Source organism: Streptomyces sp. NPDC034099 (assembly GCF_055575415.1).
This window is the reverse complement of the sequence record NZ_JBVISR010000005.1, coordinates 56014-111383: the sequence shown is the minus strand read 5'-3', so window position 1 is coordinate 111383 and position 55370 is coordinate 56014. Positions and strand designations below refer to the sequence as shown.

Sequence of the window (55370 nt, the reverse complement as noted above, 5' to 3'; positions counted from 1 at the left end):
CTACTTCGTCGAGCACGGGTCCCTGGTCGCGGTGGACCGCACGGTGCCGGGCGCGACCGACCTCGGCAGCACCCTGCTCATGCTGTTCAAGGGCCCCGACGACAAGGAGCGCAGGAGCGGGCTGACCACCGAACTGCCGCCCGCCGCCGAGGCGCCCACCATCCGCACCGACGGCACCGGCGTCAGCGTCCGGCTGCCGCGGAGCGCCGGGAGCCTCAGCGGCACCGCCGTCGACCAACTGGCCTGCACCGTCGCCGTCGCCCGGCTGCGCCAGGACCCGGCACTGGGCAGCGCGCAGGTGACCGTGGAGCAGCCCGGCGGCCGACTGGCCGGCCGCTCCAGCGACGACTGTCCGCTCGGCGCTGCTCCCCTCAGGAACGCCCCGGCCCCCGGGACCGGCACAAGCGGCGGCGCGACCGCCGACGGGGCCGGCGACTGACGGCTCGGCTCTGCTCGGGTCGACTCACAGGCAACCCCAAGGATCTTCCTCCCCTCCTCCAACCGGGGGCGTCCACAAGGACGTTGCCCCGGTCCGAGGTAGCACCGAGGTGTTGAGGAGCGGATTCTTGATACGTGCTCGAACGATATGGGCCGCCGCGACAGCGGCCCTGACACTGGTGGGCGTCGCGCCCGCCGCGGCCCACGCCGCACCGGAACCGCCCGGCGGCGCCGCATCCCTGCGGGCGGCACCGGACGGCACCGCCGACCTGCCGCCCGGCTGGCGGATCACCGGCACCGGTACGGCGAGAGCCCTTCAGTGGCGCTCCCCGCGGCCCGTCCGGCCCGGTGACGCACGGGTGGAGTTCCACTCCGGCGGCCGCCTGCTCGGCGTACCCGAACCGGACCGCGACGGCAGGACCTTCCGCCTGCCCCTGGACGAGACCCGGCCGGACGCACCGCACGGGCTCACCGACCTCCAGGTCCGCGCCGCCGGCCGCCGGCTGGACCGGGAACCGGGAGCCGCCGCCCGACAGCGCCGCCCCGCCGAAGCGCCCCCGGCGAAACTCCCGCCCCTCCTCCCCGCCGCCACCGTCGACCCGGGCACGCCCGGCCGGTTCGCCACGACCACCGGCGAGTACACGCTCGACCCGGTGCGGCTGCCGGGCCTGTCCGCCCCGGTCGAGATGCGCGGCCTGGTCGTCGCGCCGAAGGGCAGCACCGGCAAGCGCCCCCTCGCGCTCTTCCTGCACGGCCGGCACGCCACCTGCTACGTGCCCGGCCAGGGGGAGGAGGCCGTCACGATCGACTGGCCCTGCACCGACGGCACCGAGCCCATCCCCAGCCACCGCGGCTACCTCCAGGACCAGAAACTGCTGGCCTCCCAGGGCTATGTGACCGTCTCGATCTCCGCCAACGGCATCAACGGCCAGGACGGCGACCTCGAGGACGGCGGCGCCCAGGCCCGCTCGTCACTGGTCCGCTCGCACCTGGCCCGCTGGGCCGACTGGGCCGCTGGGACCTCCGCCGCCCCGGACGCCGTACGCCGCGGCCCGAAGGCCGACCTGTCCCGGGTCCTGCTCGTCGGCCACTCCCGCGGCGGCGAAGGCGTCGACCGGGCGGCGATGGACAGTCTGTACCCGCCGCCCGCGGCCCAGGACGGCCACCGGGGACGGGCCCGCTGGAACATCCGCGGCACCGTCCTCATCGGCCCCACCGCCTTCGGCCAGAACCCGGTGCCCGACGTGCCGTCCCTGACGATCCTGCCGGGCTGCGACGGCGACGTCTCCGACCTCCAGGGGCAGCTCTACGTCGACGGCACCCGTGGCGTGAGCCGGGGCCGCGCGCTGCACAGCGCGGTGCACATCACGGGCGCCAACCACAACTACTTCAACAGCGAATGGACGCCCGGCCAGGCCGCGGCACCCGCCTCCGACGACTTCTGGGCGGACCCCGAGGCACCCGACCCGGTCTGCTCGACGGGCAGCCCCACCCGGCTCACCGCCGGGCAGCAGCACCGGGCCGGCGCGACCTACATCGCCGCCGCCGCCCGGCTGTTCGTCGCCGGTGACGACCGGGTGCGCGAGCTGGTCGACGGCACCGGCCGCCGCGCCCCCTCGGCCGACCCGGCCCGGGTGCTGACCCACGCGGTCGGCGCCGGACGCGGCGCCGGGTTCCTGCCGGACGGCGGCGTGAAGGTGACCGGCGGCGGACGCCTGTGCTCGGCGGTCGACCCCGACCCCGGCGTCGCCTGCCTCGGCGAGGACGCGCGCGGCTCCTCACCGCACTTCGCCTACTGGCAGCCGGAACGCGAGACCGGCCGCGGCGCGGTCGCCCTGGACTGGTCCGCCCCCGGCACCGCGACCCGGGTCCGACCCGGCACCCCCGTCTCCCTGAAGGGTGCCAAGAGCCTCGCCCTGCGCGTCATCGTGCCGCCGGGCAGCACCGGCACCCGGCTCGACGTGGCCGTCACCGACGCCACCGGCCGGCGTGCCACCCTGGGCGCCGTCCGCGCCGACGGACTCCCGGGCAGCGAACGCACCGCGTCCTACTGGGCGCAGGAACTGCGCGTACCGCTCACCGCCGCCACCCGCGCCGGAATAGACCTGCGCCGCGTCACCGCGCTGGAACTGACACCCCGCTCCCGGGCGGGCAAGGCATGGCTGATGGACGCCTACGCCTGGCAGCCGGGCACGCCCCGGGTGCGCCCGGCCCCGCTGGCCCGCGTCGACGTCGGCCGGACGACGGTCGAGGAGGGCGACTCGGGCGTGCGCACCTACCACGTCCCGGTGCGGGTCTCCGGCAAGGGCACCGGCACGGTCCGGATGTACGTCATGGAAGGGTTCGGCACGGCGGTCGAGGAGCGCCTGGTCACCGTGCGCTCCGGCAAGCCCTTCGTCGACGTGAGCGTGAAGGTGACGGGCAACAAGCGCTACGGCGGCGACGCGAACCACGACCTGTTGGTCAAGGCGGTACACGGCTCGGTCGTCGGCTCCTACGCGGGCGGCGTGACGGTGCGGGAGGACGACCCGATGCCGGAGATCAGCGTGACGCCCGTCACCGACAAGGTCACCGAGGGGGAGCCGCTGCGCTGGCGGGTCTCGCTCTCGGAGCCCGCCGACGCGGACCTGTACACGGTACTGCTACCGGTCCCCGACGACACCCGTCCCGAGCTGTCCACCAAGGACGTCGACCACGACTGGCTCCTCGAGACGGTGGGCGAGGTCCCGGCGGGGGAGGTCCCGCTCTCCCGGCTGGACTACTTCGCGCTCTGGGTCTCCGTCCCGTCCGGTGAGACGGAGACCGAGATGACGGTGCCCACCATCGGCGACGAGGTCGCGGAGCCCACGGAGTACATCGGATTCCAGAACACCGACGACGACGGTGAGCCACAGGGTCCGGTGCTGACCGGCACCGTGCTCGACGCCCCTTAACCCGAGCGCCGCAGACGGGTGCGGGTCCGGAACCGTCCGGTCCGCACCCGCGTGCGCCAGGTGGCCCATCCGCCGGACGCCCGGTCCCGGCCTCGGCGTGGTCGTGGGGCTGAGCCCACGGCGCCTGGGTACTCTCCGCCGCATGGCGGTGGACAGAAGAACCGAGTCGCCGCGCCGGACACCGGCCCGGCGGCGGACGAACCGCACACTGGGCCGGGCACTGGTGCGGTGGGCCACGACGACCGATCACAAGGTGATCGGCCATCTCTACCTGGCGACGTCGTTCGGCTTCTTCCTCTTCGGCGGCGTCCTGGCCATGCTGATGCGCAGTGAACTCGCCCGGCCGGGACTGCAGTTGTTCAGCAACGAGCAGTACAACCAGCTGTTCACCGTGCACGGCACCATCATGATGCTGCTGTTCGCGACCCCGCTGTTCGCCGGGTTCACCAACGTCATCATGCCCTTGCAGATCGGTGCCCCCGACCTGGCGTTCCCCCGGCTCAACGCGCTGTCGTACTGGATGTACCTGTTCGGCGGCCTGATGGTGGTGGCGGGGTTCCTGACGCCCGGGGGAGCGGCCTCGTTCGGCTGGTTCGCCTACGCACCGCTGAACAGCGCCACCTTCAGTCCGGGCCCGGGCGGTGACCTGTGGACGATGGGCCTGGTGGTGAGCGGCGTGTCGACCACGCTCAGCGCCGTCAACTTCATCAGCACCATCATCTGCCTGCGCGCCCCCGGCATGACCATGTTCCGGATGCCGATCTTCACCTGGAACATCCTGTTCACGTCGATCCTGGTGCTGCCCGCCTTTCCCGTGCTCACGGCCGCGCTGCTGATGCTGGAGGCCGACCGGAAGTTCGGCGCGCACGTCTTCGACGCGGCGGGCGGCGGGGCGCTGTTGTGGCAGCACCTGTTCTGGTTCTTCGGCCATCCCGAGGTGTACATCGTCGCGCTGCCGTTCTTCGGCATCGTCACCGAGATCATCCCGGTCTTCAGCCGCAAGCCGATCTTCGGCTACGTCAGCCTGGTCGGCGCCACCATCGCCATCACCATGCTCTCCGCGGTGGTGTGGGCCCACCACATGTTCGCCACCGGCGCCGTGCTGCTCCCGTTCTTCTCCCTGATGTCGTTCCTCATCGCCGTGCCGACCGGGGTGAAGTTCTTCAACTGGATCGGCACGATGATGCGCGGCTCGCTCTCCTTCGAGACCCCCATGCTGTGGGCGTGCGGGTTCCTGGTGACGTTCCTGCTCGGCGGCATGAGCGGCGTCCTCATCGCCTCACCGCCCCTGGACTTCCATCTGACGGACTCGTACTTCATCGTCGCCCACCTGCACTACGTGCTGTTCGGCACGGTCGTCTTCGCGATGTTCGCCGGTTTCTACTTCTGGTGGCCGAAGTTCACCGGCAAGATGCTCGACGAACGCATCGGGAAGATCCACTTCTGGACCCTCTTCGTCGGCTTCCAGACCACCTTCCTCGTCCAGCACTGGCTCGGTGAGCAGGGCATGCCGCGCCGCTACGCCGACTACCTCGCCGCGGACGGCTTCACCACGCTGAACACCATCAGCTCCATCGGTGCCTTCCTCCTCGGGCTGTCCACCCTGCCGTTCCTCTACAACGTGTGGCGCACCCACCAGTACGGCGAGAAGGTCGAGCAGGACGACCCCTGGGGCTACGGCCGTTCCCTCGAATGGGCCACCAGCAACCCGCCGCCGCGCCACAACTTCACGTCGCTGCCCCGGATCCGCTCCGAGTCCCCGGCGTTCGACCTGCACCACCCCGACGTCTCCCGACACGATCAGAGGCATGTGCAGTGAGGACCGAATCCCGTCTCTTCACCGGTGTGGCGGTCTTCTTCGGCGTCGAGGCGGCGCTCTACGGCTGGTGGTCGCGCGAGCCCGCCGGCACCGCCGCGCTCGTCATCGCCTTCCTCATGGCCTCGCTCGTCGCGTTCTTCCTGCGCGTGCAGTACCGCAAGCGCGGTCTGAGGGCGCAGGACCGCGGTGAGGGCGAGGTCGTGGACACCGCGGGCCCGCTCGACTTCTTCCCGCCGCGCAGCGCCTGGCCGATCACGACCGCGCTGGCCGCCGTGGTGCTCGCGCTCGGCATCGTCTTCGGCCTGTGGCTGGCGCTGATCGGCTTCGGCCTGCTCGCCATGGGGGCCAGCGGGCTGGTCTTCCAGTACGCCGACCGGGGCGTTCAGCGCTCCGGCTCGCCCGAGTAGGCGTCCCGTTCCGGCGCTTTTGCCGGTGCCGCCGCCTCCGGTGCCGACCCCCGCTCCGGCTCCGCCTCCTCGACGTCGACCCGGTCGCCGTAGTACCACTCGCTGAGCGTCGCCCGCAGTCGGCCCACGTGCGGGGCGTCGCCCTCCTTCGCGGACGGCGCGAGCGGCTCGGGCTGCCTGCGGGCCCGCAGCACGTAACGCTCCTCGGGGTCGAGGGGCCCGTGGCTCTCGGCGTAGCCGCCCGCGAGGGTCTGGTGCACCTCGCCCGTCTCCTCTCCCTCCGTCAGACGCTCGCGGTCGCGCTCCTGAAGTGCCAGGCAGACGCGCTTGGCCACGACGAAGGCCAGCGGCGGCGCCAGCACCAGGGAGACGCGGAAGATCCAGGTGAGCAGGTTCAGCGAGACGTGGAAGGTGTGGGCGAGGATGTCGTTGCCGCCCGCCAGCAGCAGCACACCGTAGAAGACGATCGCGGCGACGCCCAGTCCGGTGCGTACCGGCTTGTCCCGGGGCCGGTCGCACAGGTGGTGTTCCTCGTGGTCGCCCGTCACCCACCGCTCGAAGAACGGGTAGGCGTAGAGCACCGCGAACAGGGCGCCCGGCAGCAGAACCGCCGGCACCAGCACGTTCCACATGACGGTGTGGCCCGCCACCGCCGTCTCGAAGGGCGGCATCAGCCGCAGCGAGCCCTCCAGGAAACCGACGTACCAGTCCGGCTGCGAGCCCGTGGAGACGACGTCGGGGCGGTAGGGGCCGTACGTCCAGATCGGGTTGATCTCGGCCACCGCCGCCAGCACCGTCAGGAGACCGAAGACCATGAGGAACAGACCGGTGGAGTTCGTCATGAACTGCGGGAACAACGGCTTGCCCACCGCGTTGCGGTTGGTGCGCCCGCGGCCCGCCCACTGGGTGTGCTTCAGGTAGAACACCAGGATCAGATGGAGCGTGACCAGCGCGACCAGCAGCGCGGGGAGCAGCAGGATGTGCACCGAGTACAGCCGCGGCACGATGTCGTGGCCGGGGTACTCGCCGCCGAACACGAACATGCTGATGTACGTCCCCACCACCGGGATGGACAGCATGATCCCCTGCGCGATGCGCAGCCCCGTCCCGGACAGCAGGTCGTCCGGGAGCGAGTAGCCGGCGAAGCCCTCGGCGAGCGCCAGCACGAAGAGCGTGACGCCGATCAGCCAGTTGACCTCACGCGGTCGGCGGAACGCCCCGGTGAAGAAAATACGCAGCAGATGCACCCCGATGGCCGACAGGAACACCAAGGACGACCAGTGGTGAACCTGCCGGATCAGCAGCCCGCCGTGCACGTCGAAACTGATGTCCAGGGTCGAGCGGTACGCCTCCGACATGCTCATGCCCAGCAGGGGTTCGTACGAGCCGTCGTAGACGACCTCCGTCATCGAGGGCTTGAAGAACAGCGTCAGCCAGACCCCGGTCAGCAACAGCACGACGAAGCTGTACAGGGCGATCTCGCCCAGCAGGAACGACCAGTGTTCCGGGAAGGCCTTGCGCAGCAGCCCCCCGCCCTCGGAGACGGGGAGGCGCCCGTCGGCCCAGTTGACGGTGTGTTCGCCCGCACGGCGGGCCCGCGCACCGGCGCGGGCCCTTCTCCTCTGCAACAGCACGGCGCATGGGTTCCCCACGGCCGGTGCCGGAAACTACGCTCCGACTAGGTACGGTCACCCTCGGCTTGCCCCACTCGTCCCGGAGTGCCGTGCGACACGGTCAGCGTCCGCCCGGGCCGCCGCTGCCGAAGGAGCCGCTGCTGCCCTCGTCCCAGCGGGGCCGCTCCTGGTCGGAGGCGGTACGGCTGCCCTGGTGCCCCATCTCGTGCGGCAGCGTGCGTTCGTCGCTCCGCGGCATCTCGTTCGGCTCCCGACGCTCCCGCTCCTCGTGGACGGGACCGTCGTCGGGCATACGGGGCTGTTCCTCGGGACGCGGGGGCGGCGACTCCCGGCGCTTCTGCCGACTGCCGAAGGCGAACGCGCCGATCAGTACGGCCACCACCACCACGGCCGCGACGATCAGCCAGACGGGAAAACCGCCGGAGCCGCTCGCGGCCAGATCCATCCATGCGTTGGTCATGGAGCGCGGGTACCCCCGGCCCGCGCGACCAACCAGCTCACCGCGACCGCGACGGTCCGGACCCCTGGGAAACAGCGGGTCCGGCGGTTTGGCGCGGCAACCGGCGGCAACCCGCGCGGTGTGACATCGACGACGACTTCCCAGCAGGAACTGTTCCGCTTCCTCGAGGACCGCTTCGCCTGCGCCCAGGCGTGCACCGAGTGCGCCCGGGCCTGCGCCCTGCGGGCGAGCCTCGTGGACCCGGACGGGACCGAGAACCAGGAACTCGTACGGCGCAGGGGCATCATGTGCGCGGAGGTCTGCGACGCGACCTGCCGGGTGCTGTCCGAACAGAACCAGGTGGACGAGTCCGCCATCCGCGCCCAGCTGGAGTGGTGCCGCCAGGTGTGCCTGGAGAGCGCGCACGTCTTCGACGGCCACCCGGGCGCCGAGGAGAGCGCGCGGGCCTGCCGCGACTGCGCCCGCGCCTGCGGAGAGTTCCTCGCCACCCTGCGCTGAGGCCCTGGGAGCACGCGGCGCGACGCGTTAGCCTGCCCGTATGGCGGCGACGGACGGCGACCCGGGACTTTTCGGTCCGAGCTCCGTGACCTGGCAGGCGCACGGCGACCCGATGATGTGGGTGGCCGGCGTCCGCGCCCTCTACCTCCAGGCCCTGCACCCGCGCGCCGTGCGCGGCGTGATGCAGAACAGCGACTTCCGGCGCGACGCCTGGGGCCGCCTGATGCGCACCGCGGGCTTCGTCGGCACCACGACGTACGGCACCACCGAGGCCGCCGAGCGGGCCGGGGCCCGGGTACGGAAGATCCACCGCATGCTCGGCGCCACGGACCCGGAGACGGGGGAGCGCTACGGCGTCGACGAGCCCGCCCTGCTGCTGTGGGTGCACTGCGCCGAGATCGGCTCCTACCTGCACGTCCTGCGCCGCTCCGGATTCCCGCTCACCGACGCCCACGCCGACCGCTACCTCGCCGAACACCGGCACAGCGCCCGTCTCGTCGGCCTCGACCCCGCCTCCGTACCCGGGAACCGGGCCGAACTGGCCGCCTACTTCGCGCGGGTACGGCCCGAACTCGAAGCGGGAGCGGAGGCGCACGAGGTGGACGACTTCCTGCTCCGCCCGCCCGTCCACCCCCTCCTGGTCCCCGCCCGCGAGCTGCTGTGGCGGCGGGTCGCCTCACTCGCGTACGACTCACTACCGCCTTACGCGCACGAGCTCTACGGCCGGCCCGCGCCCCCGCCCGCGACCGTCACCCGCCGACTGCGGGCCACAGGCACCCTGCTGCGCCGGGTTCCGGCACGTCTGCGCTGGCAGCTGCCGCCCAAACACATCCTGCGCGCCATGGCACGGCTCGGTCCGGCCGCGCGCCCGGCGCCATACAAAATCGGACGACAAGCGGCCATACTGGACCGGCCAGGGGAGGGCGCGGCGGACTGAACCACGGGGGCGGGGCGAAGTCATGGGGGACGACACGCTGATCCAGGGCCGGTACCGGCTGCTCGAAAGGATCGGGCGCGGTGGCATGGGTGAGGTGTGGCGGGCGCGGGACGAGTCACTGGGCCGCCGCATAGCCGTCAAGTGCCTCAAACCACTGGGCACGCGGCACGACCACTCCCTCACCCGCGTCCTGCGGGAGAGATTCCGGCGCGAGGCCCGGGTGGCCGCCGCGCTCCAGCACCGCGGCGTGACCGTCGTCCACGACTTCGGCGAGTGGGACGGCGTGCTCTTCCTCGTCATGGAACTGCTGGAGGGGAACGACCTGAGCCGGCTCCTGGAGAAGAACAAGGGCCATCCGCTGCCGGTCGCCGACGTCGTCGACATCGCCGAACAGGTCGCCTCCGCGCTCGCCTACACCCACGAGCAGGGCATCGTCCACCGCGACCTCAAGCCCGCGAACATCGTGCGGACCGCCGACGGCACCGTGAAGATCTGCGACTTCGGCATCGCCCGGCTCGGACACGACGGGGGCTTCACCGCCCGGCTGACCGGCACCGGCATCGCCATGGGCACCCCGCACTACATGTCGCCCGAACAGATCGGCGGCGACGAGGTCGACCGGCGCAGCGACCTGTACTCCCTGGGCTGCGTGCTCTACGAGATCGCCACCGGCGTCCCGCCGTTCGACCTCGACGACGCCTGGGCGATCCTCGTCGGCCACCGCGACACCGAGCCCGCACCGCCCCGGACCCGCCGCGCCGAACTGCCCGGCTACCTGGAACGGATCATCCTGGACCTGCTGGCCAAGCGGCCCGAGCAGCGCCCGGACGACGCCCGCGAACTGGGCCGCCGGATCACCGCCGGACGCGCGGCACCCGCGCCGGTGCCGGCCCTGGCGACCACCCGGCCGCGGACGCCCCAGCCGGTCGGGGTCCGCACCGCGCTGCCGTCCTGGACCCGCGGCATGACCACCGGCCACAAGGCGACCGGCACCGCCCTGCGCGCCACGCCCCCGGACCCCGGGGCGGGCCTGTCCGGCGCGTGGCTCCCGCGGCCCGCCGGTGACCGGCCCGTCGGCGCCCGCACCACCGAGGACGCCCCGGGCGAGCCGCCGGACCCGGCGCCCGAGACCGTCGCCGGGCTGGCCGCGCGCCACCGGACGGGACTGAGCCTGGGCCGGCTCGGCCGCTGGGAGGAGGCCGGCGGGATACACCGCGCGGTCGCCGCCGAGCGCGAGCGCCTGCTGGGCCCCGACCACCCCGACACGCTCGCCAGCCGCTACGAGGCCGCCTTCACCCTCGGCCGCACCGGTCACCCCGCCGAGGCGCTGCGCGCGTACAAGGGCGTCGCCGAGGCCAGGATCAGGACGCTGGGAGCCGATCACGCCGACACCCTCGCCGTCCGTCAGGAGATGGCCTACACCCTGGGCCGACTGGGCCGCCACACCGACGCCCACAAGGTGTACACATCGGTCCTGACAGCCCGCGAGCGCACCATGGGGGCCGACCATCCCGACACCCTGCGCTGCCGGCACAACCTGGCCTTCAACCTCGGGCGGCTCGGCCGCACCGAGGACGCCCACCGGACGGCCCGCGAGGTGGCGGCGGCCCGGGCCCGCGTGCTCGGCCCCGACCACCCCGACACCCTCGTCACCCGCTACGAGGTGGCCTACGAACTCGGGCGGCTGGACCGCTGGCAGGAGGCCCTGGCGACCTACCGCGACGTCGCCGGCGCCCGCGCGCGAGCCCTCGGCCCCGACCACCCCGACACGCTCGCCGCCCGCTACGAGACGGGCGTCGCCCTGGGCCGCCTCGGCCGCTGCGCCGAAGCGCTGGCCGTGTACCGGGAGCTGATCGACGACCGCGCCCGCGCCCAGGGACCCGAGCACCCCGAGACCCTGCGCGCCCGGCACGGCCTGGGCGTCAACCTCGGCAGGCTGGGCCGCTGGGAGGAGGCCCTGGCCGAGGCCCGCGAGGTGTGCGCGGTCCGCGCCCGCGTCCTGGGCCCGGACCACCCGGACACCCTGGTCAGCCACCGCGAGGTCGCCGTCGCCCTGGGCTGGCTCGGCCGCTGGTCTCCCGCCCTCACCGAGTACCGCCTGGTCGCCGCCGCCCGCGAGCGGGCCCTGGGCCCCGACCACCCCGACACCCTCGTCGCCCGCGACGACGAGGCGCACTGCCTGGAAAGGCTCGGCCGCGCCGCCGAGGCCGTGGACCTGTACCGCAGGGTCGCGGCGCTGCGCGGGGCGGCACGCTGAGCGCGGACGGTGCCCGACGGCGGGCTGGCCGCCCCCGATCGGGCCGTGTTACCAAGAGCCATGACGACCCCGCCCCGCACCTCCCGCACCTTTGACGCCGTCATCGTCGGCGGCGGCCACAACGGCCTGGTCGCCGCCGCCTACCTGGCCCGGGCCGGGCGCTCCGTACTGGTCCTCGAACGGCTGGACCACACCGGCGGAGCGGCCGTGTCCACGCGGCCGTTCGCCGGGGTCGACGCACGGCTGTCGCGCTACTCGTACCTGGTCAGCCTGCTCCCCAGGAAGATCGTGCGGGACCTCGGCCTGGACTTCCGGGTGCGTGCGCGCACCGTCTCCTCGTACACGCCCGTGGAGCGCGCCGGGCGGAACACCGGGCTCCTCGTCGGCGGGGGCGAGCGCCGCACCCGCGAGTCCTTCGCCCGGCTCACCGGTTCGGAGCGGGAGTACGCCGCATGGCAGCGCTTCTACGCCATGACCGGCCACGTGGCCCAGCGGGTCTTCCCGACCCTCACCGAACCGCTGTCCACCCGGGACGAACTGCGCCGCCGGGTCGACGACGAGACGGCCTGGCGGGCCCTGTTCGAGGAGCCGGTCGGGGTCGCCATCGAGGAGCACTTCGCCGACGACCTGGTCCGGGGCGTGGCCCTCACCGACGCGCTGATCGGCACCTTCGCCGACGCCCACGACCCCTCGCTGGTCCAGAACCGCTGCTTCCTCTACCACGTGATCGGCGGCGGCACCGGCGCCTGGGACGTGCCGGTCGGCGGCATGGGCGCCCTCACCGACGCGCTGGCCGACGCGGCCCGCGCCGCCGGTGCCGTGCTCGCCACCGGTCACGAGGCGGTGCGGATCGACGCGGACGGGCACACCGCCGAGGTCACCTACCGCTCGGCCGACGGCGAGTACGTCGCCGCCGCCCGCCACGTCCTGGTCAACGCCTCCCCGCAGGACCTGGCGGCGCTCACGGGCCAGGCGCCGCCCCCGCCCGCCGAGGGCGCCCAGCTCAAGGTGAACATGCTGCTGACCCGGCTTCCGCGGCTGCGCGACCCCGAGGCCGACCCGCGCGAGGCCTTCGCCGGAACCTTCCACATCGCCGAGGGCTACGGCCAACTGGCCGCCGCGCACGCCCGGGCGGCCGCCGGTGAGCTGCCCGACGCGCCGCCCTCCGAGATCTACTGCCACTCGCTGACCGACCCCACGATCCTCGCCCCCGACCTGGCCGCCAGGGGCATGCACACCCTCACCCTGTTCGGCCTGCACACACCGGCCCGCCTCTTCGCCCGGGACAACGACGCCGTACGCGAGGAACTGCTGAAGTCGACCCTCGCCCAGCTCGACGCCCACCTCGCCGAGCCCCTGGCGGACTGCCTGGCGACCGACGCCGACGGGCGGCCCTGCATCGAGGCCAGGTCGCCGCTCGACCTGGAACGCGACCTGCGGCTGCCCGGCGGGAACATCTTCCACCGCGAGCTGTCCTGGCCCCACGCCCAGGAGGGCACCGGCCACTGGGGAGTGGAGACCGGGCAGGCGAACGTCCTGCTGTGCGGCGCGGGCGCCGTGCGCGGGGGAGGGGTGAGCGGGGTGCCGGGACACAACGCGGCGATGGCGGTGCTGGACGGCACCGGGGGCTGAGGGCGCGTGCGCGGGGCGATGCAGAAAGCCGTCTTCAACGGCTGGCGGACCCGCCCGGTCCCCGTGACCCGCCCGGTCCCACGGGACCAGGACCGGCTAGTCGGCCGACGCCGTCCATCCCACCGTGTCCACGCGTGCCGCGTCCGCCGGGCGCGCGTCGTGGAACAGGACGTCGCCGGCCGCCTCCACGCGCAGCCCGTCGACGTATGCCCCGCGGCCCACGTACAGCCGGTCCGTCGTGTACCGCCAGCGCAGGGCGAGGCCGCGCGCCGCCGGGAGTCCGGCGTTCAGCCGGTGCCAGACGCGCCCCGACCAGCCGGTGGCCGAGCCCTCCGGATGTTCCCGGGGCGCCTCGCCGGGACGCGTGGTGGTGAACGGCACGGGCCGCCACCCGGCGCCGCCGTCGGTCGACGCCTCCAGGACCAGGGTGTCCGACCCGGGCTCGGTGTCCCACCACAGCGCGCAGCGCAGCCGGGCCCGGCCGGCCGACGTGTCCAGGGCGGGCAGCGTGAGCGTGGCCGTGACGGAACCCGCCGTCCCCGAGAACCACGCCGTGCGCCCGTGGGCCGGACGGACCGGCACCGCCCGTGCCAGGTTGGTGCCCGCCGCCACCCGGGGAGCCGACCCGGAACGCCAACCGCGCACCGGGTGGACGGAGTTGCCGAGCACGACGAGGAACGAGTCGGTCGTCGGGTCCAGCACCAGCGAGGTGCCCGTGAAACCGGTGTGCCCCGCCGTGCGCGGTGTCGCCATCGCGCCCATGTACCAGTGCTGGTACAGCTCGAAGCCGAGGCCGTGCTCGTCGCCCGGGAAGTCGGTGTTGAAGTCGGTGAACATCAGCTCCACCGACTCCGGCCGCAGGATGCGGGCCCGCCCGTAGGCGCCGCCGTTGAGCAGCGTACGGCCGAGGACCGCGAGGTCCCACGCCGAGGAGAACACCCCGGCGTGACCGGCGACGCCGCCCAGGCTGAAGGCGTTCTCGTCGTGCACCTCGCCCCACACCAGACCGCGGTCCAGGCCGGACCACGGCTTGCGGGCGTCCTCGGTGGCGGCGATCCCCGGCCGCCAGGAGGCGGGCGGGTTGTAGCGGGTGCGGGTGAGACCGAGCGGCTTCGTGATCTCGTCGCGCAGCAGCACATCCAGGGCGCGGCCCGTGACCCTCTCCAGCACCAGCTGGAGCGAGATCATGTTCAGGTCCGAGTACAGGTACGCCGTGCCGGGGGCGTTCACCGGCGCCTCGTCGTAGACGAGCTGGACCTTCTCCTCGTACGTCGGCGCGCTGTACAGGGGGATCCACGCCCGGAAGCCCGAGGTGTGCGTGAGCAGATGACGGACCGTCACGGTCTGCTTGCCCGCCCGGCCGAAGTCGGGCAGGTACGAGGCGACCGGCGCCTCCAGCTCCAGCGCGCCCCGCTCCAACTGCTGCACGGCGAGGATCGAGGTGAACAGCTTGGAGATCGACGCGAGGTCGAACACCGTGTCCCGGGCCATCGGGATCTGCTCACCCGCCGGGAACTCCACGCCGGTGTCGGTCGCCTCGTCGTAGGACCGGTAACGGACCGCCATGCCGATCGGTTCGTGCAGCGCCACCGTGCCGCCCCGCCCGGCGAGGAGCACGGCGCCCGCGTACCACGGGTGCACGGGCGACGGGCCGAGGAACGTCTCGGCGTCGGTGACGAGCTGACGCAGATGGCCCGGGAGCAGTCCGGCGCGTTCCGCCGTGCCGTGCCGCAGAGTGGGGCGGCGGCCCCGGCCGGACGCGGCCTCGGCCGGCCCGGCCGCGAACGGAGCGATGGCCAGGGCACCCCCCAGGGCCAGGGCACCGGCGCCCAGTTGACGCCGTGTGAATCCGTTCGTCGCCTGACCGGCCATCGAAGAGTCTCCCGCCGCCGAAGCTGAAAGTATCTTTCCCGGATCGCCGTGCGGAGTGAAACTTTCCTGTCAGTGACGGGTCGTGTCAATGGGGCGTACGGAGCGGACGCGATGAGCCGGCGGGCCGGACGCACCGCTTGACCCGTCCCCGCCACCGGCCGAGGATCAGGTCATGACGCCCGGACACGGCAGCACCGGCAGCACCGTTGACGGGACGCTGCGGCGCAGCGCCCGACGCACCCCGGCACGCGTCGCGGTGGAGTACCGCGACCGCTCCTGGACCTACGAGGAGCTGGACACCGCGGTCTCCCGCGCGGCGAGCGTCCTGCGGGCCGAGGGACTGTCCCCCGGCGACCGGGTCGGTGCCTACGGCCACAACTCCGACGCCTACCTGATCGCGTTCCTGGCCTGCGCCCGCGCGGGCCTGGTGCACGTCCCGGTCAACCAGAACCTCACCGGCGACGACCTCGCCTACCTCGTCGGCCAGTCCGGCAGCACCCTGGTCCTCGCCGACCCCGGCCTCGCCGCCCGGCTCCCCGGCGGGACCCGCACCCTGCCGCTGCGCGACACCGACGACTCGCTCCTGGCCCGCCTCGCGTCGGCGCCCGCGTACGACGGCCCCGAACCGGGGGCCGAGGACCTGGTGCAGCTGCTCTACACCTCCGGCACCACCGCGCTGCCCAAGGGCGCGATGATGACCCACCGTGCGCTGGTGCACGAGTACGTGAGCGCCATCACCGCCCTGGACCTCGGCGCCGGAGACCGCCCCGCGCACGCGCTCCCGCTCTACCACTCGGCGCAGACCCACGTCTTCCTGCTGCCCTACCTCGCGGTCGGCGCGACCAACATCCTCCTGGACGCGCCCGACGGCGACCGGCTCTTCGACCTGATCGAAGCGGGCCGCGTGGACAGCCTCTTCGCACCGCCGACCGTGTGGATCGGCCTCGCGAACCGCGCCGACTTCGCCACCCGCGACCTGGACGGCCTGCGCAAGGCCTACTACGGCGCGTCGATCATGCCGGTGCCCGTGCTGGAGCGGCTGCGCGCCCGCCTGCCGCACCTCGCCTTCTACAACTGCTTCGGCCAGAGCGAGATCGGCCCCCTCGCCACCGTCCTCGGCCCGGACGAGCACGAGGGCCGCATGGACTCCTGCGGCCGCCCCGTCCTGTTCGTCGACGCGCGCGTGGTCGACGAGGACGGCAAGGACGTGCCCGACGGCACACCCGGCGAAGTCGTCTACCGCTCCCCGCAGCTGTGCGACGGCTACTGGGACAAGCCCGAGGAGACCGAGGCCGCCTTCCGCGACGGCTGGTTCCACTCCGGCGACCTCGCCGTACGGGACGCGGACGGCTACTACACGATCGTCGACCGCGTGAAGGACGTCATCAACTCCGGCGGCGTCCTGGTGGCCTCCCGCCAGGTCGAGGACGCCCTCTACACGCACGACGCCGTCGCCGAGGCGGCCGTGATCGGCCTGCCCGACGAGCGGTGGATCGAGGCGGTCACGGCCGTCGTCGTCCCGCGCGGCGAGGTCACCGAGGACGAACTCATCGCCCACGCCCGTGAGAGGCTCACCGCGTTCAAGGCACCCAAACGCGTGCGGTTCGTGGACGCCCTGCCGCGCAACGCCAGCGGAAAGATCCTCAAAAGGGAACTGCGGGACCGCTTCGCCGGCTCCTGACCCGACAACTCCGTTGCGCGGCGCGGCGGCGGCCGGTGAGGATCGGCGCCATGCAGACCTTCACCGCGTACGACGGGACCCGCCTCGCCTTCCACGTGCGGGGCGAGGGCATCCCGCTGGTCGTGCTGCCGGGCGGGCCGATGCGCGCCTCCACCTACCTGGGCGACCTCGGCGGTCTCGCCGAACACCGCCGGCTGGTTCTCCTCGACCTGCGCGGCACCGGCGACTCCGCCGTCCCCGACGACCCGGCGACGTACCGCTGCGACCGGCTCGTGGACGACGTGGAGGCACTGCGCGAGCACCTCGGCCTCGAACGCGTGGACCTCCTCGCGCACTCGGCCGGGGGCAGCCTCGCGATGCTGTACGCCGCCCGCCACCCGGCACGGGTGTCCCGCCTCGTGCTGGTCACCACCACCCCCTGGGCCCTGGACATGCCGCCGACGGCCGAGGACCGGCTCCGAGCGGCGCTCCTGCGCGCGGACGAGCCCTGGTTCGAGGAGGCCATCGGGCCCTTCCGGGCCTGGCTGGCCGGGACCGGCGACTTCGATCCGGCGTTCGCCCCCTTCTTCTTCGGCCGCTGGGACGACACGGCCCGCGAACATGACGCGCGTGCCTACGAGGAGAGCAACGACGAGGCCGGCGACGTCTACCTGTCCCCGGAGGCCTTCGACCCGCCCGCCACCCGCGCCGCCCTCGCCCGCTGCCCCGCCCGGGTCCTCGTCCTCGCCGGTGAGCGCGACGGCAGCCCCGCCCCGGACCTCGCTGGCCGCCTGGCCGAGGTGTTCCCGCACGCCGAACTCGCCGTCCAGCCCGGTGCCGGGCACTATCCGTGGCTGGACGATCCGGGGTGGTTCGCCCAGCGGGTCGCCGCCTTCCTCGAGCCGGACGGGCCTCCCTCGCATTTCTTCGCAAAGCACTCCCCACGTGGCCTGTCGGCGGTCCGACCCGATCGCTAGGCTGGCCGCGCACGACGCAACCGGGAGGAGCACGGACGTGGCCGAGAGCACCACCCACCAGCGCCCGCTCATGGGCTGGGACAAGCCCGAGCTGGATCTCAGCAACGCGCAGTGGCAGTCCAGCAGCCGGGGCCTGGGGGATGTCCAGATCGCCTTCGTCGAGGGGTTCATCGCCATGCGGAACAGCGGCAGCCCGCAGAGCCCCTCCCTGATCTTCACCCCGGCGGAGTGGGGCGCGTTCGTGTCGGGAGCGCGGGAAGGGGAGTTCGACCTCACGTAGACGCCGCGGGGTGCGCCGACCGGCCGAACCCGGGTGTTCGGTCCGCCGCCGGGGGGAAGTCCGTACTCCGGAGGTGAGGACCCATGAGCACCCTGCCGGTCATCGCGGCGGTCGACGGTTCCGACGACGGCCTGCGCGCCCTGGACTGGGCGCTCGACGCCGCCCACCGGCGCGAGGCACCCCTGCGGGTGGTGCACGTCCGCCAGTACGCCGCCTGGGCCCAGACCGACGTCCTCGTCGCGGGCCCGCCGGACACCGCCGAGGACCCGGCGCTCGACCAGGCACGCGCGCACCTTCAGGGGCGGGCCTTCGCCGTGCCGACGGAGTACGTGGGCATGGAAGGCGTACCGGGCGCCCTGCTGCCGGAACTGGGCGCCGACGCGCAGCTGCTGGTCCTCGGCTCCCGCGGCAGGGGCGGCTTCACCGGCCTGCTGCTCGGCTCCAACGGCATGGCCGCCGCCCGCGACGCCGAGTGCCCCGTCGTCGTGGTGCCCCGCCCCGGACGCGAGGGCCCCGGCAAGACACCCGCCGAACCCGGTCCGCGCGTGGTGGTCGGCCTCCACGTGGACAGCCCCGACGACGCCACGCTGACCTTCGCCTTCACCGAGGCCGAGCTGCGCGGCGCCCGCCTCCAGGTGGTCGCCGCCTACCCGTGGCCGGTGCAGACCTGGGCCGCGGCGGGCCAGATGATGCCCCTGGTGATCGACGAGGTCTCCGTCGAGAGCGAGACGCGGGTCCTGGCCGACGGCCTGCTCGCCCCCTACCGCGGACGCCACCCCGACGTCCGGGCCGACACCCACGTCGTGCCCGGCGACGCCGCCGGAAACCTCGTCGCGTCCGCCAGGGACGCCGACCTGGTCGTCGTCGGCCGTCACCGCCGGCGCCTGCTGGCCCCCGCCCGCATGATGGGCTCGGTCACCCACGCCGTGCTGCTGCACGCGGCGGCCCCCATCGCGGTGGTGCCACCGGCTCCCCCGGAGGAGTGACACCCGGCCCGTGCGGCGTGCCTATCATCGGCCCCATGCAGGACTCGCCCGGCACGGACGCCCGGATCGCGCTCGACCTCGCGCTGACCGTACGGCACGACGGACACGGCGGGATCGCCGACGACCTGGCCGACCCCGCCGGACTCACCGCCTGGGTCTCCGCGCACCCCGGCGTCCTGCCCGACGCCGCGGACTTCGCGGCCGACGCGTCCGCCCTGGCCGCCGTACGCGACGTACGGGCCGCCACCCGCGCCCTCTTCGCCCTCGCCGTGCGCCCCGGCGAGCCGAGCCCCGCCGACGCCGCCCGGCTGCTGCCCGTACCCCAGGCCCTGCGGCTCCTGAACGAGGCCGCCGCCCGTACCCCCACGGTCCCCGTCCTGGCCTGGGCCGACGCCGCCGAGCCCGTCGTGCGCGCCGCGCCCGCCGAGGGCACGCGGGCCGACCTGGCCGCCGCCCTCGCGCGGGCCGTGATCGGCTTCCTCGCGGGACCCGACCGGCAGCGGCTGCGGGCCTGCCACGCACCGCGCTGCGTGCGCTACTTCCTCAAGGAGCACCCGCGTCAGGAGTGGTGCAAGCCCTCCTGCGGCAACCGGGCCAGGGTGGCCCGCCACCAGGACCGGCACCGGCGGACCGCGTAGCCCGGCCGGGCGGCCGCCCGCACGTCGCCCGGGGCCCCCGGCCACGTACCATTGCGGCATGTCGTTCCTCCGCCGCCGCAGCGCCACACCCGCCGGGCCCGACTTCGACGTACTGGCCATGGACCCGGGCGACTGGCCCGGCAACCTCGGCGCCGGTCTGCTGCCCGCGCCCGACGGCAGCTGCCAGGGCGTCTTCCTGCGCTACGACCTGTTCGGCGGCCGCGGCCCCGCGATGATCATCGGCAACCTCCCGGACGGCTCCCCGGCCCGCGAGGTCCCCGAGGGCGAGATCCCCTTCGAGGTGGCCCAGCTGCTGCTCGCGCTGGAGAACGACGAGGAGATCACGGTCGTCGGTGCCGAGGACGTCCCCGTGATGCAGGGCGACAACCTGCTCATCGTGCGCCGCCTCAAGCTCTCCGAGAGCCGGATCTCCTGCGTGCAGTTCGACCGCAGCGACGGCGTCCTGGTGACCATCGCCGCCTGGGACCGCCCCATCACCGACGACCTGTACGCCCTGCTGAAGCCACTCCCGGCGGAGCTTTTCCAGCAGGGCTGAGACCCGGCTCCCCGACCAGGCGCTACCGCACGGCCGAGACCGTCACATCGGCTGCGCGCACGTACGCGACCCGGTGGCCGTACTGGATCTCGTAGTACTGGTCCTTGCCGGTCACCACCCGGTGGGAGGCCTCGTCGAAGGTGACCGCGTAGTAGTACTCGCCGGGCACCTTCTCACCGACCACGTACTTCTGCCCGGCGGGCAGGGTGTACGGCAGCGGCGACACCGCCTGGGCGGGCACGTCCGCCGGGTAGGCGGCCTTCTCCGGGTACGCGCGCCCGTACACCGGGACGCTCTCCAGACCCTTCCTCGGAGTGAGCAGCCGTCCCGACGCGGGCACCGCCGCCGGGCTCCCGGCCGGGTTGTGGAACCACGCCTTCTGACCCAGGTACCAGATGGCCGTCCATTCGCCCCAGCGGTCGGCCACCGCGTACTGCTGGCCCGTGGAGACCCGGGAGGACAGGTCGTTCACTCCGGTCGTGGGGGTGGTGCCGAGACCGATGTCCTTGATCAGCGGCGCGTTCACGTCGTGGTCGGAGTACAGCCGCACCTCGCTGGAGCCATGCTCCGGGCAGGGCACTCCCGCCGTCTCGCAGCCGGTGTACGCGGGCCGGTTGGCGTCGTAGTCGGGGCGGATCGTCACCAGGGCGGACTTCTTGCCGGCGGTCGGCTCGAAGGGGCGGCCGAGCAGCTGGAAGTAGTGCCGCCAGTCCCAGTACGGGCCCGGGTCGGTGTGCATGCCCGGGATCGTCGCCGTGGTGGTGCCGGGCACGTTGTCGTGGCCGAGGACGTGCTGCCGGTCCAGCGGGATGTCGTACTTCTTCGCCAGGTACTTCACCAGCCGCGCCGACGACCGGTACATCGCCTCGGTGTACCAGGCGTCCGGTTCCGCCAGGAAGCCCTCGTGCTCCAGGCCGATCGACCCCGCGTTGACGTACCAGTTGCCCGCGTGCCAGGCCACGTCCTTGGCCTTCACATGCTGGGCGATGTGGCCGTCGGTGGAGCGCAAGGTGTAGTTCCAGGACACATAGGTGGGGTCCTGGACCATGTTGAGGACGCCGTTCCAGGTGCCCTCCGTGTCGTGCACGACGATGTAGCGGATGCGCTGGGAGGCCGGCCGGCTGCCCAGGTCGTGGTTGCCGTAGTCGCCGTCGCCGAACTCCTCGTACGGCGCGGGGACCCACTCGCAGGACACCGACGTCGGGCACTCCGTGCCGGCCGCGGACGCGGCGCGCAGGCCCGCGTCGCCCAACTGAGAGACGTCCGGTGCCACGTCGGGGCGGGCGGCCAGGGAGACCCGCTGGCCGGCGTCCGTGGTGCGCCGCTCACCTGTACGGATGATGTCGTACACGTCGTTCGCGTACGCCGCCGCCGTCGCGGAGTCCTCGGCACCCGAGAACCGGGCCACCGCCGCGTACCAGTGGGCCGGGTCGGCACTGAGCGGCTCACCCAGTTCCCGCTGTGCGGCGGCGAGCAGCGCGGCACCGCCGGACACGTTCGCGGCCGGGTCCGTGCGCAGCGCCTCGGCGCTCAGTCCGGTCAGCTCGGCGGCCCTCGGCAGTGTGGTCAGCCTGGCCGGCAGGTCGGCGGACGGCGCGGCGGCACCGGCCTTCGGGTGCAGCGCGGCGCGTGCGTCGTCGCCGCGCGGGTCCTCGGAGTCCTCGCCGTGGAGCGACGTCCCGGCCAGGGCGGTGCGGGCGTCGGTGAGGTGCAGCGGACCGTAGCCGCCGGTCACACTCGGCGCGCCGCCGTGCGCGTCCCAGCGGGACTGCAGGTAGGAGACGCCGAGCAGGACGCTCTGGGGCACGTGGTACTCGGCCGCCGCGGTGGCGAACGCCCGCTGGAGGCGGTCCGGGGCGGGTGGTGCGCCCGGTGGTGCGGCGGCGGACGGTGCCGCGCCGAGCAGCGGCAGCAGCAGAGCCGCGGTGGCCAGGGCGGGCACGACGGGGGATCCTCGCAAAGCGGCCTCCTGTGACGGTCGGGCAGGACGGGGCGTGGCGGGGTGCGGGGCCGGGCGTGGGTCAGTGGTACCCGGCGGTCGGACGATCCGTCAATCATGCCGTCATGGCGGCGATTTCCCACGTCAGCAAGGGGTTCGGCGAGTTTCGTGGCGGCGGCCCACCGGCCTGCGCGGCGTCAGTGGCGTACACCAATGGCCCCTGCAGACACCCGGGCGGCGCACATACGAAAACCGCGGTGCGCCCCACCCGGGGGGCGCACCGCGGACCGTCGTCTTCCTCTCGTCCCCGTCGTCAGCGCGTGCCGACCGCTGCCCGCACGGCCCGCCGGGCCATCTGGCAGTCGTCGTGCAGTCGGCGCAGCAGCAGCCGCTGCTCCTCGCCGGTCGGCGCGGCACCCGGATGGGCCGGCGCCGACGGCGCAGGGACCGTGTCGTGCATCGAACGCTGCACGGCCGTCTCGTACGTGCGGATCTCCCTGGTCAGTACGAGCATCAGGTTCACCAGGAAGGCGTCACGTGCCGCCGTGCCCGACGACTGGGCGATCTGGCTGATCTGACGGCGGGCCACCGGGGCGTCGCCGAGGACCGCCCACAGGGTCGCGAGGTCGTAGCCCGGCAGGTACCAGCCCGCGTGCTCCCAGTCCACCAGCACCGGACCGGCCGGTGACATGAGAATGTTGGACAGCAGCGCGTCACCGTGACAGAACTGGCCCATGCCCTGGCGGCCGCCCGCGTGGGCGATGCCGTGCAGCAGCTTCTGCAGGTCGCCCAGGTCCCGGTCGGTGAGCAGCCCCAGCTCGTGGTAGCGGGAGATCCGGGCCGCGTAGTCCAGCGGCGCGTCGAAGGTGCCGGCCGGCGGCCGCCACGCGTTGAGTCGGCAGACCGCCCCGATGGCCGCCCTGATGTCGGCCCGGGGCGGGGCCTCCAAGGGGTGCCGCTGCAGCGCCGCCACCCGTCCGGGCATCCGCTCGATGACCAGCGTGCCGTTGTCCGGGTCCGCCGCGATCAGTCTCGGCACCCGCACCGGGGGGCGCTGCCGGACGAACGAGCGGTATGCCCCTATCTCGTGCCGGCTGCGTTCCGCCCATGCGGGGGAGTGGTCCACTAAGCACTTGGCCACCGCCGTGCTGCGCCCGGTCGTGCCGACCAGGAGCACGGACCGCCCGCTGCGTCGCAGTACCTGCACGGGGGAGAACTCGGGGCAGATCCGGTGCACGGCGGCGATCGCCGTGCGCAGTTGGGCCCCCTGGGGGCCGGACAGGTCGATTCTTCCGCTGAGCGGCTGGGTGCCGGGCCCCGCGCCGAGCCGCGCCCTGCCGGCCCCGAGCACCGGGGCCGCCGGACGGGCGGGGGCGAGATAGGGGCCGCCACCCGCCGTCGGGCGGGGGTGCAGCGAGCGCTGCGGGGCGGACACGGAGGACGATGCTGCGTACATGGGCGAGACAGATCCCTTCGTGTGCCTGCTGTGCCTGTCTGAAGAGGTACCGGTCCGGTCCGGCCCGTTCGCCGGCGGAGGGCGCCTCTTCCGAAAGCCGTCGCGCCGCCCGACCGGCCGTCCGGGGCCACCCTGGGGAGTACCCCCACGGCGACCGGGTCGGGGTGGCGCATTCCTACCTGACACCCGGCCGCCCGTGGCACACCATCTGGCGCACCCTGGCGAACGGTGGCGAATAGTCGCCCGGCAACCCGCACGGGGCTACTGTCAACTCAGCCGAGAACCTGGGGGCTTGACGTGAGCGGAGAACCCAACACCCGTCTTTCGGACCTGTTCGGCCTGGCCGGCTGGTCCAAGGGCGAACTCGCGAGGCTGGTCAACCGGCAGGCGGCGGCCATGGGCCACCCCCAGCTGGCGACCGACACCTCGCGGGTGCGGCGGTGGATCGACATGGGAGAGATCCCGCGCGATCCGGTGCCGCGGGTGCTGGCGGCCCTGTTCACCGAGCGTCTCGGCCGTGTCGTGACCATCGAGGACCTCGGTCTGGTCCGGCACGGGCGTGCGGGGAAACGGCCACCCGGCGGGAGCGAAGAACATCCCGACGGCGTGCCGTGGGCGCCCGAGCGGACTGCGGCGGTCCTCACCGAATTCACGGGAATGGACCTCATGCTCAACCGACGCGGCTTGGTGGGCGCGGGCGCCGCGCTCGCCGCGGGCTCCGCACTCAGCAGCGCCATGCACGACTGGCTGCACACCGATCCGGCCCTGGCGGCCGACGCTCCCGTCCCCCACCGACCCCTGCACGCCGACCCCGCCGGGTTCGACCGTTACGAGGCCGCCCCCATCGGGTCGCAGGAAGTGGAGGAACTGGAGCGCTCGGTCGAGGTGTTCCGTGCCTGGGACGCCGCCCGCGGCGGCGGTCTCCAGCGCAAGGCCGTGGTGGGCCAGCTCAACGAGGTGGGCGGCATGCTCGCCTACCACCACCCACCCCATCTCCAGCGGCGCCTGTGGGGCGTTGCCGCCAACCTCGCCGTCCTCGCGGGCTGGATGTCGCACGACGTCGGCCTGGAACCCACGGCCCAGAAGTACTTCGTCATCGCCGCGCACGCCGCGCGCGAGGGCGGCGACCGGCCCCGGGCGGGCGAGGCGCTCTCCCGGGCGGCCCGTCAGATGGTGCACCTGGGGCGTCCCGACGAGGCCCTGGACCTCATGAAGCTTGCCCAGTCCGGCTCCGGCGAGCAGGTACTGCCACGCACCAAGGCCATGCTGTACACCATCGAGGCCTGGGCGCAGGCGTCCATGGGCAAGGGCCAGGCGATGCGCCGCACCCTGGGACGGGCCGAGGACCTCTTCGTCTCCGACAAGGCGGACGTGCCGACCCCGGACTGGATGCAGACGTTCAAGGAGGAGGACCTGTACGGCATGCAGGCCCTGGCCTACCGGACGCTCGCCGAGTTCGAACCGGGAGCCGCCGCGCACGCCCAGCACTACGCGGACAAGGCCCTGGCCCTCAGGATCGACGGCCGGCAGCGGTCGAAGATCTTCGACTACCTGTCGATGGCCTCCGCCTGCTTCATCGCCGACGACCCCGAACAGGCGGACCGGTACGCGCGTCTGGCCCTGGTGTCGATGGGGTCCAACTCCTCCCAGCGGACCTGGGACCGACTGCGCCAGATGTACCGGCTCACCGCCGAGTACGCCGGTTACCCGAAGATCCAGAAGCTGCGGGAGGAGATCAAGGTGGCCCTGCCGAAGGTCAAGTCACCCGGCAGGTCACCCAGGGGGAAGGGGCCGGGCGGCACCGTCGCGCCTGCGTAGGCGCCGACGCCCTTCACGCGGGACTCCCGCAGCTCTTACGGCGTCACCCGGGCCATCAGCACACAGGCGTCCCCACGGCCCGGAAACCCGCCGAGCTCCCGTGTCACGATCCGTACGCCGTCCTGGGCGGAGCCCGCCCCGGTCAGGCGGGGGGCCAGCGAGAGGAGGAGCTCCACGGCCGCCGGCTCGAGTGCCCCGGTGTGCAGGAGCAGCAGGTCGCCCGCTTCCAGGGTCGCCTCGGCCTGCCCGGACGGCCCGTCCCGTCCGGTCAGCCCACGCCCCGTTCCGCCGCGGAAGAGCAGCGGGGCGGGGCCTGAGGCGCGGGCCCAGGTCAGGGTGCGGGTGTCCGGCCGGAAGCCGCAGTACACGGCGTCGTGCACCGGCGGCAGGGCCGTGGTCCGGAGCAGTTCGGCCAGCCGGTCCCGGAGCCGCGCGGGCCTGGTACCGGCCAGCGCCAGGCCGCGCAGGGCGCCGATCAGCACCGACGGGCCGTGCGCTTCGGTCTCCGGGCGACCGAGGTCGCCGACGGTGAGCAGGGTTTCGTCGCCGGCTCCGAGCGGACACGCGTCGTACCACCCGTCGCACCGGAGCCGCAGAGCCGTCGCGGACGTCGGCGGGAGGTGAGCGGCGGCCAGGTCCAGGCCGGGCCGTCCCGCCTCCGGGAACCGCAGCAGACCGTGCCAGGGCGGCGGCGGAGGGTGCCGGAGCGAGTCATGGGTCTCGCTCACCGCCCGCTGGCTGCGGCGCAGTTCGCTCACGTCCCGGAGAACCGCCCACATCGAGGCGGTGCTGCCGTCGGCGTCCAGGACGGGCTCGCCCATCATGTGCACCGTGCGTACCGTTCCGTCGGGGCGCACCACGCGGAACTCGCCGTCGATGGGCCGGGCGTCGACGAGACAGTCCGTGACCATCGCGGTCAGCTTCGGGCGGTCCTCGGTGAGTACCAGGGACGGGAGCTCGTCGAGGCTGAGCGGGACGGACGCGGGGTCGCGGCCCAGGATGCGGAAGAGTTCCCCGGACCACTCGGCCTCGTCCGTCAGCAGGTTCCACTCCGCGCTGCCGACCCGGCTGAGCAGGGAACCGGCGCGGGGCGCGGGTGCGGGGCCGTCCCGCAGTTGCGCCAAGTGCGCGTCGAGATCGGTGAGTTGGTGCAGCGCCAGATCGTACAGGGCACGCTGCCAGCGTCCCCGGGAGTCCGTCGCGTCGTCCTGGCTGTCCCGCCGTACCGCGTCCACGTCGCCCCGCAGCCGCCGGGCCTGCGATATGAGCGCCTCGACCGAGCCGGGTCCCGGTGGCTGGGCGGCCGGGTGGTCCGCGGAGAGATGGGACGACATGACGCACTCCGATGTGCTGACGGTACGACCAAGGGGAACCGAGGCTGACGGAAGGACCGTTACGACTGTTGCACAGCCCGCCATGCCCCGTAAGGGATTCGGCAACACACGATACGGTGGTGCTTCCGGCATATGCCACAGTCTTCCCGGGGGGACTCGGCTACGCGCTCGGCGTACCCGTGGTCCGGGGCAAGTCGTAGGGTCACTACGGGACTTGGATGGGTTCGGAATCCCGAGGCGTCGTCGCTCTGACGTTCGCCGGACCCTTGTTCTATGCCGGGCCGTGGAGGGCTGGACGGGGCGCCAGTTCGACGGGCGTACGGGCGCCCGTCTCCAGCGCCCGCACCCCGGCCTCGGCGACCGCCGCCGCCGCGTACCCGTCCCAGGCGCCCGGCCCGGTGACCCGGCCCCGACGGGCGGCGTCCACCCAGCTCCGCACCTCGCGGTCGTAGGCGTCCGCGAACCGTACGAGGTAGTCCTGCGCCACCTCCTCCCGCGCGCCGCCCGCGGCCGTCACCACCATGGTGTGCGCCGCGCCGATCCGGGCGCTGCCCGCCTCGCAGACGGCCTCGCAGCGCACCTCGTAGCCGAAGCCGCAGTTGACGAAGACCTCCACGTCCACCACGGCGCCGCCCTCGGTCTCGAGGAGCACGAACTGCGGATCGAGCAGGCCCTCGGGCGCACCGGCCGACGGCCGCGGACGCAACACGGTCACCGCGCTCACCTCCTGGCCGAGCAGCCAGCGGGCCGCGTCGATCTCGTGCGAGACGGAGCTGTTGACCAGCATCGCCGAGGTGAAGTGCGGCGGGGAGGAGACGTTGCGGTGCACGCAGTGCAGCATCAGGGGCCGGCCGAGGCGTCCGCCGTCCAGGAGAGACTTCAGGCCCTGGTACTCGGCGTCGTACCGCCGCATGAACCCGATCTGCGCCAGCCTCCGGCCGAGGCGCGCCTCCGCCTCCACCACCCGCAGCGCACCCGCGGAGTCCGGCGCCATGGGCTTCTCGCACAGCACCGGCAGCCCCCGCGCGAAGGCGGCCAGCAGGGCCTGCTCGTGCGCCTCGCCGGGCGAGGCGATCAAGACCGCCTCGACGCCCGGCGCGTCCAAGGCGGCCTCGGCGTCCGTGTGCACGACGACCCCGGCGATGCCGCCCACGGCCTCCTTCGCCCGCTCGGCGTCGGGGTCCGCCACCGCGACGACCCGGGCGCCACTCACCACCCGGTCGAGACGTCGTATGTGGTCGGCACCCATGTGTCCCGCACCCAGGACCGCCACGCCCAGAAGTTCACTCACGCCGCGCCCGCTCCTTCGCCGTCCGCCGCGCACCCGCGAGCAGCGGGTGCGTGTACGGCGAACAGGCTTTCACGCGCGTCAAGAGCCACGGGCGGTGAGCGGTCGCCGGGCAGGGGGCGGCGTCAGTACCGCAGCACCCCCGCGATGCCGTCCGCGTCCCCGAGCGCCCCGTCCGGCACGAAGCGGACGTCGGCACCGGTCTCCAGGCACTGCTCGACGATCTCGTCCACGATGTCCTCGCGGGCGTCGAGGTCGCCGTCGCCCGCCGGGAGCAGGTGCTCGCCGTCGTCGCGCATCGTCACCTTGAAGCCCTCCTCGACGGCCAGCAGCCGGACGCGGCCCGTGTGGGCGCTCTCCCACAGTTCGTCCACCCCGGCCGCGAAGTCCTTGCGGCCGCGGGCCGCGTCCAGTTCCCTGGCCACGGCCTCGACCTGCCCGCGCGCCTCGTCCTCGAGCACCGGCCGCACCGCCTGCCACACCGCCTCGGCGGTGCCGTGCGCGAGCCCGCCGTGCGGGACGAGCACCGCGCCGGCGGCCAGAGTGCCCGCGTCGTCGAACAGGGACAGCGCCGGCTCGGGGCCGGTGATGTACAGCGGCCGGGGATGCGCGCGCAGCACCCTGCCCATCGCGGCGTCGGCGTCGCGCAGGAACCTGCGGGTGCCCTCGTCCCGGAAGGTGCTCGGCGCGTCACCGATCCGCTCCTGGCGCTCGGGGTCGAAGTCCTCCGCTGGCCGGTCCAGCGGGAAGCCGCCGAGGTGTTCCTCCACGACCCGGTCCGCGCCCCCGTTCCACAGCTTGACGCGGTCGGCGGCGACCGACAGCACCCAGAACGGCCGCTCGGCGGCCTGTGCGGCGACGAGGTTGCGGGTCAGGAAGGTGTCCGAGAGGACCACGCGCTCGGGCACGGAACGGCTGAGCGTCCAGACCTGGTGCTCACCGGGGGCGGCGAAGATCGCCAGACCGTCCTCGGCGTACGTCAGGTCGACCTCGGCCAGTGCCCGGTCGAGTTCCCGGGACACCTCCGTGCGCCGGTCGCGGCTGACCGCCGGATCCTCCTCCAGCTGCTTCTTGGCCGCGGCGACCGCGTTGCGCAGCCGGACGCGGTCCTGGGCGTTGTCCGGCTCGCGGCGGTGCGTCGGCGTCAGGACGGACACGGCCGGATACGGGCGGGGGCGCCGCAGTTCGGCGAGGGTGGCGGGACTCAGATCGTGCTCCATGTCAGCACGATAGGCCCCACGGACATATCAGGCATTCGGAGCAGATCGCCGCTCAGTCGGACCCGGTGCCGACGGCGGACTCGGGGCCGCAGGAGCTGCCGTCCGGCGGCAGGGAGCCGTACAGCAGGAAGTCGTCGACCTTGCGGTGCACGCACTCGGAGGACGCGTAGCCGGTGTGTCCCTCGCCCCGGTTGTCCAGGACCACGGCGGAGGGGCCGAGCCGGTCGGCCGTCTCCACGGTCCACCGGTACGGCGTGGCCGGGTCGCCGCGGGTGCCGACCAGGAGCATCTTCGCGGTGTCGAGGTCCTTCACGCCGTCCCGGATGTAGTCCGTGCCCTTGGGGCGGCCGTAACACATGAGCACCTGGGTGAGCCGGTACCGGCCGAAGACCGGTGAGGCCTCCTCGTAGCGTGCGCGCAGCCGGCCGAGGGACGCGGTGACCTGGGCGGCGGTGGGACGGTCCGGGTCGTCCGCGCAGTTGATCGCCATCAGGGCGGCCGGGAGGTTGTCCATGGGGACGTCCTCCTCGTCGGTGAGGCCGGCCCCCCTGTCCCCGCGCACCGGGAAGGTGACGCCGCCCGACGAGAAGCCCTCCAGGCCGCGGGTGTCGCCGTCCTCGAGCAACTGCGCGAGTGCCCGCTCCAGCGACGGCCACAGTTCCCGGCTGTACAGCGCCTGTCCGATCGCGCCGACCATGTCCTGCCCGGTGAAGGGCTCGCCGAAGGCCGACGGCACCGGGTCGGAGTCGAGCGAGGCGACCAGGCGCTCGACCTGGTCGCGGGCGTTGCGCGCGTCCTGGCCGAACGGGCAGGCGATGTCCTCGACGCACCAGTCGAGGAAGTTCTCCAGCGCGGTCTGCTGCCCCCGGGCCCCGGCCAGCCCCTGCTCGGTCAGCGGTTCCGTCAGCGTGTCCACCCCGTCGAGGACCATCCGGCCGACCTTGTCCGGGAACCGGGCCGCGTACACCGCCCCGAGCCGGGTCCCGTAGGAGAACCCCAGGTAGTTGAGCCGGTCGTCGCCCAGTGCCCGGCGCATCACCTCCATGTCGCGGGCGGCGTCGACCGTGCCTATGTGGGGCAGTACGGGGCCCGAGTACTTGGCGCACTCGGCAGCCGCGTCCCGCAGCCGCTTCAGCACGTCCTCGGGGTCGCTCATCCCCCCGTCCCCGTCCGTCGCCTCCACGATCTTCAGGGTGGCCGGTCCGCAGGACACGGGGGAGGAGCGGCCGACGCCGCGGGGGTCGAAGGTCACCACGTCGTAGCCGTTGGTGAGGTGCATGAACTCCTTGCCGCCCACGGCGAGTTCACTGACGCCGGAGCCGCCGGGCCCGCCGAAGTTCAGCAGGACCGAGCCCCGCGAGTCACCGGTCGCCCGGTACCGGGCCAGGGCCACGTCGAGGGTCCGCCCCTCGGGCCGCGCGTAGTCGAGGGGGACGGTGACCTTGCCGCACTGCAGGTCATTCGGCATGTCCATGCCCTCGCATGCCGACCATGTGACCTTCTGGTCGTAGAACCGGGACATGCCGGGTCGGGCGTCCCGCGTGGTCGCGGTGGTCGCGGTGGTCGCGGTGGTCGCGGTGGTCGCGGTGGCTGCGGCGTCGGCCGCGGGCAGTCCCGCGCCCAGCAGGGCCAACCCGAGTGCCCCGGTGACCGCGCGGCGCCGGACCGAGGGCCGAGTCTCCAGCTTGGCCTGCATCGATGCCTCCCGGGCGCCCCGTCGCGGACCGGTGGTCGGCGCCCTCGCTCACCATAAGCGGGCTTCCCGGCCGGCGCCTCCGGGCGACAGCGCACCGGACGACGCACCGCTTGTTCGATGAAAGGCCCACTCGATGGGGTGAAAGGCCGATAAGCCATAACTCGGATGGTGCGCCCGCGTTTTAACCGGTGCGGGCGACTGCCCGCGACCATGTCTGGAAGGCAGGGAACCTCATGAGAAGGGTTACCCGAAACGGTGTGCTCGCCGCCGCCGCCTCAGGCGCGCTGGCCGTGACGATGCCGGCGTGCGCGGCGTTCGCGTCCGACGGTGCCGGCGCCGACGGGTCCGCGGCCGGTTCGCCCGGGCTGATCTCCGGCAACACCGTCCAGCTCCCGGTGGACGTGCCGGTCAACGTGTGCGGCAACACCGTGAACGTGGCGGGGCTCCTCAACCCGGCCGCGGGCAACAGCTGCGCCAACACCGGGGAGACGGGTGCGTCCCACACGGGTGGGTCCCACACAGGGACGCCGCACACAGGGGCGTCGCACCACGGGGCGGGCGCCTCGGGCGGTACGTCCGGCGGCGCGGTCGCCGAAGGGGGCGGAAAGGATTCGCCCGGCGTGCTCTCCGGCAACGGCGTGCAGCTGCCGGTGCACCTCCCGGTGAACGTCAGCGGCAACAGCGTCAACGTGGTCGGCATCGGCAACCCGGCCGTCGGCAACGAGTCGACGAACGACTCCGGTGACCGGCCGGAACCCGCACGGCCCCCGGCGGAGCCGGAGCCGTCCGCCCCCGAGGAGGAGCGTGCCGGGCCCGAACCGTCCCCGCACGCTGCCCCGCCCCGGGAAGAGGTGTCTCTCGCCCACACAGGGGCGGACCATACGGCGCCCGCCCTCGCCGGTGGCGCCGCACTCGTGCTGGGGGGAGCGGCCCTCTACCGACGCTTCCGGCCGGGCACCGAGAGCTGACCGCGGCCGGGGCACCCGCCCGCCGTCCGGACGGGAGGGCGCCCCGGCTCAGACGCGTCCGGCGTGGAAGCGCCGGTGCAACGCGCGGATCTCCTCCGTGAGTTGCGGCACCGGACCCTCCACGGTCATTCCGGGCGCCACCTCCCGCACCGGGAGCGGCCGCACCGGTGGTGCCGGGACGCCCCACTCCCTCAGCCACGCCACCAGTTGCTCCGACGAGGCGACGTACACGATGCGCCCCAGGCCCACCCACGCGTGTGCGGCGGCGCACATCGGGCAGTGCTCGCCCGACGTGTACACCGTGGCCGCGGCCCGTTCCCCGGCGGTCAGCCGGGCGGCGGCCCAGCGCGCGAGCTCGAACTCCGGGTGACGGGTCCGGTCACCGGAGGCCACCCGGTTGTGGTCCTCGGCCAGCACCGTGCCGTCCCCGCCCACCAGCACCGACCCGAACGGCTCGTCGCCGGCCTCCAGTGCCTCGGCCGCCAGCTCCACACAACGGCGCAGGTGTGGCAGTTCGGCGTCCTTCACGGCCATGGCGCACCACCCTCCTCGTGAATCGATCATTCCCGCCCAGCCTAGGTCCGTCCCCATCTCTCCCTGGCCCGAGTGCCTTGCTATGAGCAATCACGCGCGTTAGAGTCTCTAACGAAATCGAGTAATAGTAGCGTAGCGATCGAGACCAGAGGAGCGCCATGTCCACCGCCACCCCGCAGCCGCCCGCCCCGCACGTCGTCCTGGGATCCGGCCCCGCCGGCACCGCACTCGCCCGTGAGCTGGTGCGCAGGGGGCAGCCCGTCCGCCTGGTGGACCGCGCGGGCACCGGCCCCGCGATCGAGGGCGTCGAGCGGGCCGCCGCCGACGTCGGCACCGCCGACGGTGCCCGCACCGCCATACGGGACGCCGCCGTCGTCTACCACTGCGTCAACGTCGCCTACCACCTCCAGGTCGAGGTGATGCCCCGTGTCCAGGAGGCCGTCCTGGCCGCCGTCGAGGCGAGCGGCGCCCGACTGGTGGTGCTCGACACGCTCTACCCGTACGGCGAGACCGGGGGAGCGGTGATGACCGAGGACAGCCCCTGGAAGGCGACCAGCCGCAAGGGGCGGATGCGCGCCGAACTGGACGAGCGGTACCTCGCCGCGCACCGGTCCGGCCGGGCCCGCGTGGTCCTCGGCCGCAGCGCCGACTTCGTCGGGCCCGGTGTCCTCAACTCGTCCCTGGGCGCCGCCGTCTTCCCCGGCGCGCTCACCGGCGGGGACGTCGTGGCGATGGGCGACATCGATCTGCCGCACAGCTACACCGGCATCCAGGACGTGGCGGCCGGTCTCGCGACCCTCGGCGAGCGTCCTGACGGCGACGGCCGCGTCTGGCACCTGCCGACCGCGCCGGCCGTCAGCACGCGCGAGATCCACGCGACGATCGAGAAGCGGGTGGGCAGCCCGCTGAATGTCGTCGTGCTGGACCGGCCCCGCCCCTTCGGTCCCTTCGACGAGCGGTTGATGGCCGAGTACGAGGAGATGTTCTACCAGCACACGGAGCCGCAGATCATGGACTCCAGCGCCTTCGAGCGGTTCTTCGAGGCGGCTCCGACGCCGCTCACGGACACCCTGGACGCGACCGTCACCTGGTACGAGGCGTGGCTCCGCAGCCGGTGACGGTCAGCCCCTCATCGGCCCGGACGTGACCGGGCCCGGTCCAGCGCGGCCACGCCGACCGCGGCCAGGCCGATCTGGATGAGCCACTCGACCCAGTCGACACCGTCGGTGTCGGCCACGTCGAACGCCGAAGCGATCCCCGAGCCGACGAGCGCCGCCACGATGCCGACGAGGATCGTCCACAGGACGCCGATGCGCTGCCGGCCCGGAACGACCAGCCGGCCCAGCACCCCGATGACGACACCGATGACGATGGCGCTGATTATGCCGTCGATCTCCATCTCCACCCCTTTTCTCGTCAGGATCCCCGCTGCAGTGCGTCTGCCCGCTGCGGTCCGGTGCAGTCCGCGCCGGGCGGACGAGGCACGGGCGACGGGCCGGCCCGCGAGTGCGGGGCCGGCCCGTGCCGTTTCCTTCCTGTGCGTCTAGGGCCTGCGTGGCGCGCTCCGCGCCGCCGTACCGGCGCAGACCATGCCCAGAATCAAGGCCAGGGCGCCGATGACGATGTTGTTCCAGATGACACCGGCGTCCGGGCTCGTGCCGACGATCCAGGGCGAGATGATCATCCAGACTCCGATCGCGCACATGGCCCAGCTGAGGCCGTACATGCGCTCCGGGGCGCGGGTGAATCCAAGGGCCAGTAGACCGATGGCGATGCCCACGATCAGATTGTGGGCCACGAGTGAGGGCTGGCTGGTGGTGAAGTGGAGTATCCACGGGGACACGGCACAGTAGAGGCCGAGCAGGAACACCGGCCCGTCCACGAGTGCCACGTCGCGACCACCGAGCACGCGCGCGTAGCGCGCCTGCATCTCCGGGGCGTCCGGGTGGCTGGTGATGTCACCTCGGGAGTGCGAGACGTTGGCCATGAGTCGTCTCCTTTGACTTGCAGGGCCGACCGCTTCTGGTGCGGTGTGCGGTAGCGCCGCATAAGAGCATTCTGCTCTTATTTCTCCCTTATGTGTAGGGGTGGGCAGGTCAGAATCCTGACGGCCCGCTCTGTCACACCCGTGTGAATTCCCGGACCGGGACGTGAGACGGCTGCGGTACTCCTTGACCGTCCTCGAGCGCGGCTGCCACGATCGTCGGCATGCCAACGCGACCGGATCTCACGCGGCGACGCCACGTCGACCTCGCGCGCGTCTCCAGCGCCTCCTGTCGCACCGCGGCCTGATCCCGCCGATCCGCCGCCTCGTCGCTCCCTCGCCGCACCGGCCCGGCACCGTCCTGCGCGCGACTTCCCGCATCACCTGAACCCGGCCGCACCGCGGCCCGGTTGGGCCCGCTGCCCGCCCATGTCCCGGTCGACGTACTCCCGCAGGGGGAACCGCCGGGCATGCCGACGCGCCCGCCCACCGCGGACCCCCGAAAAGAGGACCCATGGCCACCGTCCTGTCCGTCTCCGGCAGCCCCTCCGCCTCCTCCCGCACCAACCGGCTGCTGCGCCACCTCGACGACCGCCTCACCGCGCGGGGGCACGAGGTGATACCGCTCGACGTCCGCACCGTCCCCGCCGAGGCCCTGCTCGGTGCGGACTTCGGTCATCCCGCGATCACCAAGGCCGCCGAACTGTTCGCCCGGGCCGATGGAGTCGTCGTCGGGACGCCCGTTTACAAGGCGTCGTACTCCGGGGTTCTGAAGGCCCTGCTCGACCTCCTCCCGCAGTACGCCCTCACCGGCAAGACGGTGCTGCCGCTCGCCACCGGGGGTTCCATCGCCCACGTCCTGGCCATCGACTACGCGCTCCGCCCGGTGCTCAACTCCATGGGCGCGGCGCACGTGGTGCAGGGCTGGTTCACCCTGGACCGGGACATCACGGCCCACGCGGACGGCACGGTCACCGTCGCCCCGGGTGCCGCGGAGGCCCTCGCCCACGTGGTCGACCAGTTCTCGGCGGCCCTGGCCGCCCGCCCGGCCGTCCCCGTGCCGCCGCTCCCCGCGCTGGCCGCGGCGAGCTGAGCGACCCGCGAAGCCCTCGCGGACAGGGCCGGGCCATGACGCCCGAGGCCCGCCCTCCCGCACCTCGCCGCACCCACGGGGCCGTCCCGCGCCCCGCACCGACCACACCCCGAACGGAGACCCGTGTCGAGCCTGACCTTCCACTGGTTCCTGCCCACCAGCGGCGACAGCCGCGATGTCGTCGGGGGCGGCCACGGCGCCCCGGCCACCGACTCCGGGCGCAACCGGCCGCCGACCGTGGCCTATCTGACCCAGATCGCCCGCGCCGCCGAGGACCTCGGCTTCGTCGCCGCGCTCACCCCCACCGGTGCCTGGTGCGAGGACGCGTGGCTGACCACCGCGATGGTCTCCCAGGCGACCGAACGCCTGAAGTTCCTGGTCGCGTTCCGCCCCGGCTCCGTCTCGCCCACGCTGGCCGCGCAGATGGCGTCCACCTTCCAGCGACAGACCGGCGGACGGCTCCTGCTCAACGTCGTCACGGGCGGCGAGAGCCGCGAGCAGCGGGCCTACGGGGACTTCCTGGACAAGGACGCCCGTTACCGCCGTACCGGCGAATTCCTGCACGTCGTACGGGAGTTGTGGGCGGGCCGGACGGTGGACCTGAGCGGCGAGCACCTCCGTGTGGAGGACGCGAAGCTCGTGCGGGTGCCCGATCCCGTGCCCGAGGTGTACTTCGGCGGCTCCTCCGCCGTCGCCGGAGAGGTCGCCGCGCGGTACGCCGACGTGTACCTCACCTGGGGCGAACCGCCCGAGCAGGTGGCCGCCAAGATCGCCCGGCAGCGGGCCCTGGCCGCGAAGGAGGGCCGTACGCTGCGGTTCGGCATCCGGCTGCACGTCATCACCCGAGACACCGCGGAGCGGGCCTGGGCCGAGGCGCACCGGCTGCTCGACGGCTTCGACCCGGAGACCGTACGGGCCGTGCAGGCCGGCCTCGCCCGCAGCGAGTCCGAGGGGCAGCGCCGCATGCTCGCGCTGCACGGTGGATCCAGTGACGCCCTGGAGATCCACCCCAACCTGTGGGCCGGTATCGGCCTGGTGCGCGGCGGCGCGGGCACCGCCCTGGTCGGCAGCCACGAGGAGGTCGCGGACCGGATCGCCGAGTACCACGCCCTGGGCATCGACGAGTTCGTCCTCTCCGGCTATCCGCACCTGGAGGAGGCCTACTGGTTCGGCGAGGGCGTCCTGCCGCGCCTCGCCCGCCGGGGACTGTGGCGCCACCCGGCCCGGGGGGCGGCCGACCGCGACGCGGCGCCGTTGCCGGTCGCCGTCTAGGGCGGGGCGCGACGGGGTGCGACAGGGCGCGGGGGCGACCCGTCGGCCCCGCACGCCCCTGTGTCAACTCCGCGACAGAGCAGTCGGATTGGATTGGTCTACACCCTTGACTGGTACAGACCAACGCGGTTGAGTGTGCCCCACACCCCCCTCCACGGCCGCCCCCACGCCGTGGCCGGTCCGACCGGCACGTGCGCACAAGGTTCCGCTCCGCCCTGCCCCGGCACGGGAGCGGCCGTGCTCCGCAGAAGGAGACAGACCTGTGTCGAGGCGCCGTATATCCGCCGTGCTGACCGCACTCGCGCTCGCGGGCGCAGTGCCGTTGCTCATGCCCGCCGACGAGGCCTCCGCCGCCGCGTGTTCGAGCTACCCCGCCTGGTCGGCCGACGCGAACTACAACACCGGCGACATCGTCCGCTACACCGACGGCAAGGCCTACATCGCCGAGCACGCCAACCCGGGCTACGACCCGCTCATCAGCACCTGGTACTGGGAGCCGTACGCCTGTGGCGGCGGTTCGCAGACGCCGGTCGGCAACTTCGTGGTCAGCGAGGCCCAGTTCAACCAGATGTTCCCGGGCCGGAACTCCTTCTACACCTACAGCGGCCTCACCGCCGCGCTCAGCGCCTACCCCGGCTTCGCCAACACCGGCAGCGACACCACCAAGAAGCAGGAGGCCGCGGCCTTCCTCGCCAACGTCAGCCACGAGACCGGCGGCCTGGTGCACATCGTCGAGCAGAACACCGCCAACTACCCGCACTACTGCGACTGGAACCAGCCCTACGGCTGCCCGGCCGGCCAGGCCGCCTACTACGGGCGGGGGCCGATCCAGCTCAGCTGGAACTTCAACTACAAGGCCGCGGGCGACGCGCTCGGCATCGACCTGCTGGGCAACCCCTGGCTGGTGCAGAACGACGCGGCCGTGGCCTGGAAGACCGGCCTGTGGTACTGGAACACCCAGTCCGGGCCCGGCACCATGACCCCGCACAACGCGATGGTCAACGGCGCCGGATTCGGCCAGACCATCCGCTCCATCAACGGCTCCCTGGAGTGCGACGGCAGGAACCCCGCGCAGGTCCAGAGCCGGGTCACCAAGTACCAGCAGTTCGGCCAGATCCTCGGCGTCTCCCCGGGCGGGAACCTGTACTGCTGACCCCTGCCGGGTGTGCGAAACTCCGCCGACGACCTCGCAAACGATCACCGCGGAGTCCGCGGGCACCTGGCACCTCGGCGACCTGCCCGTCCGGCGCGTCGGCTTCGGCGCGATGCGGCTGACGGGCAGCGCCGCCTTCCACCTCGGCACCCCGAGCGAACGCGGGCGCTCCCTCGCCGTGCTGCGCCGGGCCGTCGAACTCGGCGTCAACCACATCGACACCGCCGCCTTCTACTTCTCCTCCCTGCGCTCCGCCAACGAACTGATCAACAGCGCGCTCGCGCCCTACGCCGACGACCTGGTCGTCGCCACCAAGGTCGGCCCGTACCGCGACTGGTCGGGGGAGTGGGGCACCTCCGCCCGCCCCGAGGACCTGCGCGCCCACGTCGAGGAGAACCTGCGCCAGCTCGGCCGGGACCACCTCGACGTCGTCTACCTGCGCCGCATGCGCCAGGACTCGATCGCCGAGCACTTCGGCGCCCTGGCCGGGCTGCGCGAGGCGGGACTGATCCGCCACCTCGCCCTGTCCGACGTGGAGCCCCGGCACCTGGCCGAGGCGCAGGCCATCGCGCCGGTGGTGAGCGTCCAGAACCGGTACGGACTCGGCTTCCACGACCCCGCCACCGACGCGCTCCTCGCCCAGTGCCGCGCCCAGGGCATCGCCTTCGTGCCGTTCTACGCCATCGCCGGCGAGGCCGGACCCCGGGGCGCCGGCACCGCCCACGAGGAGGAGGTGCGCGCGGTGGCCCGGGCGCACGGCGCGACCCCCGCGCAGGTGAGGATCGCCTGGACCCTGCACCAGGGCCCGAACGTCCTGGCCATCCCCGGCACCGGCAACCCGGACCACCTCGCGGAGAACGTCGCCGCGGGCGGGCTGCGCCTCAGCGACGCGGACCTGGCGCGGCTCGACGGCGCCCGCAAGGGCTGACGCCCGCCGCACGCCCGCCGGCACGGCCGCCGGTCTCGGGCGGGACTTGGCGTCCGGAGAGTTTTACGTATAACCTCTCCCGTCAATCGCCCGTCCCGGAAGGTACCGATGACACGCATCGCCCTGGTCGCCCTCGTCGTCGACGACTACGACGAGGCGATCCGCTTCTACACCGAGGCCCTGGGCTTCCGCCTCGCCGAGGACACGCCCCGGCACGACGGCTCCCGCTGGGTCGTCGTCGAACCCGGAGGTCCGGGCGCGGGCACCGCCCTGCTGCTGGCCCGTGCCAAGGGGGAGGCCCAGCGCGGCCGGATCGGAGACCAGACGGGCGGGCGCGTCGGGTTCTTCCTGCACACCGACGACTTCGCCCGCGACCACGCCCGCATGGCCGCGGCCGGCGTGACCTTCCTGGAAGAGCCCCGGCACGAGCCCTACGGCTCGGTCGCCGTCTTCCAGGACCTCTACGGCAACCGCTGGGACCTGCTCCAGCCCGCCATCCGCTGACCGGCCCGGCAACTTCACCCGCCCGTCCCCGCAACATTCACGCCCAGAACCGCCGAGGAACCACCGCACATGTCATCTACGCGCATAGACACCGAGACCCTCCGCCGCCTCCCCAAGGCGGTCCTCCACGACCACCTCGACGGCGGGCTGCGCCCGGCGACCGTCGTCGAGCTGGCCGGGAGCGTCGGCCACACGCTCCCCACCACCGACCCCGACGAGCTGGCCGCCTGGTACTACGAGGCCGCCAACTCCGGTGACCTGGTGCGCTACATCGCCACCTTCGAGCACACCCTCGCCGTGATGCAGAACCGCGAGGGCCTGCTGCGCACCGCCGAGGAGTACGTCCTGGACCTCGCCGCCGACGGCGTCGTCTACGGCGAGGTCCGCTACGCCCCCGAGCTGAACACCAGGGGCGGGCTGTCGATGAGGGAGGTCGTGGAGACCGTCCAGGAAGGACTCGCCGCGGGCATGGCCAAGGCCGCCGCCGCCGGGACGCCCGTCCGGGTCGGCACCCTGCTCTGCGGCATGCGGATGTTCGACCGGGTCCGCGAGGCCGCCGACCTCGCCGTCGCCTTCCGGGACGCCGGTGTCGTCGGCTTCGACATCGCCGGCGCCGAGGACGGCTTCCCGCCCGCCGACCACCTCGACGCCTTCGAGCACCTGCGCCGCGAGAACGTGCCCTTCACCATCCACGCCGGCGAGGCGCACGGACTGCCCAGCATCCACCAGGCCCTCCAGGTGTGCGGCGCCCAGCGCATCGGCCACGGGGTCCGCATCACCGACGACATCCCCGACCTCGCGGCGGGCAAGCTCGGCCGGCTCGCGGCCTGGGTGCGCGACCGCCGCGTCGCCCTGGAGATGTGCCCGACCTCCAACCTCCAGACCGGTGCCGCCACCTCCATCGCCGAGCACCCGATCACGGCGCTCAAGGACCTCGGCTTCCGCGTCACCCTCAACACCGACAACCGCCTCGTGTCGGGCACGACGATGACGCGCGAGATGTCCCTGCTGGTCGAGCAGGCGGGCTGGAGCGTCGAAGACCTGCGCACGGTCACCGTGAACGCCCTCAAGAGCGCCTTCGTCCCCTTCGACGAGCGCAGGGCCCTCATCGAGGACGTGGTCCTGCCGGGCTACGCGTCCGCGCTCTGAACGAGCCCGCGCACATAGGCCGCCTGTCCGACGTGCTGGAGATCGTCGGACAGGACGCTGACCAGCCGCACGGCGAGCGTGACCGGCGGGTCCCAGTTGTCGTCCACGACCCGCTCCAGGTCCTTGGCGGTCAGTGAGGCGAGGGCCGTGCGGGTCTGCTCGTGCACGGCGTCGTAGTAGCCGGTCAGCAGGTCGCCCGAGCCGACCCGCACCTTCGCGACCTCGGCGGAGCTGTGCCCGTACCCGGTGTCGCGGCGGGGCAGCCCCAGTCCGAAACGCTTCTCCCACTCGCCGGTGAGCCACACCTGGTCCAGCCCGAAGGCGTCCGCGACGTGGTCGTCCTGGACCCGGGTGAGGTGCCAGACCAGCCAGGCGACGGAGTTGGCGTCGGCGCCGGGCCGGGCGTTCAGGCCGTCGAGGTCCAGGCCCTCGACGGCGGCGTGGACTTCTTCCTGGATACGGCCGTAGCCCTCGATGAGGATGTCCTTCGCATGCATGCGTCCACCATCGCGCAGTCCGGCCGCCCGCGCCCCCCGTTCACGCGCTTCCCGTCTCCAGCAGCCCCATCAGCGCCCGCGCCGCCGGACTGGTGGCCTGCGCGGGCGGGAGCAGCGCGATGGTCTCGTACTCCGTCCCGGCCGCGTCCTTGAGCGGCAGCGAGGTGAGGGCGGCCCGCTTGTGCCTGAAGTGCCGCGGCACGACCGCGATGCCCAGATTCTCGTCGATCAGGTCCAGCAGCCCGTGCACGTCGTTGACCTCCAGCGGCACGGTCCGGCGGACGCCCGCCGCGGCGAAGACGGCGTCGGTCACGCGGCGCGGACCCCAGTCCGGGTGGAAGTCCACGAAGACCTCGTCGGCCAGGTCGTGCGGGGTGAGCACCGCGCCGTCCGCCGCGAGCCGGTGGTCGGGGTGGCACAGCACCGTCATCGGCTCGCCGGCCAGCGCCACCGAGCGCAGCTGGTCCGTGTCCGCCTGGGTGCGGTAGGCGAAGGCGAGGTCGAGCCGCCCCGCCGCGACCTCCTCCGCCAGCTCCCCGGAGCCCGCCTGCCGCAGCCGGATCTCCACGTCCGGGTGGCGCCGCCGGAACGCCGCCAGCAGCCCGGCCACCGGCACCCCGGCGATGCACTGCTCCGCGCCCAGCGAGAGCGTCCCGCGCAACACCCCCTGCACCGCGGCGACCGCCTCGTGCGCCGACCGCACCTGGGCCAGGATGCGCTGCGCCTCGCCCAGCAGTGCCCGCCCCGCCTCCGTCAGCGTCACCCGGCGGGTCGTACGCACGAACAGCGGCGCCCGCAGCTCCCGCTCCAGCGCCCGGATCGACGCCGACAGGCCGGACTGGGACACCAGCAGCCGTTCCGCCGCGCGGGTGAAGTGCTGGTCCTCGGCGACCGCCACGAAGTGCTGGAGATGACGCAGTTCCATGATTGAGAAGCGTAACCGCGCAATCCCATCGGATTCTTCTGTTGGACCACTGCCCGCAGGTCACGCCAGAGTGGAGGACGGTTCCACCCAAGCCCCGAACCTCGGGGGCCAACCCCTCTGGAGTCGCGTTGTACACCGCACACCCCGACCGCTACGCGGAGATGCCCTACCGGCGCACCGGACGCAGCGGCCTGAAGCTCCCCGCGCTCTCGCTCGGCCTGTGGCACAACTTCGGCCCGGACCGCCCCGTCGAGACCCAGCGCGCCATCCTGCGCCGCGCCTTCGACCTCGGCGTCACCCACTTCGACCTCGCCAACAACTACGGCCCGCCGCGCGGCTCTGCCGAGTCCGCGCTCGGTGAGGCACTCAAGGCCGACTTCGGGGCGTACCGGGACGAGCTGGTCGTCTCGACCAAGGCCGGCTACCTGATGTGGCCCGGCCCGTACGGCGAGTGGGGCTCACGCAAGTACCTGCTGTCGTCCCTGGACCAGAGCCTTTCCCGGATGGGCCTGGAGTACGTCGACATCTTCTACTCGCACCGCCCCGACCCTCAGACTCCGCTGGAGGAGACGATGGGCGCGCTGCACACGGCGGTACAGCAGGGCAAGGCGCTGTACGTCGGCGTCTCCAACTACTCGCCGGAGCAGACCCGTGAGGCCGCCCGCATCCTCGCCGAGCTGGGCACCCCGCTGCTGATCCACCAGCCGCGCTACTCCATGCTCGACCGCCGTCCCGAGACCAGCGGGCTGCTGGACGCCCTCGACGAGCTGGAGGTGGGCTCCATCGCCTACTCCCCGCTGGAGCAGGGCCTGCTGACCGGCCGCTACCTCGACGGCATCCCCGAGGACTCCCGGGCCGCGAGCGACAGCCCCTTCCTGAACTCCGACGCCGTCACCGAGGAGCTGGTCGGCAAGCTGCGCGCCCTGAGCGACATCGCAGGGTCCCGTGGCCAGTCGCTGGCCCAGCTGGCCCTCGCCTGGGTGCTGCGGCAGGGCAGGGTGACCTCCGCCCTGGTCGGCGCGAGCAGCCCGCGGCAGCTGGAGGACAGCGTCGCGGCCATCGGCAACCTCGACTTCGACGCCGACGAACTGGCCCGCATCGACAAGGTGGTCAAGGGCTAGGCGGTCGCTCGAACGGATGCGAGCCGGGTCGGGAGGCGGTACACCGCCTCCCGACCCGGCTCGCGTACGTGCCCCGGCCTCCTCACGCCCCCGCGGGCACCCGGTCCAGGAAGCCGAGCACCGACCGGATGCGGTCCTCGCCGTCCAGGGTGATGACGTCGAACCCGGCCACCGGCGCCGAGCCGTCGGCCTCGCTCACCAGCTCCCAGGAGAAGCGCGCCGTGTCGTGGTGCCCGTCGACCGCACCCGACAGCCGGAAGGAGAAGCCGGGGAACTGCTCGTGCGCCGCCGCCATCACGGCCGCGATCTGCTCGTGGCCGCGCACGTCGGCCAGGGGGTCGGTGTAGCCGCCGCCCTCCGTCCAGGCCGCGGCGACCGCCTTGGCCACCGCGTCCGGGCCCGCGTTCCAGGCTTCGAAGTAGCGGGCGACGGCGTCCTCGTAACGACGGGTGGGTGCGGACATGGCGATCAGCCTCCAATGAGGTGGGTGCGCTGGTCAGGGGCCGGATCCCGGTCTCGGTGACCCGGCAGGACCACCCTGCCCGCGGCCGACGGCACCGTCGATTACCCGCGGGGTCATGCACACGGTGCTGCGGTGGTGCGGCGTTTCGGCCAACCGCCGCCGCGAATATGCCAGGAGACTGGCCGGAAATTCATGGTGACAGTGGTTAAGGAGTGAACATACTCACCACTAGGGCCTCTCACACCATGCGACAGCGCCCTCACGCACAGCACACGAGCCGCACGGACGCGCCGCCCGACCGGCAGGCGGGCGTGACGGGGAGGGCAGCAGTGCACGACGAGTTCCTGTGCCACGTCACCGCCTACGGTGTCTGTGACGGCCGACGCATCGGTGTCCCCCTGGGCACCTACCGGGCGCCCACCCTCGCCCTGGCCCTGTGGTGGCTGCGGGACCGGGCGTCGTGGATCGCCGAGCGGCTGGACCCGCAGCCCGACACCCCCCACTTACCGCGCGGCGCCCTGACTCCCGTCGCCGACGACGCGCCCGACGTGCCGCGCATGCTGCGCGCCTGGTGTGCCGACGACGTACAGCAGGAGCTGGTCGCCGACGAGTTGGCCGCGGGGCACCTGGTGCGCGTCGCGACCAGTGACGAGACCACCGAGTACGAGCTGATGGCCGAGTCCGTGGACGCGCTGCGCATGCAGCGGGCCGCACCGCTCCTGGTCGTCCCCGTCGCCTGAGTCTCCCGGTGCGCCGCACCCGCCCGCTTCAGGACCGGGCCCGGCCCGACCGCCCGCCCAGCCACCGCGCGAGCAGCGCGCCCAGGAACCCGGCGACCAGGCCCCACAGCAGCGCGAGACCCACCGCACCCCACAGCCGCGGCCGCAGGAACAACTGCCCGGAGAGCCCGCCGCCCAGGTCGCCGATGCCGAGCACCGACAGTCCGTAGTGGGCGGAGATCCGGCCGATCAGGCCGATCACGAGCACCGTGAGGGCCAGCGCGACGGCCATGCGCACGGCGTGCAGCCAGGCCGGCAGCCGGGCCGGGGAGCGGGACGCCATGAGGAATCCGGCCGCCAGGACCAGGACCACCGCGGCGACCAGGAGCCACCACATCCGCCCGTCGCGCTCGGCGAGCGTGCCCACGTTCACGGTCGAGACGTCCGGGGTGCGCAGCACCTCGTCGAGCACCCGCGGCATCGGGAGCCCGAACGGCCCCTCCACGCGTCCGTTCCAGGTCGCCCCGAGGCCGATCGTGAGCGCGGGCCAGGCCAGGTTCGGCAGTCCGAGCAGCAGCACGGCGAAGGTGTCCGCCGGACGGCCCCGCGTCCCGGCGACGACCAGGGCGACGACGACGCCGACGACCACGTAGGCGAGCAGCAGCGCGACCATCGCGTACGCGGCCGGCCGCACCGACGTCCGCAGCCGCAGCAGCCGCCCGGGCAGCGGCGCCCGGCGCGAGGCCAACAGGGCGAGGACGAGCACCCCCGCCAGCCACAGCAGACCGAAGAGGACGGTCAGCGGCACGTCCGTGGTGAAACCGACCGTCGGGCTGACGCCGAACAGGTCGCCGAGGTCGTTCAGCAGGCCCTCCCCGAGCGAGACCTCGAAGGTCTGCCGCGCGGCGAACGCCGTCCCGAGGAGGGCGAGCAGCCACAGGACGGCGATCCGCCCGGCCCAGCCGGCCAGTTCCGGGACGCCGGTCACGGCCCGGTGGCGCAGCGGCCGCAGGAAGCCGCGGGCGATCACCAGCGCACCGGTCAGGGTGACGGACAGCGGCATCACGGTCAGCCCCGCGTCGGTGGCCGCCAGCTCGCCCGCGTCGCCCGACATCTCCAACGCGCCGCCCACGGCGGTGACGACGGTCGCCACCACGACCCGGGGGAAGGCGTTGTCGGGCAGGTCCGCGGCACCCGCCGCCCACAGTCCGAGCGCGGCCACGGCCCCCATGGCGACCAGCCCCGCCAGCACCGTGCCCAGCGCCTGCGCCCAGCCGTGCCGGGCGACCGCCCGGTCGGAGGTTCCGGGAGACCCGGGGGGTACGGGCGGCAGGGGAGGTACGGGAGGTACTGCGGGGGGCTGCGGACTCACGGTGCCACGCTAAGCAGCCCCCGCCGGGCACGCCCGCCGACAGAGCCGTCCGCGTCGGACGGCGGGCGCGGGCTCCGCCCCGCACCGGCCGGTGTTCAGGCCGCCCGCACGACCAGGGCGTAGTCGCCGAGGCCCAGCAGCCGGTCGGCCGGCAGTTCGCCGCGGGTGGTGAAGAGCGCGAGGAGACGGGCGGTGCGGGTGTCGAACGCGACGTCCAGCACCGTGCCCTGCCCGGTGCCCGTGTCGGTGAGTATCCGGCGGCCCAGCAGGTCGTGGTGAGGCGGCTCCCACTCGGGGGCGGCCGCGGACCGTACCCGGACGGCGCCCGGTCCGACCGCGCCCACCGCGTCCCAGGGCAGCGCCGTCTCCGGGCCGAACCGGCTGCCGCGCCACCGGACATGGCTGACGGACCCGGTGGCGACGTCGACGGTCAGGGACGTCACGGTGCCCAGCGGTCCGGCTCCGTCCGGCGGCACCACCGGCAGTCCGCGCACCTCGGTGAACAGCATCACGGCAGCGATCCTCGCCACGGGCCCGGCACCCGCCCGACCAGGGCGGTGAAGCCGGGCAGGTCGTCCGCGACGTGCCGGACGGTGTCCTCGGGAAGCACCAGCGCCCGGCCGGTGACCGTGAGCGTCTCGCCGCGCGGCACGTACACCCGGCGCCGGTGCCGGGCGGGTCCGGGCACGAACCGCCGGCTCGCCGCCACCCGGAAGCCGACCACCCCGCCACCGGTGCCGCCCTCCACCACGACGTCCAGTACCGTGCCGATCTCCGCTCCCGCCTCGGTCAGCACTCTCGCCCCCAGCAGACGGGACCGCAGGTTCGTCCGGTGCTCCGTCATCGCCGCCGCGGCCACCAGGCCCCGCCGGTCCCGGATCATCACCGCGTCGTGGCCCAGCGCGTACACGGCCGACCACGGCAGGCCTTCCTTCATCGGGCCGGACAGCAGGCCCCGTCCCGTCAGGGTGAAACCGGTGATCCGGGCCGCGGCGGCGTCGCATACGGTGTCCTTGACCTGGGCGACGGCATCGCCGCCGAGCGTGACCACCGGCCGGGTGGTGAGGCTTCGTGCGGCCATCAGTTCGTTCATCGCACACCCTTCCCCACCCGCTCGCACACGCTTCCCACACCCACGGGTTCCCCGCACGAGTGTGACGATGCCCGCACTGCGAAGAGAGGGGGACTGCGATGCGCGGTTCGGGGTACGAGGACGGGTGCAGCAGAGTCCGGCCAGTCCGGCTTCCGAGAGAGACACGCATGACCGAGTACCTGGACGGGGCAGTGATACCGACTGGCTTCGACGTACCCGTCGAACCGCTGAGGCGGGCGGCGCACTACTCCGGTGAGCCGGGATGCATAGCGCAGGCGCGTTCCTTCGCCTCGCTCTTCCTCGACCAGCTGAGGACCGAGTGGTGCGCCACGATCGGCCCCCGCGCCGACGGAGCGGTGCTCCTGGTGGTCAGCGAGCTGGTCACCAATGCCGACCGGCACAGCAGGGGGCCGTACATCCTGGAGCTGGAGGGCACCGGCAGCTCGGTGGTGGTGACCGTGTACGACAGCAGCGGCGCCGTGCCGGAGCGCTTCCCCCGGGACCCCGAGCGGGTCGGCCGGCACGGCCTGGAGATCGTGCACGCCCTGGTGGAGACGGTCGTCGTCGAACGCGTCCCGGTCGGCAAGCGCGTACGCGCCGTGGTGCCCCTCAGCGAGGGGTGAAGGGCACCGTCGTCGTCGCGGGACGGGGGCTCAGGCGCAGCCGAGTTCGCCCAGCATGCCCTCGCGCAGCCGGGTGATGATCCGCTTGATCAGCCGGGACACGTGCATCTGCGAGCAGCCGAGCCGTTCGCCGATCTCCGCCTGGGTGGCCTCCTCCACGAACCGCAGGTGGATGATCTGCCGGTCCCGCTCGCTCAGCTCGGCCATCAGCGGGGCCAGCGAGTGGAAGTCCTCGACGAGCCGCAGCCCGTCCTCCTCCACGCCGATGAAGTCGGCCAGGACCGACTCGCCGTTCTCGGGGCCGTCGCCGGTCAGGGCGGCGTCCAGCGAGGAGGAGTTGTAGCCGTTGGACGCGATCTGGCCCTCGATCACCTCGCTCTCGCCGATGTTCATCAGCGTGGCGAGTTCGGCGACGGTGGGCTCGCGGTCCAGGCGGGAGGAGAGCTCCTCACGGGCCTTGGCCAGCTCCACGCGCAGCTCCTGGAGCCGCCGCGGCACGTGCACCGCCCAGGTGGTGTCCCGGAAGAAGCGCTTGATCTCGCCGACGATGTACGGCAGCGCGAACGACGTGAACTCGACCTCGCGCGCCAGCTCGAAGCGGTCGATGGCCTTGATCAGACCGATCATGCCGGTCTGGACGATGTCCTCCATGTCGTCCCCGCGACCGCGGAAGCGGCCCGCCGCGAACCGCACGAGCGACATGTTCATCTCGATCAGCGTGTTGCGCGCGTACTGGTACTCCTGCGTGCCCTCTTCGAGTTCCGCCAGGCGCCGGAAGAACTGGCGGGACAACTGCCGCGCGTCGCGCGGGGCCACGGTGCGGGGGTCCACGACACCGCGCGGTGATCCCTCACCCGTCCCGCTCCCGGCGGCCTCCTCGACAAGCTGCGCCTGCGGCCGGACCACGACGGTCTCCATTGCCTCTCCCACGAAAGTCACGGTGCGACGTCTCCCTAGGCTTTTCCCGCTTGCGGGTACCCGGGCCGCGACGGCACATGCCACCCGTTTCCACAGGTGGCGCGATACGTGTGCCGCGGCGCCTTCGCGGGGTGGTGCGTCCCCTTTCAGGGTAGTGCGGCGGGCCGCACCCGGCACCCCGCAAACGCGTCGTGATTTCCCTGAGGGCGGAACGCCGCCCCCTTCCGTGACACGGCCGGGACCCTAGGCTGAGGAGGTGACCAGCCACGTGCCGAACGAAGCCCGCGTCATCGCGCTGCGCCCACGGGCCCAGCGCCCCGAAGCGCGTCCCGCCGCCGCACCGGTTCCCCCGGAGCGAAGGCCGCCCACCGTGCGAGAGCCCCTGTGGCGCGATCTGGTCGGCGACGTCCTGCGGCGCGAACGCCTGGAGCAGGAGCGCACGCTGAAGGAGGTCGCGGAGGCCGCCCGGATCTCCATGCCCTACCTGTCGGAGGTGGAGCGCGGCCGCAAGGAGGCGTCCTCGGAAGTGCTGGCCGCCGCCGCGGGCGCCCTCGGACTCGGCCTGGGCGACCTGCTGGCCCGCGCGCAGGGCGAGCTGGTCCGCCTCACCTCCCGGCACACCGGCGCGGGAGCGGGCCGCGGCACCTCCGGAGCGCGGTTCGACGGGATGTGCCTGGCCGCCTGAGACCGCGCACGGGCCGGCGCCCCGCACGGGGCGGGACGCCGGCCCGGCCGCTCACACCCGCGCCCGGCGCCGGGCGAGCACCTCGTCGGCCAGCCCGTACGCCACCGCCTCCTGGGCGGTGAACACCTTGTCGCGGTCCATGTCCGCGCGCAGGGTCGCCACGTCGTGGTGGGTGTGGCGGGCCAGCACCTCCTCCACCTGGGAGCGGATCCGCACCATCTCCTTGGCCTGCAGCGCCAGGTCGGAGACCGTCCCCTGCCGGCCGCCGCTGGCCGGCTGCCCCAGCAGGACCCGCGCGTGTTCGAGCACGAACCGCCGCCCGGGGTCCCCGCCCGCCAGCAGCACGGCCGCCGTGGACGCCGCCTGCCCGACACAGAAGGTCGAGATCGGGGCCTGCACGAAGGTCATCGTGTCGTAGATCGCCATCAGCGACGTGAACGAGCCACCGGGGGAGTTGATGTAGACGGCGATCTCGCTCTCCGGGGCCGACGACTCCAGGTGCAGCAGCTGCGCGATCACGACATTGGCCACGCCGTCGTCGATCTCGGTGCCCAGGAAGATGATCCGCTCCGACAGCAGCCGGCTGAACACGTCGTAGGACCGCTCGCCCTGCGGGGTACGCTCGACGACGTTCGGAATCGTGTAGCTCCCCATGTCACAGCCCCATCCGTCGCTTGGCGGCGGCCGGGCGCACGTCCGCGAGGGACTGCACGACCTGGTCCACCATTCCGTACTCCCTGGCCTCCTCGGCCGTGAACCAGCGGTCGCGGTCGCCGTCCCGGGAGATGGTCTCCGGGCTCTGGCCGGTGTGCTCGGCGGTGATCCGCTCGATGGTCCGCTTGGTGAACTCCAGGTTGTCCGCCTGGATCTCGATGTCCGCGGTGGTGCCGCCGATGCCCGCCGACGGCTGGTGCATCATGATCCGCGCGTTCGGCAGCGCGTAGCGCTTGCCGGCCGTGCCGACGCTCAGCAGGAACTGCCCCATGCTGGCGGCGAACCCCATGGCGAGCGTCGAGACGTCGTTGGGGATCAGCCGCATCGTGTCGTAGATGGCGAGCCCCGCGTGCACCGAGCCGCCGGGGCTGTTGACGTACAGGCTGATGTCGGTGCGCGGGTCCTGCGCGGACAGGATCAGCAGCTGGGCGCAGACCCGGTTCGCGGAGACCTCGTCGACCTGGGTGCCCAGCAGCACGATCCGCTGGTCGAGCAGCTGCTCGGCGAGCCGGTCGTCGAACCGGGTCGCGGGGGTGTCGCCCTCCTCGGCCCTCGGGTGTCGGGCCGGGGCCGGTCCGGCGATGAGTGGAGACATCGGCGCTCCTTGTCGAGTCGTGGTCAGCGGGAGAGGTGGTCGGGCCGCGGCCGATGGCGCCGCGGTTCCTCCACTCTCCGCCCGCCACGGCTCCCGCCGGGGCCTTCTCTGCCCGCGGCAGATTCGCCACCGGCAGAGCGATGAGTTCCGCGGTCCGGGCCGGTCGACAGTGGTGACCGAGTTCCGCTCCCTGGAGGTACTCATGAGCACCGACGGATTCACCACCTGCCTGTGGTTCGACGGCGACGCCGAGGACGCCGCCCACTTCTACGTCTCCGTCTTCAAGAACTCCGGCATCGGCGCCGTCACCCGCTACCCCGAGGGAGCACCCCAGCCCGCCGGCTCGGTGCTCACCGTCGAGTTCACCGCCAACGGCCAGAAGTTCGTCGGCCTCAACGGCGGCCCGCAGTTCACGTTCAACGAGGCGATCTCCTTCCAGATCACCTGCGAGGACCAGGACGAGGTCGACCACTACTGGACCAGGCTCACCGAGGGCGGCGGCGAGGACGGCCCCTGCGGCTGGCTCAAGGACCGGTTCGGCGTCTCCTGGCAGGTCGTCCCGCGCCGGCTCGAGGAGATGTTCCGGGACCCCGATCCCGCCAAGGTGGCGCGCGCCAACAAGGCCATGATGTCGATGCGCAAGCTCGACATCGCCGCGCTGGAGCAGGCGTACGCCGGTCAGTGACGCGCCGTCGGCGCGCGGGGCGCGGACGGGATGACTAGCGTGAGGAACCAGACCGTATCCGGTCATCTCGTCCCCCCACCGTTCGAACCACTCGTCCGCACAGGAGGCGGCAGCCATGGCCGTGCAACCCGAAGGGGCCCCTTGCTGGGCCGACGCGATGTTCACCGACGTCGAGGGAGCCAAGAGCTTCTACGGCGACGTCCTCGGCTGGACCTTCGGCGAGTCGTCGTCGGAGTTCGGCAACTACACCCAGTGCTACGCGAACGGCAAGGCGGTGGCCGCCGTGGTCCCGCCCCCGCCCGGCCACGAGGACCAGTCCCAGTGGTGCCTCTACTTCGCCTCCCCGGACGCGGCGGCGACCGCCGGGCGGATCCGCGAGGCCGGCGGGGAGCTGCTCCTGGATCCGATGCGGGTCGGCGACTTCGGCACCATGTGCCTGGCCCGGGACCCCAGCGGGGTCGTCTTCGGCGTCTGGCAGGGCGGCACCCACGAGGGCTTCGAGGCGACGGCCGTGCCCGGCGCCTACTGCTGGGCCGAGGTCTTCACCCGCGAGCCCGCGAAGTCGGACGCCTTCTTCCCCGCGGTCTTCTCCTACCGGGCCAAGCAGATGGAGGACGACCAGGTGGACTTCCGCCTCTTCGACCTCGGCGACCGCACCGTCCTGGGCCGCATGGCCATGACGGAGGACTTCCCGCCCGAGGTCCCGCCCTACATCAACGTCTACTTCACCGTCGGTGACTGCGACGACGCCGTGGCCCGCGCCACCAAGCTCGGCGGCATCCTGCGGTTCGGTCCGATGACGACCCCGTTCGGCCGGTTCGCGGCGCTGAGCGACCCGCAGGGCGCGAGCTTCTCGGTGATCGACATCACGACCACCGAGGGGGAGATGCCCAAGGTCGCGGACGTGTCCTGAACCCCGTCCGGACGCCCCGCCGGGCCATGGCATGATCGGACGCATGCGTGAACGTGCAGTGGCCGCGTGCGACGGGGCTTCGAAGGGAAACCCGGGTCCGGCCGGCTGGGCCTGGGTACTGGCCGACGCGTCGGAGAACCCGGTCCGCTGGGAGGCCGGCCCGCTCGGCAGAACCACCAACAACGTCGCCGAACTCACGGCCCTCGAGCGCCTGCTGGCGTCGACCGACCCCGGCGTACCGCTGGAGGTCCGCATGGACTCGCAGTACGCCATGAAGGCCGTCACCACCTGGCTGCCCGGCTGGAAGCGCAACGGCTGGAAGACCGCCGCCGGCAAACCGGTCGCCAACCAGGAGCTGGTCGTGCGCATCGACGAGTTGCTCGACGGCCGCTCGGTCGAGTTCCGTTACGTACCCGCCCACCAGGTCGACGGCGACCGGCTCAACGACTTCGCCGACCGTGCGGCCAGTCAGGCGGCCGTGGTCCAGGAAGCCGCGGGCAGCGGTCTCGGTTCGCCGGAGCCGCCGCCCGCACCGGACGTTCCGGCGGCCCGCAAGGCGCCGCGCCGGGCGTCGGGCGCGGTCCGCAAGGGCGGCGGCTCCTCGGCGCGCACCATCAAGGCGAAGTTCGCCGGGCGCTGCCTGTGCGGCCGCCCGTACGCGGCCGGCGAGCCCATCGCCAAGAACGACCAGGGCTGGGGCCACCCGGAGTGCCGCACGGTGGCCGCCGGATAAACCGCGCCCGCCCACGGCCGCGCGGCACCGGCCCGCGGCTCATCCCTTGTTACTCTGCGGTCCCGAATGACCGTTTTGAGTGCATACCAGGGGTGTGTGTGAAGGTCGCCTGTGTCGGCGGTGGGCCCGCCGGACTGTATCTGTCGATCCTGCTGAAGCGGCGGGACCCGTCCCACGACGTCACCGTCATCGAGCGCGACCCGGAGGGCTCCACCTACGGCTGGGGCGTCACCTACTGGCGCGGGCTGCTCGACCGGCTCCAGGAGCACGACCCCGAGTCCGCCCGCGCCGTCGAGGAGCACTCCGTGCGCTGGCGGGACGGCGTCGCCCACGTGGGCGACCTGGCCACCCGCCACCAGGGTGACGAGGGCTTCGGCATCGGCCGCCACCGGCTCCTCGCGATCCTCGCCGCCCGCGCCCGCGAGCTGGGCGTACGCCTGGAGTACGAGCACCCGGTCACCGGCGCGAACCCGCCCGCCGCCGACCTGGTGGTGGCGGCCGACGGTGCGGGCAGCGCGCTGCGCAACCGGCACGCCGAACACTTCGGCACCGAGATCACCGGCGGCCGCAACCCCTATGTGTGGCTCGGCACCACCAAGGTCTTCGACGCCTTCACCTTCGCCTTCGTCGAGACCCGCCACGGCTGGATCTGGGCGTACGGCTACGGCTTCGGCCCCGAGGGCAGCACCTGCGTCGTGGAGTGCGCGCCGGAGACCTGGACCGGACTCGGCCTGGACCGGGCCGACGAGGCCGAGGCACTGGTCCTGCTGGAGAAGCTCTTCGCCGACGTGCTGGACGGACACCCGCTCACCGCGCGGTCCGCCGGCCGGGCCGGCGCCCCGTGGCGCACCTTCCGCACCGTCACCAACCGCACCTGGTCCCGGGACAACCTCGTCCTGCTCGGCGACGCCGCCCACACCACGCACTACTCCGTCGGCGCGGGCACCACGCTCGCCCTGGAGGACGCCATGACACTGTCGGCGGCGCTGCACGAGCGGGACACCCTCCCGGACGCCCTCGCCCACTACGAACGCGCGCGCAGGGCGGCCCTGCTGCCGGTGCAGAGCGCGGCCCGGCTCAGCGCCCAGTGGTACGAGAACCTGCCCCGCTACATCCGTCTGCCGCCAGAGGAGATGTTCGCCCTGCTCGGCCAGCGCCACTCGCCGCTGCTGCCGTACCTGCCGCCCCGCCTGTACTACCGGATCGACCGGGCGGCCGGACGGCTGGAGACGCTGCGCCGGATCAAGCGCCGGCTGGGGCCCGCGATCGCGCGCACGGCCCAGGCACGCAGGCTCGCCACCGACGGGGAACCGGGCCGCTCCCGGCGTCCCGACGCGGTGCCCGCGCACCGCGGATGACACACTGACGCCATGGACGAGCGCACTTTCGGCAGGTCGGATCAGCACGCGTCGGTCGTCGGCCTCGGCACCTGGCAACTGGGCGCCGACTGGGGAGACGTCGACGACAAGGAAGCCCTCGCGGTCCTGGAGGCGGCGGCCGAGTCGGGGGTGACCTTCTTCGACACGGCGGACGTCTACGGCGACGGCCGCAGCGAGCAGACCATCGCGACCTTCCTCGCGAGCAGGCCCGACCTGCACGTGCTCGTCGCCACCAAGATGGGCCGCCGGGTCGACCAGATCCCGCAGAACTACGTCCTGGACAACTTCCGGGAGTGGAACGACCGCTCCCGCCGCAACCTCGGCGTCGACCGCCTCGACCTGGTGCAGCTGCACTGCCCGCCGACGCCGGTCTACTCCAGCGACGAGGTGTTCGACGCTCTGGACACCCTGGTCGAGGAGGAGCGCGTCGCCGCCTACGGCGTCAGCGTGGAGACCTGCGCGGAGGCGCTCACCGCGATCGCCAGGCCGCACGTGGCGAGCGTGCAGATCATCCTCAACCCGTTCCGCATGAAGCCCCTGCGTGAAGTCCTGCCCGCGGCCCGGGAGGCGGGCGTCGGCATCATCGCCCGGGTGCCGCTCGCGTCCGGCCTGCTGACGGGCAAGTACACCAAGGACACCGTCTTCGCGGCGAACGACCACCGGAACTTCAACCGGCACGGCGAGGCCTTCGACCAGGGCGAGACCTTCTCCGGCGTCGACTACGCCACCGGGGTGGAGGCCGCCGCCGAGTTCGCCGCGCTCGCCCCCGAGGGATACACCCCGGCCCAGCTGGCGCTGCGCTGGATCGTCCAGCAGCCCGGCGTGACGACCGTGATCCCGGGCGCCCGTTCGCCCGAGCAGGCCCGCGCCAACACGGACGCCGCCCGGCTGCCGGAACTGTCCGACGACACCCTCGCCGCGGTCCGCGACCTCTACGACCGCCGCGTCAAGGACCAGGTCGAGGGCCGCTGGTAGACGGCCGACGGGCGACGGGGCCTCGCCTCACGGCACCAGGAGCAACTGCCGTTCCCGCTCCTGGTCGCCCGAGGCCACTCCGTCGTCGCGTGCGGTGAAGGCGCGGGACAGCGTCTCGCTCGCCGCCTCCACGGCCTGCGGAGTGCCCTGGACGGTGACCGTCACGGGCGCGGACAGCGTGCCGTCCGCTGCCCGCGGGGGCGCGTCCGCGGCCTGCGGGGTGCCGGGGGAGCCGAAGGTCGCGGTGCGCACCGTCGCCCCCTCGTCGGAGGGCGGGCCGTCGGGAGCCCCGAAGACCCCCTCCAGGGCGCGGACGATCGCCCGCGCGTCGTCGATGCCGCCGCCGTCGAGCGTCACGGTGAGCTGAGTGTCGGACATCCTTCGCCTTCCTTGCCACGCGTCGGTCGGTCCCGGCCCGTGTAACCCTCCCCCGATCAGCCAAACCGGCGGTCGCCGCGCCGGCCCGGCGCCTGAGTGGAGGGATCCCGGGAACAGGGAAGGGGACGCAGGCGATGGCCCACGGGAGGAAGACGTGACGCACTCGGACTCGGAACCGGCCGAGGGACAGGTTCGCCGCAGGGGCCGCAACGAGACCGAGGAGGAGCGGGCGGACCGGATGTGGACGGAGCTGATCCAGGAG

At 73.1% G+C, this 55370-nt stretch carries 56 protein-coding genes (2 of these 56 only partly in view); 34 read left to right on the top strand and 22 right to left on the bottom strand.

Translation table 11 applies throughout. From position 1 onward, the window contains the following. From ACZ56V_RS16245 to ctaF, 4 genes are all read left to right on the top strand, one after another. Window positions 1–439, top strand: the 3' portion of a protein-coding gene (locus ACZ56V_RS16245) for a hypothetical protein (protein WP_468942830.1). The gene continues 185 nt to the left of window position 1, outside the view; 439 of the gene's 624 nt are visible here — the last part of the coding sequence; its start codon lies beyond the left edge, outside the window; the stop codon is at window positions 437–439. Window positions 440–566: 127 nt separating this feature from the next. Then, a complete protein-coding gene (locus ACZ56V_RS16240; protein ID WP_468942827.1) occupies window positions 567–3371 on the top strand; it encodes an alpha/beta hydrolase in 2805 nt (934 codons plus the stop codon). Window positions 3372–3513: 142 nt separating this feature from the next. Continuing rightward, window positions 3514–5190 (top strand): aa3-type cytochrome oxidase subunit I, encoded by a 1677-nt coding sequence (ctaD, locus tag ACZ56V_RS16235; RefSeq protein ID WP_467384015.1) that lies wholly within the window; start codon window positions 3514–3516, stop codon window positions 5188–5190. Then, window positions 5187–5597 carry an aa3-type cytochrome oxidase subunit IV gene (gene ctaF, locus ACZ56V_RS16230; RefSeq protein WP_467384017.1) on the top strand — a complete coding sequence of 137 codons (411 nt, stop codon included), beginning with the start codon at window positions 5187–5189 and terminating at the stop codon, window positions 5595–5597. Before ctaD ends, ctaF begins: the two co-directional genes overlap by 4 nt. Here ctaF and qcrB read toward each other — a convergent pair. Then, window positions 5573–7231 (bottom strand): cytochrome bc1 complex cytochrome b subunit, encoded by a 1659-nt coding sequence (gene qcrB, locus ACZ56V_RS16225; protein ID WP_468942824.1) that lies wholly within the window; start codon window positions 7229–7231, stop codon window positions 5573–5575. The two genes, ctaF and qcrB, sit on opposite strands and share 25 nt — an antisense overlap. A 100-nt stretch (window positions 7232–7331) precedes the next feature. Beyond that, window positions 7332–7691 (bottom strand): DUF6479 family protein, encoded by a 360-nt coding sequence (locus ACZ56V_RS16220; RefSeq protein ID WP_356364561.1) that lies wholly within the window; start codon window positions 7689–7691, stop codon window positions 7332–7334. 120 nt (window positions 7692–7811) lie between these two features. Here ACZ56V_RS16220 and ACZ56V_RS16215 point away from each other — a divergent pair, with 120 nt between their 5' ends. From ACZ56V_RS16215 to ACZ56V_RS16200, 4 genes are read left to right on the top strand one after another with little or no spacing between them, the layout of a single operon-like run. After that, entirely contained in the window at window positions 7812–8189 is a 378-nt protein-coding gene (locus ACZ56V_RS16215) for a four-helix bundle copper-binding protein (RefSeq protein WP_030182460.1), read from the top strand. Between the two features lie 40 nt (window positions 8190–8229). Then, window positions 8230–9126: an oxygenase MpaB family protein gene (locus tag ACZ56V_RS16210; RefSeq protein WP_468942819.1), complete on the top strand. Its 897-nt coding sequence runs from the start codon at window positions 8230–8232 to the stop codon at window positions 9124–9126. A gap of 22 nt (window positions 9127–9148) precedes the next feature. Beyond that, a complete protein-coding gene (locus ACZ56V_RS16205; protein WP_468942817.1) occupies window positions 9149–11383 on the top strand; it encodes a serine/threonine-protein kinase in 2235 nt (744 codons plus the stop codon). A gap of 60 nt (window positions 11384–11443) precedes the next feature. After that, window positions 11444–13015: a phytoene desaturase family protein gene (locus ACZ56V_RS16200; RefSeq protein WP_468942814.1), complete on the top strand. Its 1572-nt coding sequence runs from the start codon at window positions 11444–11446 to the stop codon at window positions 13013–13015. A 96-nt stretch (window positions 13016–13111) separates the two neighbouring features. On the opposite strand, the gene ACZ56V_RS16195 is transcribed toward ACZ56V_RS16200, so the two are convergent. Continuing rightward, window positions 13112–14887, bottom strand: a complete 1776-nt coding sequence (locus ACZ56V_RS16195; protein WP_468942812.1) for a serine hydrolase domain-containing protein — start codon at window positions 14885–14887, stop codon at window positions 13112–13114. A gap of 172 nt (window positions 14888–15059) precedes the next feature. Here ACZ56V_RS16195 and ACZ56V_RS16190 point away from each other — a divergent pair, with 172 nt between their 5' ends. The 6 genes from ACZ56V_RS16190 (at window position 15060) to ACZ56V_RS16165 (ending at window position 19984) form a co-directional block, all read left to right on the top strand. After that, on the top strand, window positions 15060–16568 hold the full coding sequence (locus tag ACZ56V_RS16190) for an acyl-CoA synthetase (RefSeq protein WP_468942809.1): 1509 nt from the start codon (window positions 15060–15062) through the stop codon (window positions 16566–16568). Between the two features lie 50 nt (window positions 16569–16618). Next, window positions 16619–17524 (top strand): alpha/beta fold hydrolase, encoded by a 906-nt coding sequence (locus ACZ56V_RS16185; RefSeq protein ID WP_468942806.1) that lies wholly within the window; start codon window positions 16619–16621, stop codon window positions 17522–17524. Between the two features lie 37 nt (window positions 17525–17561). Then, window positions 17562–17804 carry a DUF397 domain-containing protein gene (locus tag ACZ56V_RS16180; RefSeq protein ID WP_030182473.1) on the top strand — a complete coding sequence of 81 codons (243 nt, stop codon included), beginning with the start codon at window positions 17562–17564 and terminating at the stop codon, window positions 17802–17804. Window positions 17805–17887: 83 nt separating this feature from the next. Continuing rightward, window positions 17888–18790: a universal stress protein gene (locus ACZ56V_RS16175; RefSeq protein ID WP_468942803.1), complete on the top strand. Its 903-nt coding sequence runs from the start codon at window positions 17888–17890 to the stop codon at window positions 18788–18790. Between the two features lie 35 nt (window positions 18791–18825). Next, entirely contained in the window at window positions 18826–19428 is a 603-nt protein-coding gene (locus tag ACZ56V_RS16170) for a CGNR zinc finger domain-containing protein (protein ID WP_398910265.1), read from the top strand. A gap of 58 nt (window positions 19429–19486) precedes the next feature. Continuing rightward, window positions 19487–19984: a hypothetical protein gene (locus tag ACZ56V_RS16165; RefSeq protein WP_003971896.1), complete on the top strand. Its 498-nt coding sequence runs from the start codon at window positions 19487–19489 to the stop codon at window positions 19982–19984. 22 nt (window positions 19985–20006) lie between these two features. Here the strand turns inward: ACZ56V_RS16165 and ACZ56V_RS16160 are convergent, their stop codons facing one another. Together ACZ56V_RS16160 and ACZ56V_RS16155 are read right to left on the bottom strand one after the other, a co-directional pair. Beyond that, window positions 20007–21944, bottom strand: coding sequence for an N-acetylmuramoyl-L-alanine amidase (locus tag ACZ56V_RS16160; RefSeq protein ID WP_468942799.1), 1938 nt, complete (start codon window positions 21942–21944; stop codon window positions 20007–20009). 292 nt (window positions 21945–22236) lie between these two features. Beyond that, a complete protein-coding gene (locus ACZ56V_RS16155; RefSeq protein ID WP_398910261.1) occupies window positions 22237–23379 on the bottom strand; it encodes an aminoglycoside phosphotransferase family protein in 1143 nt (380 codons plus the stop codon). 297 nt (window positions 23380–23676) lie between these two features. On the opposite strand from ACZ56V_RS16155, the gene ACZ56V_RS16150 reads away from it, so the two are divergent. Then, on the top strand, window positions 23677–25197 hold the full coding sequence (locus ACZ56V_RS16150) for a DNA-binding protein NsdB (protein WP_468942797.1): 1521 nt from the start codon (window positions 23677–23679) through the stop codon (window positions 25195–25197). 35 nt (window positions 25198–25232) lie between these two features. On the opposite strand, the gene ACZ56V_RS16145 is transcribed toward ACZ56V_RS16150, so the two are convergent. From ACZ56V_RS16145 to ACZ56V_RS16130, 4 genes are all read right to left on the bottom strand, one after another. Next, a complete protein-coding gene (locus ACZ56V_RS16145; protein ID WP_467384032.1) occupies window positions 25233–26531 on the bottom strand; it encodes a PAS domain-containing protein in 1299 nt (432 codons plus the stop codon). A 271-nt stretch (window positions 26532–26802) separates the two neighbouring features. Beyond that, window positions 26803–27822 carry a Gfo/Idh/MocA family protein gene (locus tag ACZ56V_RS16140; protein ID WP_398910255.1) on the bottom strand — a complete coding sequence of 340 codons (1020 nt, stop codon included), beginning with the start codon at window positions 27820–27822 and terminating at the stop codon, window positions 26803–26805. A 122-nt stretch (window positions 27823–27944) separates the two neighbouring features. Continuing rightward, a complete protein-coding gene (locus ACZ56V_RS16135) occupies window positions 27945–29039 on the bottom strand; it encodes a baeRF3 domain-containing protein (protein WP_467384035.1) in 1095 nt (364 codons plus the stop codon). 52 nt (window positions 29040–29091) lie between these two features. Next, window positions 29092–30735 (bottom strand): alpha/beta hydrolase, encoded by a 1644-nt coding sequence (locus ACZ56V_RS16130; RefSeq protein WP_468942793.1) that lies wholly within the window; start codon window positions 30733–30735, stop codon window positions 29092–29094. Between the two features lie 233 nt (window positions 30736–30968). Here ACZ56V_RS16130 and ACZ56V_RS16125 point away from each other — a divergent pair, with 233 nt between their 5' ends. After that, window positions 30969–31703: a chaplin gene (locus ACZ56V_RS16125; protein WP_398910249.1), complete on the top strand. Its 735-nt coding sequence runs from the start codon at window positions 30969–30971 to the stop codon at window positions 31701–31703. A gap of 48 nt (window positions 31704–31751) precedes the next feature. Here ACZ56V_RS16125 and ACZ56V_RS16120 read toward each other — a convergent pair whose 3' ends face one another. After that, window positions 31752–32237, bottom strand: a complete 486-nt coding sequence (locus ACZ56V_RS16120; RefSeq protein WP_468942791.1) for a nucleoside deaminase — start codon at window positions 32235–32237, stop codon at window positions 31752–31754. A gap of 158 nt (window positions 32238–32395) precedes the next feature. On the opposite strand from ACZ56V_RS16120, the gene ACZ56V_RS16115 reads away from it, so the two are divergent. Next, the gene (locus ACZ56V_RS16115; RefSeq protein ID WP_398910245.1) at window positions 32396–33355 is read left to right on the top strand and encodes an SDR family oxidoreductase; all 960 of its coding nucleotides are present in this window, start codon (window positions 32396–32398) and stop codon (window positions 33353–33355) included. An 11-nt stretch (window positions 33356–33366) separates the two neighbouring features. On the opposite strand, the gene ACZ56V_RS16110 is transcribed toward ACZ56V_RS16115, so the two are convergent. Together ACZ56V_RS16110 and ACZ56V_RS16105 are read right to left on the bottom strand one after the other, a co-directional pair. Beyond that, on the bottom strand, window positions 33367–33636 hold the full coding sequence (locus ACZ56V_RS16110; RefSeq protein WP_356367092.1) for a GlsB/YeaQ/YmgE family stress response membrane protein: 270 nt from the start codon (window positions 33634–33636) through the stop codon (window positions 33367–33369). 144 nt (window positions 33637–33780) lie between these two features. Next, complete coding sequence (locus tag ACZ56V_RS16105) at window positions 33781–34224, bottom strand: SPW repeat protein (RefSeq protein ID WP_030182497.1); 444 nt, start codon at window positions 34222–34224, stop codon at window positions 33781–33783. Window positions 34225–34445: 221 nt separating this feature from the next. Between ACZ56V_RS16105 and ACZ56V_RS16100 the strand changes: the two genes are divergently transcribed. From ACZ56V_RS16100 to ACZ56V_RS16070, 7 genes are all read left to right on the top strand, one after another. Further along, window positions 34446–34529, top strand: a complete 84-nt coding sequence (locus tag ACZ56V_RS16100; RefSeq protein WP_356367094.1) for a putative leader peptide — start codon at window positions 34446–34448, stop codon at window positions 34527–34529. A 206-nt stretch (window positions 34530–34735) separates the two neighbouring features. After that, entirely contained in the window at window positions 34736–35314 is a 579-nt protein-coding gene (ssuE, locus tag ACZ56V_RS16095) for an NADPH-dependent FMN reductase (RefSeq protein ID WP_468942787.1), read from the top strand. Window positions 35315–35437: 123 nt separating this feature from the next. Then, window positions 35438–36586: an LLM class flavin-dependent oxidoreductase gene (locus tag ACZ56V_RS16090; RefSeq protein WP_468942785.1), complete on the top strand. Its 1149-nt coding sequence runs from the start codon at window positions 35438–35440 to the stop codon at window positions 36584–36586. Between the two features lie 262 nt (window positions 36587–36848). Further along, window positions 36849–37739 carry a glycoside hydrolase family 19 protein gene (locus ACZ56V_RS16085; protein ID WP_468942782.1) on the top strand — a complete coding sequence of 297 codons (891 nt, stop codon included), beginning with the start codon at window positions 36849–36851 and terminating at the stop codon, window positions 37737–37739. Between the two features lie 10 nt (window positions 37740–37749). Then, window positions 37750–38667: an aldo/keto reductase gene (locus tag ACZ56V_RS16080; RefSeq protein ID WP_468942779.1), complete on the top strand. Its 918-nt coding sequence runs from the start codon at window positions 37750–37752 to the stop codon at window positions 38665–38667. Window positions 38668–38775: 108 nt separating this feature from the next. Then, window positions 38776–39171, top strand: coding sequence for a VOC family protein (locus tag ACZ56V_RS16075; protein WP_398910236.1), 396 nt, complete (start codon window positions 38776–38778; stop codon window positions 39169–39171). 69 nt (window positions 39172–39240) lie between these two features. Then, a complete protein-coding gene (locus ACZ56V_RS16070; protein ID WP_467384049.1) occupies window positions 39241–40320 on the top strand; it encodes an adenosine deaminase in 1080 nt (359 codons plus the stop codon). Here the strand turns inward: ACZ56V_RS16070 and ACZ56V_RS16065 are convergent. Together ACZ56V_RS16065 and ACZ56V_RS16060 are read right to left on the bottom strand one after the other, a co-directional pair. Then, window positions 40302–40817, bottom strand: a complete 516-nt coding sequence (locus ACZ56V_RS16065; protein WP_467384051.1) for a mycothiol transferase — start codon at window positions 40815–40817, stop codon at window positions 40302–40304. The two genes, ACZ56V_RS16070 and ACZ56V_RS16065, sit on opposite strands and share 19 nt — an antisense overlap. Before the next feature lie 40 nt (window positions 40818–40857). Continuing rightward, complete coding sequence (locus tag ACZ56V_RS16060) at window positions 40858–41742, bottom strand: LysR family transcriptional regulator (RefSeq protein ID WP_104631343.1); 885 nt, start codon at window positions 41740–41742, stop codon at window positions 40858–40860. 128 nt (window positions 41743–41870) lie between these two features. Between ACZ56V_RS16060 and mgrA the strand changes: the two genes are divergently transcribed. Further along, entirely contained in the window at window positions 41871–42863 is a 993-nt protein-coding gene (gene mgrA / locus ACZ56V_RS16055) for an L-glyceraldehyde 3-phosphate reductase (RefSeq protein ID WP_468942774.1), read from the top strand. Between the two features lie 82 nt (window positions 42864–42945). Here mgrA and ACZ56V_RS16050 read toward each other — a convergent pair whose 3' ends face one another. Continuing rightward, window positions 42946–43326 (bottom strand): nuclear transport factor 2 family protein, encoded by a 381-nt coding sequence (locus tag ACZ56V_RS16050; RefSeq protein WP_468942771.1) that lies wholly within the window; start codon window positions 43324–43326, stop codon window positions 42946–42948. A gap of 329 nt (window positions 43327–43655) precedes the next feature. Here ACZ56V_RS16050 and ACZ56V_RS16045 point away from each other — a divergent pair, with 329 nt between their 5' ends. Beyond that, window positions 43656–44066: a hypothetical protein gene (locus tag ACZ56V_RS16045; RefSeq protein ID WP_076973003.1), complete on the top strand. Its 411-nt coding sequence runs from the start codon at window positions 43656–43658 to the stop codon at window positions 44064–44066. A 28-nt stretch (window positions 44067–44094) separates the two neighbouring features. Here the strand turns inward: ACZ56V_RS16045 and ACZ56V_RS16040 are convergent, their stop codons facing one another. The 3 genes from ACZ56V_RS16040 to ACZ56V_RS16030 form a co-directional block, all read right to left on the bottom strand. After that, entirely contained in the window at window positions 44095–45378 is a 1284-nt protein-coding gene (locus ACZ56V_RS16040; protein ID WP_468943477.1) for a streptophobe family protein, read from the bottom strand. 134 nt (window positions 45379–45512) lie between these two features. After that, window positions 45513–45929, bottom strand: coding sequence for a PRC-barrel domain-containing protein (locus ACZ56V_RS16035; protein WP_398910373.1), 417 nt, complete (start codon window positions 45927–45929; stop codon window positions 45513–45515). After that, the gene (locus ACZ56V_RS16030; RefSeq protein WP_468942767.1) at window positions 45926–46510 is read right to left on the bottom strand and encodes a PRC-barrel domain-containing protein; all 585 of its coding nucleotides are present in this window, start codon (window positions 46508–46510) and stop codon (window positions 45926–45928) included. The genes ACZ56V_RS16035 and ACZ56V_RS16030 overlap by 4 nt, the downstream gene beginning before the upstream one ends. Before the next feature lie 167 nt (window positions 46511–46677). On the opposite strand from ACZ56V_RS16030, the gene ACZ56V_RS16025 reads away from it, so the two are divergent. Continuing rightward, window positions 46678–47133, top strand: a complete 456-nt coding sequence (locus ACZ56V_RS16025; RefSeq protein ID WP_467384057.1) for an ATP-binding protein — start codon at window positions 46678–46680, stop codon at window positions 47131–47133. 30 nt (window positions 47134–47163) lie between these two features. Here ACZ56V_RS16025 and ACZ56V_RS16020 read toward each other — a convergent pair whose 3' ends face one another. Next, a complete protein-coding gene (locus ACZ56V_RS16020; RefSeq protein ID WP_398910371.1) occupies window positions 47164–48051 on the bottom strand; it encodes an RNA polymerase sigma factor SigF in 888 nt (295 codons plus the stop codon). Between the two features lie 256 nt (window positions 48052–48307). Between ACZ56V_RS16020 and ACZ56V_RS16015 the strand changes: the two genes are divergently transcribed. Then, a complete protein-coding gene (locus tag ACZ56V_RS16015) occupies window positions 48308–48736 on the top strand; it encodes a helix-turn-helix domain-containing protein (RefSeq protein WP_467384059.1) in 429 nt (142 codons plus the stop codon). 51 nt (window positions 48737–48787) lie between these two features. Here ACZ56V_RS16015 and ACZ56V_RS16010 read toward each other — a convergent pair whose 3' ends face one another. Both ACZ56V_RS16010 and ACZ56V_RS16005 read right to left on the bottom strand, forming a co-directional pair. Then, a complete protein-coding gene (locus ACZ56V_RS16010) occupies window positions 48788–49390 on the bottom strand; it encodes a ClpP family protease (RefSeq protein ID WP_104631335.1) in 603 nt (200 codons plus the stop codon). Between the two features lies 1 nt (window position 49391). After that, on the bottom strand, window positions 49392–50045 hold the full coding sequence (locus ACZ56V_RS16005; protein WP_398910226.1) for an ATP-dependent Clp protease proteolytic subunit: 654 nt from the start codon (window positions 50043–50045) through the stop codon (window positions 49392–49394). 202 nt (window positions 50046–50247) lie between these two features. On the opposite strand from ACZ56V_RS16005, the gene ACZ56V_RS16000 reads away from it, so the two are divergent. The 5 genes from ACZ56V_RS16000 (at window position 50248) to ACZ56V_RS15980 (ending at window position 54730) form a co-directional block, all read left to right on the top strand. Beyond that, window positions 50248–50730: a VOC family protein gene (locus ACZ56V_RS16000; protein WP_398910224.1), complete on the top strand. Its 483-nt coding sequence runs from the start codon at window positions 50248–50250 to the stop codon at window positions 50728–50730. Between the two features lie 115 nt (window positions 50731–50845). Continuing rightward, on the top strand, window positions 50846–51643 hold the full coding sequence (locus ACZ56V_RS15995) for a VOC family protein (RefSeq protein WP_467384062.1): 798 nt from the start codon (window positions 50846–50848) through the stop codon (window positions 51641–51643). A 31-nt stretch (window positions 51644–51674) separates the two neighbouring features. Further along, window positions 51675–52376, top strand: a complete 702-nt coding sequence (locus ACZ56V_RS15990; protein ID WP_398910220.1) for a ribonuclease H — start codon at window positions 51675–51677, stop codon at window positions 52374–52376. A 98-nt stretch (window positions 52377–52474) separates the two neighbouring features. After that, window positions 52475–53734, top strand: coding sequence for an FAD-dependent monooxygenase (locus ACZ56V_RS15985; RefSeq protein WP_467384064.1), 1260 nt, complete (start codon window positions 52475–52477; stop codon window positions 53732–53734). 12 nt (window positions 53735–53746) lie between these two features. Beyond that, on the top strand, window positions 53747–54730 hold the full coding sequence (locus ACZ56V_RS15980; protein ID WP_398910216.1) for an aldo/keto reductase: 984 nt from the start codon (window positions 53747–53749) through the stop codon (window positions 54728–54730). 27 nt (window positions 54731–54757) lie between these two features. Here ACZ56V_RS15980 and ACZ56V_RS15975 read toward each other — a convergent pair whose 3' ends face one another. Beyond that, window positions 54758–55108 carry a hypothetical protein gene (locus ACZ56V_RS15975; protein ID WP_398910215.1) on the bottom strand — a complete coding sequence of 117 codons (351 nt, stop codon included), beginning with the start codon at window positions 55106–55108 and terminating at the stop codon, window positions 54758–54760. 238 nt (window positions 55109–55346) lie between these two features. Here ACZ56V_RS15975 and ACZ56V_RS15970 point away from each other — a divergent pair, with 238 nt between their 5' ends. Next, window positions 55347–55370, top strand: the 5' end (the start) of a protein-coding gene (locus ACZ56V_RS15970; protein ID WP_241965406.1) for a DUF6328 family protein. It continues 399 nt past the right edge of the window; the window shows 24 of its 423 coding nt (coding positions 1–24); it begins with the start codon at window positions 55347–55349; the stop codon falls past the right edge of the window.

Bases quoted from the DNA above. Each gene is read 5' to 3' on its own strand.
- ctaD (WP_467384015.1), top strand. From the start codon at position 3,514: ATGGCGGTGGACAGAAGAACCGAGTCGCCGCGCCGGACACCGGCCCGG.
- ACZ56V_RS16220 (WP_356364561.1), bottom strand. From the start codon at position 7,691: ATGACCAACGCATGGATGGATCTGGCCGCGAGCGGCTCCGGCGGTTTT.
- ACZ56V_RS16210 (WP_468942819.1), top strand. From the start codon at position 8,230: ATGGCGGCGACGGACGGCGACCCGGGACTTTTCGGTCCGAGCTCCGTG.
- ACZ56V_RS16205 (WP_468942817.1), top strand. From the start codon at position 9,149: ATGGGGGACGACACGCTGATCCAGGGCCGGTACCGGCTGCTCGAAAGG.
- ACZ56V_RS16200 (WP_468942814.1), top strand. From the start codon at position 11,444: ATGACGACCCCGCCCCGCACCTCCCGCACCTTTGACGCCGTCATCGTC.
- ACZ56V_RS16195 (WP_468942812.1), bottom strand. From the start codon at position 14,887: ATGGCCGGTCAGGCGACGAACGGATTCACACGGCGTCAACTGGGCGCC.
- ACZ56V_RS16190 (WP_468942809.1), top strand. From the start codon at position 15,060: ATGACGCCCGGACACGGCAGCACCGGCAGCACCGTTGACGGGACGCTG.
- ACZ56V_RS16185 (WP_468942806.1), top strand. From the start codon at position 16,619: ATGCAGACCTTCACCGCGTACGACGGGACCCGCCTCGCCTTCCACGTG.
- ACZ56V_RS16175 (WP_468942803.1), top strand. From the start codon at position 17,888: ATGAGCACCCTGCCGGTCATCGCGGCGGTCGACGGTTCCGACGACGGC.
- ACZ56V_RS16170 (WP_398910265.1), top strand. From the start codon at position 18,826: ATGCAGGACTCGCCCGGCACGGACGCCCGGATCGCGCTCGACCTCGCG.
- ACZ56V_RS16165 (WP_003971896.1), top strand. From the start codon at position 19,487: ATGTCGTTCCTCCGCCGCCGCAGCGCCACACCCGCCGGGCCCGACTTC.
- ACZ56V_RS16155 (WP_398910261.1), bottom strand. From the start codon at position 23,379: ATGTACGCAGCATCGTCCTCCGTGTCCGCCCCGCAGCGCTCGCTGCAC.
- ACZ56V_RS16145 (WP_467384032.1), bottom strand. From the start codon at position 26,531: ATGTCGTCCCATCTCTCCGCGGACCACCCGGCCGCCCAGCCACCGGGA.
- ACZ56V_RS16135 (WP_467384035.1), bottom strand. From the start codon at position 29,039: ATGGAGCACGATCTGAGTCCCGCCACCCTCGCCGAACTGCGGCGCCCC.
- ACZ56V_RS16130 (WP_468942793.1), bottom strand. From the start codon at position 30,735: ATGCAGGCCAAGCTGGAGACTCGGCCCTCGGTCCGGCGCCGCGCGGTC.
- ACZ56V_RS16125 (WP_398910249.1), top strand. From the start codon at position 30,969: ATGAGAAGGGTTACCCGAAACGGTGTGCTCGCCGCCGCCGCCTCAGGC.
- ACZ56V_RS16120 (WP_468942791.1), bottom strand. From the start codon at position 32,237: ATGGCCGTGAAGGACGCCGAACTGCCACACCTGCGCCGTTGTGTGGAG.
- ACZ56V_RS16115 (WP_398910245.1), top strand. From the start codon at position 32,396: ATGTCCACCGCCACCCCGCAGCCGCCCGCCCCGCACGTCGTCCTGGGA.
- ACZ56V_RS16110 (WP_356367092.1), bottom strand. From the start codon at position 33,636: ATGGAGATCGACGGCATAATCAGCGCCATCGTCATCGGTGTCGTCATC.
- ACZ56V_RS16105 (WP_030182497.1), bottom strand. From the start codon at position 34,224: ATGGCCAACGTCTCGCACTCCCGAGGTGACATCACCAGCCACCCGGAC.
- ACZ56V_RS16100 (WP_356367094.1), top strand. From the start codon at position 34,446: ATGCCAACGCGACCGGATCTCACGCGGCGACGCCACGTCGACCTCGCG.
- ssuE (WP_468942787.1), top strand. From the start codon at position 34,736: ATGGCCACCGTCCTGTCCGTCTCCGGCAGCCCCTCCGCCTCCTCCCGC.
- ACZ56V_RS16075 (WP_398910236.1), top strand. From the start codon at position 38,776: ATGACACGCATCGCCCTGGTCGCCCTCGTCGTCGACGACTACGACGAG.
- ACZ56V_RS16070 (WP_467384049.1), top strand. From the start codon at position 39,241: ATGTCATCTACGCGCATAGACACCGAGACCCTCCGCCGCCTCCCCAAG.
- ACZ56V_RS16065 (WP_467384051.1), bottom strand. From the start codon at position 40,817: ATGCATGCGAAGGACATCCTCATCGAGGGCTACGGCCGTATCCAGGAA.
- ACZ56V_RS16060 (WP_104631343.1), bottom strand. From the start codon at position 41,742: ATGGAACTGCGTCATCTCCAGCACTTCGTGGCGGTCGCCGAGGACCAG.
- ACZ56V_RS16050 (WP_468942771.1), bottom strand. From the start codon at position 43,326: ATGTCCGCACCCACCCGTCGTTACGAGGACGCCGTCGCCCGCTACTTC.
- ACZ56V_RS16030 (WP_468942767.1), bottom strand. From the start codon at position 46,510: ATGAACGAACTGATGGCCGCACGAAGCCTCACCACCCGGCCGGTGGTC.
- ACZ56V_RS16025 (WP_467384057.1), top strand. From the start codon at position 46,678: ATGACCGAGTACCTGGACGGGGCAGTGATACCGACTGGCTTCGACGTA.
- ACZ56V_RS16020 (WP_398910371.1), bottom strand. From the start codon at position 48,051: ATGGAGACCGTCGTGGTCCGGCCGCAGGCGCAGCTTGTCGAGGAGGCC.
- ACZ56V_RS16010 (WP_104631335.1), bottom strand. From the start codon at position 49,390: ATGGGGAGCTACACGATTCCGAACGTCGTCGAGCGTACCCCGCAGGGC.
- ACZ56V_RS16005 (WP_398910226.1), bottom strand. From the start codon at position 50,045: ATGTCTCCACTCATCGCCGGACCGGCCCCGGCCCGACACCCGAGGGCC.
- ACZ56V_RS16000 (WP_398910224.1), top strand. From the start codon at position 50,248: ATGAGCACCGACGGATTCACCACCTGCCTGTGGTTCGACGGCGACGCC.
- ACZ56V_RS15995 (WP_467384062.1), top strand. From the start codon at position 50,846: ATGGCCGTGCAACCCGAAGGGGCCCCTTGCTGGGCCGACGCGATGTTC.
- ACZ56V_RS15990 (WP_398910220.1), top strand. From the start codon at position 51,675: ATGATCGGACGCATGCGTGAACGTGCAGTGGCCGCGTGCGACGGGGCT.
- ACZ56V_RS15980 (WP_398910216.1), top strand. From the start codon at position 53,747: ATGGACGAGCGCACTTTCGGCAGGTCGGATCAGCACGCGTCGGTCGTC.
- ACZ56V_RS15975 (WP_398910215.1), bottom strand. From the start codon at position 55,108: ATGTCCGACACTCAGCTCACCGTGACGCTCGACGGCGGCGGCATCGAC.